The sequence below is a fragment of the Bradyrhizobium sp. USDA 372 genome, from assembly GCF_053629095.1.
Genome location: NZ_JBRJHR010000001.1, coordinates 336,257 through 391,157, shown reverse-complemented (window position 1 = coordinate 391,157; position 54,901 = coordinate 336,257). Strand labels below are relative to the sequence as shown.

54 protein-coding genes, 1 tRNA gene and 1 pseudogene (2 of these 56 cut by a window edge) are annotated in these 54,901 nt (G+C 65.2%); 34 read left to right on the top strand and 22 right to left on the bottom strand.

Going from position 1 to position 54,901, the window contains the following annotated elements; all coding sequences use genetic code 11:
• Positions 1–687 carry the 5' portion of a 30S ribosomal protein S12 methylthiotransferase RimO gene (gene rimO, locus AB7M16_RS01895; RefSeq protein WP_453942986.1) on the bottom strand. 633 nt of this gene lie to the left of the window's left edge, so the window shows 687 of its 1,320 coding nt (coding positions 1–687); its start codon is at positions 685–687; the stop codon falls past the left edge of the window.
• 282 nt (positions 688–969) lie between these two features.
• On the opposite strand from rimO, the gene AB7M16_RS01890 reads away from it, so the two are divergent.
• The 6 genes from AB7M16_RS01890 (at position 970) to AB7M16_RS01865 (ending at position 7,580) form a co-directional block, all read left to right on the top strand.
• The gene (locus AB7M16_RS01890) at positions 970–1,533 is read left to right on the top strand and encodes a hypothetical protein (protein ID WP_212257289.1); all 564 of its coding nucleotides are present in this window, start codon (positions 970–972) and stop codon (positions 1,531–1,533) included.
• 232 nt (positions 1,534–1,765) lie between these two features.
• The gene (locus AB7M16_RS01885; RefSeq protein WP_036012463.1) at positions 1,766–2,356 is read left to right on the top strand and encodes an ANTAR domain-containing response regulator; all 591 of its coding nucleotides are present in this window, start codon (positions 1,766–1,768) and stop codon (positions 2,354–2,356) included.
• Positions 2,353–3,516: a CmpA/NrtA family ABC transporter substrate-binding protein gene (locus AB7M16_RS01880; protein ID WP_453942985.1), complete on the top strand. Its 1,164-nt coding sequence runs from the start codon at positions 2,353–2,355 to the stop codon at positions 3,514–3,516. Before AB7M16_RS01885 ends, AB7M16_RS01880 begins: the two co-directional genes overlap by 4 nt.
• Before the next feature lie 334 nt (positions 3,517–3,850).
• Positions 3,851–5,632 (top strand): NirA family protein, encoded by a 1,782-nt coding sequence (locus AB7M16_RS01875; protein ID WP_453942984.1) that lies wholly within the window; start codon positions 3,851–3,853, stop codon positions 5,630–5,632.
• Positions 5,629–7,233 (top strand): sulfite reductase subunit alpha, encoded by a 1,605-nt coding sequence (locus AB7M16_RS01870; protein ID WP_172783777.1) that lies wholly within the window; start codon positions 5,629–5,631, stop codon positions 7,231–7,233. Before AB7M16_RS01875 ends, AB7M16_RS01870 begins: the two co-directional genes overlap by 4 nt.
• A 194-nt stretch (positions 7,234–7,427) precedes the next feature.
• Positions 7,428–7,580 (top strand): hypothetical protein, encoded by a 153-nt coding sequence (locus AB7M16_RS01865; protein WP_036028094.1) that lies wholly within the window; start codon positions 7,428–7,430, stop codon positions 7,578–7,580.
• 108 nt (positions 7,581–7,688) lie between these two features.
• Here AB7M16_RS01865 and AB7M16_RS01860 read toward each other — a convergent pair.
• The 3 genes and pseudogenes from AB7M16_RS01860 to AB7M16_RS01850 all read right to left on the bottom strand — a co-directional run bounded on the left by AB7M16_RS01860 (position 7,689) and on the right by AB7M16_RS01850 (position 10,258).
• Positions 7,689–8,460 (bottom strand): annotated as a pseudogene (locus AB7M16_RS01860) (LamB/YcsF family protein).
• A gap of 32 nt (positions 8,461–8,492) precedes the next feature.
• Positions 8,493–9,530, bottom strand: a complete 1,038-nt coding sequence (locus AB7M16_RS01855) for a 5-oxoprolinase subunit C family protein (protein ID WP_453942983.1) — start codon at positions 9,528–9,530, stop codon at positions 8,493–8,495.
• The gene (locus AB7M16_RS01850) at positions 9,527–10,258 is read right to left on the bottom strand and encodes a 5-oxoprolinase subunit B family protein (RefSeq protein WP_453942982.1); all 732 of its coding nucleotides are present in this window, start codon (positions 10,256–10,258) and stop codon (positions 9,527–9,529) included. Before AB7M16_RS01850 ends, AB7M16_RS01855 begins: the two co-directional genes overlap by 4 nt.
• A gap of 258 nt (positions 10,259–10,516) precedes the next feature.
• On the opposite strand from AB7M16_RS01850, the gene AB7M16_RS01845 reads away from it, so the two are divergent.
• Both AB7M16_RS01845 and AB7M16_RS01840 read left to right on the top strand, forming a co-directional pair.
• Positions 10,517–11,218 (top strand): ribonuclease activity regulator RraA, encoded by a 702-nt coding sequence (locus AB7M16_RS01845; protein ID WP_453942981.1) that lies wholly within the window; start codon positions 10,517–10,519, stop codon positions 11,216–11,218.
• 23 nt (positions 11,219–11,241) lie between these two features.
• Positions 11,242–11,646: a (R)-mandelonitrile lyase gene (locus tag AB7M16_RS01840; protein WP_172783782.1), complete on the top strand. Its 405-nt coding sequence runs from the start codon at positions 11,242–11,244 to the stop codon at positions 11,644–11,646.
• Between the two features lie 142 nt (positions 11,647–11,788).
• On the opposite strand, the gene AB7M16_RS01835 is transcribed toward AB7M16_RS01840, so the two are convergent.
• From AB7M16_RS01835 to AB7M16_RS01825, 3 genes are all read right to left on the bottom strand, one after another.
• Entirely contained in the window at positions 11,789–12,145 is a 357-nt protein-coding gene (locus AB7M16_RS01835) for a hypothetical protein (protein ID WP_453942980.1), read from the bottom strand.
• A gap of 171 nt (positions 12,146–12,316) precedes the next feature.
• On the bottom strand, positions 12,317–13,177 hold the full coding sequence (locus tag AB7M16_RS01830; RefSeq protein ID WP_453942979.1) for a DUF2147 domain-containing protein: 861 nt from the start codon (positions 13,175–13,177) through the stop codon (positions 12,317–12,319).
• Positions 13,178–13,344: 167 nt separating this feature from the next.
• Entirely contained in the window at positions 13,345–14,136 is a 792-nt protein-coding gene (locus AB7M16_RS01825) for a transporter substrate-binding domain-containing protein (RefSeq protein WP_172789615.1), read from the bottom strand.
• A 115-nt stretch (positions 14,137–14,251) separates the two neighbouring features.
• Between AB7M16_RS01825 and AB7M16_RS01820 the strand changes: the two genes are divergently transcribed.
• Positions 14,252–14,749, top strand: a complete 498-nt coding sequence (locus AB7M16_RS01820; RefSeq protein ID WP_453947112.1) for a DUF1993 domain-containing protein — start codon at positions 14,252–14,254, stop codon at positions 14,747–14,749.
• 179 nt (positions 14,750–14,928) lie between these two features.
• Here AB7M16_RS01820 and AB7M16_RS01815 read toward each other — a convergent pair whose 3' ends face one another.
• From AB7M16_RS01815 to AB7M16_RS01790, 6 genes are all read right to left on the bottom strand, one after another.
• The gene (locus AB7M16_RS01815) at positions 14,929–15,441 is read right to left on the bottom strand and encodes a hypothetical protein (protein WP_453942978.1); all 513 of its coding nucleotides are present in this window, start codon (positions 15,439–15,441) and stop codon (positions 14,929–14,931) included.
• A 166-nt stretch (positions 15,442–15,607) separates the two neighbouring features.
• Entirely contained in the window at positions 15,608–16,597 is a 990-nt protein-coding gene (locus AB7M16_RS01810; protein ID WP_453942977.1) for a hydroxyacid dehydrogenase, read from the bottom strand.
• Positions 16,598–16,628: 31 nt separating this feature from the next.
• Positions 16,629–17,729 carry an ABC transporter ATP-binding protein gene (locus tag AB7M16_RS01805; protein ID WP_212257103.1) on the bottom strand — a complete coding sequence of 367 codons (1,101 nt, stop codon included), beginning with the start codon at positions 17,727–17,729 and terminating at the stop codon, positions 16,629–16,631.
• 20 nt (positions 17,730–17,749) lie between these two features.
• The gene (locus AB7M16_RS01800; RefSeq protein ID WP_061881679.1) at positions 17,750–18,661 is read right to left on the bottom strand and encodes a carbohydrate ABC transporter permease; all 912 of its coding nucleotides are present in this window, start codon (positions 18,659–18,661) and stop codon (positions 17,750–17,752) included.
• Positions 18,661–19,599, bottom strand: a complete 939-nt coding sequence (locus tag AB7M16_RS01795; RefSeq protein ID WP_172789619.1) for a carbohydrate ABC transporter permease — start codon at positions 19,597–19,599, stop codon at positions 18,661–18,663. Before AB7M16_RS01795 ends, AB7M16_RS01800 begins: the two co-directional genes overlap by 1 nt.
• A 125-nt stretch (positions 19,600–19,724) precedes the next feature.
• Entirely contained in the window at positions 19,725–21,065 is a 1,341-nt protein-coding gene (locus tag AB7M16_RS01790; protein ID WP_172789620.1) for an ABC transporter substrate-binding protein, read from the bottom strand.
• Positions 21,066–21,530: 465 nt separating this feature from the next.
• Here AB7M16_RS01790 and AB7M16_RS01785 point away from each other — a divergent pair, with 465 nt between their 5' ends.
• Positions 21,531–22,328: a Spy/CpxP family protein refolding chaperone gene (locus AB7M16_RS01785; RefSeq protein ID WP_453942976.1), complete on the top strand. Its 798-nt coding sequence runs from the start codon at positions 21,531–21,533 to the stop codon at positions 22,326–22,328.
• Between the two features lie 112 nt (positions 22,329–22,440).
• Positions 22,441–22,818 (top strand): response regulator, encoded by a 378-nt coding sequence (locus tag AB7M16_RS01780; protein WP_172789622.1) that lies wholly within the window; start codon positions 22,441–22,443, stop codon positions 22,816–22,818.
• A 35-nt stretch (positions 22,819–22,853) separates the two neighbouring features.
• Here the strand turns inward: AB7M16_RS01780 and AB7M16_RS01775 are convergent, their stop codons facing one another.
• Together AB7M16_RS01775 and glk are read right to left on the bottom strand one after the other, a co-directional pair.
• Positions 22,854–23,066: a hypothetical protein gene (locus AB7M16_RS01775; RefSeq protein ID WP_172789623.1), complete on the bottom strand. Its 213-nt coding sequence runs from the start codon at positions 23,064–23,066 to the stop codon at positions 22,854–22,856.
• Positions 23,067–23,204: 138 nt separating this feature from the next.
• Positions 23,205–24,176 carry a glucokinase gene (gene glk, locus AB7M16_RS01770; RefSeq protein WP_453942975.1) on the bottom strand — a complete coding sequence of 324 codons (972 nt, stop codon included), beginning with the start codon at positions 24,174–24,176 and terminating at the stop codon, positions 23,205–23,207.
• A gap of 267 nt (positions 24,177–24,443) precedes the next feature.
• On the opposite strand from glk, the gene pncA reads away from it, so the two are divergent.
• The 13 genes from pncA (at position 24,444) to AB7M16_RS01705 (ending at position 39,695) form a co-directional block, all read left to right on the top strand.
• Complete coding sequence (pncA, locus tag AB7M16_RS01765) at positions 24,444–25,070, top strand: bifunctional nicotinamidase/pyrazinamidase (RefSeq protein ID WP_172789625.1); 627 nt, start codon at positions 24,444–24,446, stop codon at positions 25,068–25,070.
• A 16-nt stretch (positions 25,071–25,086) separates the two neighbouring features.
• Positions 25,087–26,202: an alpha/beta fold hydrolase gene (locus AB7M16_RS01760; RefSeq protein ID WP_453942974.1), complete on the top strand. Its 1,116-nt coding sequence runs from the start codon at positions 25,087–25,089 to the stop codon at positions 26,200–26,202.
• A 142-nt stretch (positions 26,203–26,344) separates the two neighbouring features.
• Positions 26,345–28,378 (top strand): NAD(+) synthase, encoded by a 2,034-nt coding sequence (locus AB7M16_RS01755; RefSeq protein WP_453942973.1) that lies wholly within the window; start codon positions 26,345–26,347, stop codon positions 28,376–28,378.
• 30 nt (positions 28,379–28,408) lie between these two features.
• Positions 28,409–28,792, top strand: coding sequence for a GrlR family regulatory protein (locus tag AB7M16_RS01750; protein WP_453942972.1), 384 nt, complete (start codon positions 28,409–28,411; stop codon positions 28,790–28,792).
• A gap of 86 nt (positions 28,793–28,878) precedes the next feature.
• On the top strand, positions 28,879–30,141 hold the full coding sequence (locus AB7M16_RS01745) for a DUF1236 domain-containing protein (protein ID WP_453942971.1): 1,263 nt from the start codon (positions 28,879–28,881) through the stop codon (positions 30,139–30,141).
• Between the two features lie 460 nt (positions 30,142–30,601).
• A complete protein-coding gene (locus tag AB7M16_RS01740) occupies positions 30,602–31,417 on the top strand; it encodes a sugar phosphate isomerase/epimerase family protein (protein WP_453942970.1) in 816 nt (271 codons plus the stop codon).
• A gap of 31 nt (positions 31,418–31,448) precedes the next feature.
• Complete coding sequence (locus tag AB7M16_RS01735; RefSeq protein WP_453942969.1) at positions 31,449–33,086, top strand: ABC transporter substrate-binding protein; 1,638 nt, start codon at positions 31,449–31,451, stop codon at positions 33,084–33,086.
• A 2-nt stretch (positions 33,087–33,088) separates the two neighbouring features.
• Positions 33,089–34,072, top strand: a complete 984-nt coding sequence (locus AB7M16_RS01730; protein ID WP_453942968.1) for an ABC transporter ATP-binding protein — start codon at positions 33,089–33,091, stop codon at positions 34,070–34,072.
• Positions 34,069–35,055 carry an ABC transporter ATP-binding protein gene (locus AB7M16_RS01725; RefSeq protein WP_453942967.1) on the top strand — a complete coding sequence of 329 codons (987 nt, stop codon included), beginning with the start codon at positions 34,069–34,071 and terminating at the stop codon, positions 35,053–35,055. The genes AB7M16_RS01730 and AB7M16_RS01725 overlap by 4 nt, the downstream gene beginning before the upstream one ends.
• Positions 35,055–35,984, top strand: coding sequence for an ABC transporter permease (locus AB7M16_RS01720; RefSeq protein ID WP_453942966.1), 930 nt, complete (start codon positions 35,055–35,057; stop codon positions 35,982–35,984). Before AB7M16_RS01725 ends, AB7M16_RS01720 begins: the two co-directional genes overlap by 1 nt.
• Positions 35,981–36,841, top strand: a complete 861-nt coding sequence (locus AB7M16_RS01715; RefSeq protein ID WP_172788924.1) for an ABC transporter permease — start codon at positions 35,981–35,983, stop codon at positions 36,839–36,841. The genes AB7M16_RS01720 and AB7M16_RS01715 overlap by 4 nt, the downstream gene beginning before the upstream one ends.
• A gap of 288 nt (positions 36,842–37,129) precedes the next feature.
• Positions 37,130–38,980, top strand: coding sequence for a dihydroxy-acid dehydratase (gene ilvD, locus AB7M16_RS01710; protein WP_439400566.1), 1,851 nt, complete (start codon positions 37,130–37,132; stop codon positions 38,978–38,980).
• 397 nt (positions 38,981–39,377) lie between these two features.
• Positions 39,378–39,695, top strand: coding sequence for a hypothetical protein (locus AB7M16_RS01705; RefSeq protein ID WP_172788926.1), 318 nt, complete (start codon positions 39,378–39,380; stop codon positions 39,693–39,695).
• Between the two features lie 75 nt (positions 39,696–39,770).
• Here the strand turns inward: AB7M16_RS01705 and AB7M16_RS01700 are convergent, their stop codons facing one another.
• Positions 39,771–43,175 carry an autotransporter outer membrane beta-barrel domain-containing protein gene (locus AB7M16_RS01700; RefSeq protein WP_453942965.1) on the bottom strand — a complete coding sequence of 1,135 codons (3,405 nt, stop codon included), beginning with the start codon at positions 43,173–43,175 and terminating at the stop codon, positions 39,771–39,773.
• A complete protein-coding gene (locus tag AB7M16_RS01695) occupies positions 43,111–43,671 on the bottom strand; it encodes a hypothetical protein (RefSeq protein ID WP_175421765.1) in 561 nt (186 codons plus the stop codon). The genes AB7M16_RS01700 and AB7M16_RS01695 overlap by 65 nt, the downstream gene beginning before the upstream one ends.
• Here AB7M16_RS01695 and AB7M16_RS01690 point away from each other — a divergent pair.
• Positions 43,670–43,993, top strand: a complete 324-nt coding sequence (locus AB7M16_RS01690) for a hypothetical protein (RefSeq protein WP_172788970.1) — start codon at positions 43,670–43,672, stop codon at positions 43,991–43,993. The genes AB7M16_RS01695 and AB7M16_RS01690 overlap by 2 nt on opposite strands.
• Positions 43,994–44,271: 278 nt before the next feature.
• A tRNA-Ser gene (locus tag AB7M16_RS01685) sits at positions 44,272–44,361 on the top strand.
• A gap of 268 nt (positions 44,362–44,629) precedes the next feature.
• Here the strand turns inward: AB7M16_RS01685 and AB7M16_RS01680 are convergent.
• Entirely contained in the window at positions 44,630–45,238 is a 609-nt protein-coding gene (locus AB7M16_RS01680; RefSeq protein WP_453942964.1) for a hypothetical protein, read from the bottom strand.
• Positions 45,239–45,455: 217 nt separating this feature from the next.
• Between AB7M16_RS01680 and AB7M16_RS01675 the strand changes: the two genes are divergently transcribed.
• The 4 genes from AB7M16_RS01675 (at position 45,456) to AB7M16_RS01660 (ending at position 49,043) form a co-directional block, all read left to right on the top strand.
• The gene (locus AB7M16_RS01675) at positions 45,456–45,752 is read left to right on the top strand and encodes a hypothetical protein (RefSeq protein WP_172788929.1); all 297 of its coding nucleotides are present in this window, start codon (positions 45,456–45,458) and stop codon (positions 45,750–45,752) included.
• Positions 45,753–45,821: 69 nt separating this feature from the next.
• A complete protein-coding gene (locus tag AB7M16_RS01670; protein ID WP_453942963.1) occupies positions 45,822–47,978 on the top strand; it encodes a VTT domain-containing protein in 2,157 nt (718 codons plus the stop codon).
• A complete protein-coding gene (locus tag AB7M16_RS01665) occupies positions 47,978–48,649 on the top strand; it encodes an endonuclease/exonuclease/phosphatase family protein (RefSeq protein ID WP_260379164.1) in 672 nt (223 codons plus the stop codon). The genes AB7M16_RS01670 and AB7M16_RS01665 overlap by 1 nt, the downstream gene beginning before the upstream one ends.
• A 202-nt stretch (positions 48,650–48,851) precedes the next feature.
• Positions 48,852–49,043: a hypothetical protein gene (locus tag AB7M16_RS01660; protein ID WP_035999201.1), complete on the top strand. Its 192-nt coding sequence runs from the start codon at positions 48,852–48,854 to the stop codon at positions 49,041–49,043.
• Between the two features lie 54 nt (positions 49,044–49,097).
• On the opposite strand, the gene AB7M16_RS01655 is transcribed toward AB7M16_RS01660, so the two are convergent.
• Positions 49,098–49,316, bottom strand: coding sequence for a hypothetical protein (locus AB7M16_RS01655; RefSeq protein WP_212257083.1), 219 nt, complete (start codon positions 49,314–49,316; stop codon positions 49,098–49,100).
• 254 nt (positions 49,317–49,570) lie between these two features.
• Here AB7M16_RS01655 and AB7M16_RS01650 point away from each other — a divergent pair, with 254 nt between their 5' ends.
• Positions 49,571–49,891 (top strand): DUF1476 domain-containing protein, encoded by a 321-nt coding sequence (locus AB7M16_RS01650; RefSeq protein ID WP_453942962.1) that lies wholly within the window; start codon positions 49,571–49,573, stop codon positions 49,889–49,891.
• 15 nt (positions 49,892–49,906) lie between these two features.
• Here the strand turns inward: AB7M16_RS01650 and AB7M16_RS01645 are convergent, their stop codons facing one another.
• Positions 49,907–50,485 (bottom strand): TIGR00645 family protein, encoded by a 579-nt coding sequence (locus tag AB7M16_RS01645; protein ID WP_172788933.1) that lies wholly within the window; start codon positions 50,483–50,485, stop codon positions 49,907–49,909.
• A 211-nt stretch (positions 50,486–50,696) separates the two neighbouring features.
• Between AB7M16_RS01645 and AB7M16_RS01640 the strand changes: the two genes are divergently transcribed.
• Positions 50,697–50,933 carry a hypothetical protein gene (locus tag AB7M16_RS01640; RefSeq protein ID WP_210268518.1) on the top strand — a complete coding sequence of 79 codons (237 nt, stop codon included), beginning with the start codon at positions 50,697–50,699 and terminating at the stop codon, positions 50,931–50,933.
• Between the two features lie 33 nt (positions 50,934–50,966).
• Here AB7M16_RS01640 and AB7M16_RS01635 read toward each other — a convergent pair whose 3' ends face one another.
• Positions 50,967–51,095, bottom strand: coding sequence for a hypothetical protein (locus AB7M16_RS01635; protein WP_256375401.1), 129 nt, complete (start codon positions 51,093–51,095; stop codon positions 50,967–50,969).
• Between the two features lie 805 nt (positions 51,096–51,900).
• Here AB7M16_RS01635 and AB7M16_RS01630 point away from each other — a divergent pair.
• Positions 51,901–52,818, top strand: coding sequence for a septal ring lytic transglycosylase RlpA family protein (locus AB7M16_RS01630; RefSeq protein WP_453942961.1), 918 nt, complete (start codon positions 51,901–51,903; stop codon positions 52,816–52,818).
• On the opposite strand, the gene AB7M16_RS01625 is transcribed toward AB7M16_RS01630, so the two are convergent.
• The gene (locus tag AB7M16_RS01625; RefSeq protein WP_453942960.1) at positions 52,812–53,768 is read right to left on the bottom strand and encodes an alpha/beta fold hydrolase; all 957 of its coding nucleotides are present in this window, start codon (positions 53,766–53,768) and stop codon (positions 52,812–52,814) included. The genes AB7M16_RS01630 and AB7M16_RS01625 overlap by 7 nt on opposite strands.
• A gap of 153 nt (positions 53,769–53,921) precedes the next feature.
• On the opposite strand from AB7M16_RS01625, the gene AB7M16_RS01620 reads away from it, so the two are divergent.
• On the top strand, positions 53,922–54,901 hold the 5' portion of the coding sequence (locus tag AB7M16_RS01620) for a serine hydrolase (RefSeq protein ID WP_439363017.1). It continues 283 nt past the right edge of the window; the window shows 980 of its 1,263 coding nt (coding positions 1–980); it begins with the start codon at positions 53,922–53,924; its stop codon lies off the right edge, out of view.

Here is a 54,901-nt window from a genome sequence, read left to right as displayed (position 1 = left end):
GACCCAGGCTCCCAACTCGCCGAGCTCGCGCGCGAGGTCGAGAAATTTGGCGCGGACCTGGCGGTCCTTCCATGGGCTCTCGGCGTATTTCAGATCGACGCCGTAGGCCGAGGTGTCCTGCGAGATCACCAGCAGCTCCTTGACGCCGGCGCCGACCAGCCGCTCGGCCTCGCGCAGCACGTCGTCGGCGGGGCGCGAGACGAGGTCGCCGCGCAGCTTCGGAATGATGCAGAAGGTGCAGCGGTTGTTGCAGCCCTCGGAGATCTTCAGATAGGCGTAGTGGCGCGGCGTCAGCTTGATGCCCTGCGGCGGCACCAGGTCGAGATGGGGATTGTGCGCCGGCGGCAGTGCCCGGTGCACGGCGTCTAGCACACTCTCGTACTGCTGCGGGCCGGTGATGGAGAGCACGCCCGGATAGGCCTGCTCGATAGCTTCCGGTTCCGCGCCCATGCAACCCGTTACGATCACCTTGCCGTTCTCGGCCATGGCCTCGCCGATCGCCGAGAGCGATTCCTGCTTGGCGCTGTCGAGGAAGCCGCAGGTGTTGACGATGACGATGTCCGCCCCGTCATGCTTGCGGGCGAGCTCGTAGCCCTCCGCGCGCAGGCGCGTAATGATGCGCTCGGAATCCACCAAGGCCTTGGGGCAGCCGAGTGACGTGAATGAAATGCGCGGCGCTCTGTCCATGTAATCGCCTGGAGCCTATCTGAATTGTCTGGATTTGCGATCCAAGTAATTGAACCGATGGCGAAATTCAATAACTAACGTATGCGGCGCGCTGCTAAAGCAGGTCCTCGCGCGTATTTGGCGTGATCGGCCAGTCACCAGGGAAGGTATGGACTGACCAAGGGTTCCTAGGCTGGAAGCTCATTCGGATCGAGCGAGTGGTAGATCCGAGGTGAATTGCTCGAACGCGCCCGTTTTGGTTGTTATTCTGTTTCTTGCTTGATTTCACGGAGCTTAACCGCGATGCGTCGTTTCATCCTCGGCATGGCATTCGTTACCGTTTCCTATTGTGCGATGTTTCCGGCGCGAGCCGAAGTCGACAAGATCATCCATGTCTGCGATCGGCAAGAACGATTGTGCCCGGAATTCAGGCCACGCGTGAAGGTCCCCGATGGGTGGAGGAGGGACGAGGCCGCGAGCCTCAAGTACGGCGCCTCGATGTTCGTGCCCAACGGGAAGACTTTCGGCAAGGCCGAAGTGATCATCTATGCCGAAGGCCGCTACAACAAGGAGCAGACCGAATTGGTTCAATGGGTCGCAACGAGCGATAAGGATTGGGCGACGACATCCGGCAAGAATGCCAAGATCGCCACGCTTCCCTCAGTCAACCCCAAGGTCATCATCAACCGCTACGACAATCCGTCCCTGAAGGACCAGCCGGTTGAAGTGATCGCGCATTACGCCGATCTCGACCAGGACGGCAATTCCTACGTCGTGCGGCTAGCGGTCTCCGGCCGCAACGAGACGGCGGTGCTGGCCGCCGTGCCACTTATCGAAAAGATGATCGCTGGCGCGAAGATTCCGTGAGAACGTAAGCGGAGATGGCAGCTGCCGTCGGGCGGGAGTCGGCGGCCTCGAAAGTTTGCATTCGTTGCCTCACGCGCACCCGAGTGACACGAAGCTGACCTTGGGCGCAGCCGTCTGATCCTATCTGATCTGCCTGATTGACCGGCCTGTGCTAGTTCCAATTGCCCATAATTACAACCCTTTGCATGGTTCGCGGGCGTGCTATGGATGAATCACCTGCCGTGAGTGAGCCATGAGCGCCGAACAGTCGCCCAAAATCGTGATCGTCGACGAAAGCCCGATCCGGGCCGCGATCCTGGAGGAGGGGTTGCGCGAAGCCGGATTCACCCAGGTCGTCCATATCAGCGAGATGCAGAGCCTCTTGGCCCGTATTTATGCGGCGGACCCCGACATCATCGTGATCGATCTCGAAAACCCCAGCCGCGACGTGCTGGAGGCGATGTTCCAGGTCAGCCGCGCGGTGAAGCGGCCGGTCGCGATGTTCGTCGACCAGAGCGATTCAGCCTCGATCCAGGCCTCGGTCGAGGCGGGGGTGTCGGCCTATATCGTCGACGGGCTGAAGAAGGAGCGCATCAAGCCGATCCTCGACCTCTGCGTGTCCCGCTTCAACGCCTTCGCCAAGCTCCAGGAGGAGCTGGAGCGCACCAAATCGCAACTCGAGGACCGCAAGATCATTGAACGCGCCAAGGGCATCCTGATGAAGGTGAAGGGCCTGACCGAGGACGAGGCCTATGTGCTGCTGCGTTCCACCGCGATGCGCGAGAAGAAGAAAATCGGCGAGATCGCGCAGTCGATCATCACCGCGTCGGAGATGCTGAAATGACTGCTACCCTCCGCATCGGGTTCATTCCGCTGGTCGATGCTGCCGCGCTGATCGTCGCCGTCGACAAGGGCTTTGCCGCCACTGAAGGGCTCGATGTCGAGCTGGTGCGCGAGGTCTCCTGGTCGAACGTCCGCGACAAGCTCAATATCGGCCTGTTCGATGCGGCGCATCTGCTGGCGCCTGTCGCGATCGCGTCCTCGCTCGGGCTCGGTCACGTCAAGGTGCCGATCGCCGCACCCTTCAATCTCGGCATCAACGGCAACGCCATCACGGTGTCGCCTGCGCTTCATGCCGCGCTGATGGAGGAGATCGACGGCGATCGCTTCGATCCGATGGCGACGGCGAAGGCGCTGGCGAAGGTCGTTGCCAAGCGCCGGAAGGCCGGTGCCGAGCCGCTGACCTTCGGCATGACCTTCCCGTTCTCCACCCACAATTATCAATTGCGGTTCTGGATGGCTGCGGCGGGCGTCGATCCCGACGAGGATGTGCGCCTCGTGGTGCTGCCGCCGCCCTATATGGTCGACAGTCTCAAGAACGGCCATGTCGATGCGTTCTGCGTCGGCGCGCCCTGGAACTCGGTCGCGGTCGATCTCGGCATCGGCCACATCCTGCACTTCGTCTCCGACATCCTGGTCCGGGCAGCGGAGAAGGTGCTGGCGGTCCGCCAGACCTGGGCCGACAAGAACCCGGAGGTGGTTGCAGCCTTGGTGCGGGCCGCCGTGAAGGCCGCCGAGTTCATCGAGCATCCCGAGAACCGGACCGAGGCGGCGCAAATCCTGGCGCAGCCGGAACGGATCGGCGTCGACGCCGAGGTCATCCAGCGCACTCTCACCGGGCGCCTGAAGATCTCGCCCGATGGCACCTTCCGCGAAAGCAGCCGCTACCTGCTTGTCGGACGCGAAGGCGCAGGGCGGCCCGATCCGGTCCAGGCCGCCTGGCTCTATGCGCAGATGGTGCGCTGGGGCCAGACGGCGCTCACCCCCGACGGCGTCAAGACGGCGATGGCGGTGTTCAGGCCCGATCTCTACGACGCGGCGCTCGGCAACAGGGCGCCCACCGAAGCTCCCGCAGCGTTCGGCGCCTTCGCCGGGCCGACTTTCGACCCGGCCGATATCCGCGGACATCTCGAGGCCTTCGGGGTCGGACGCTGGAAGGCCTGATTCGAAATTGCTTCGGTTTTGAGCATGTGAGTTGGTTGGCTAATGTTTGAGCTGAGTGCTCGAATTTCGGGTGAGTTCCCGTGCCGGCATTTGCCGTCCCTCGTTATAACCATCTGAAAATTCATGATTTTCGATTTCCGCCAAGCTGGCACGCAACTTGAATGTTGCACTGCGGCCAGCTTGTCATAGGTGCCTGCTGAGCCAAGTCCCGCAGCAACGAAGCTGATCGGACCGTGGGTGACGAAGCCGGCTCCTGAGCCAGCCTGATGTTCCTCGCGGGTCGCGCAATCCGTCGAAGCCACCGAAGGTGGCCGCAGGAGCTTCGTTACCGACCATGAAAATCGATACGCTCTCAGTCGACTTTACCGACGAGCAGAAACGCTATCTCGAAGGCTTCACGACCGGCCTGCAGATCAGCCGCGTCGGCCGCGGCCTGGGCGGCGGCAGCGGCAAGGCGAATGCCGAGCCTGTTGGTCCGGATGCCGCGCACCTCAAGGCGCAGGACAAGGTCATCGCGTCGGGCAAGAAGCTCGCCGACCAGGAGAAGTTCAAGCGCGACGAGCATCCCTTCGATGCCTATCCGCGGCTGCGCCAGCAGGCCCTCGACAACACCCCGCCGAGCCCGGCGGACAATTTCCGCTGGCGCTATTACGGCATCTTCTACGTTGCCCCGACGCAAGACTCCTACATGTGCCGCCTGCGCATCCCGAACGGCATCATGAAGCATTGGCAGCTGTCGGGCCTTGCCGATCTCGCCGCCGAGCTCTGCGGCCCCTACAGCCACGTCACCACGCGCGCCAATCTCCAGCTGCGCGAGATCCCGCCGAAGCACGCGGTCAGAATGATCGAGGGCATCCAGGACCTCGGCCTGTGCTCGCGCGGCTCCGGCGCCGACAACATCCGCAACGTGACGGGAACGCCGACCGCCGGCATCGATCCGCAGGAGATCATCGACACGCGGTCCTATGCCCGCGAGTGGCACTACCACATCCTCAACGATCGCTCGCTCTACGGCCTGCCGCGCAAATTCAACGTCGCCTTCGACGGCGCCGGCAGGATCGCGGTGCTGGAAGAGACCAACGATATCGCCTTCACGGCCTATGAGGTGAAGGACGGCTTCGGCGTCGAGCCGGGCGTCTGGTTTCGGCTCGGCCTCGGCGGCATCACCGGCCACAAGGATTTTGCGAAATATTCCGGCATCATCGTCAGGCCGGAGCAGGCGACCGCAATTGCCGACGCCATCGTGCGCGTGTTCATCGAGCATGGCGACCGCACCAACCGCAACAAGGCACGGCTGAAATACGTGCTCGACGCCATGGGCCACGACGGCTTCCTCAAACTGGTCGAGGAGCGGTTGAAGACGCCGTTTACGCGCGTGCCGGAAGAGGCTTTCGCGCCGCGCCCCGCCGCGGACCGCATGGCCCATATCGGCGTGCACAAGCAGAAGCAGGACGGCCTCAACTGGATCGGCGTATCGCTGACGCTCGGCAAGCTCACCTCCGATCAGATGCGGGGCCTCGCCAAGGTCGCGCAGGATCTCGGTGACGGCGAGATCCGGCTCACGGTCTGGCAGAACCTCTTGATATCAGGCGTGCGCGACGAGAATGTCGAGCTCGCCATTGCCGCCATCAAGCAGATCGGGCTCGCGGTCGAGGCCTCGCACATCCGCGCCGGCCTGATTGCGTGCACCGGCAATGCCGGCTGCCGTTTCGCGGCGTCCAACACCAAGCGGAATGCCGCCGAGATCGGTGATTGGTGCGAGCCGCGCGTCGCCATGGACAAGCCGGTCAACATCCATTTGACCGGCTGCCATCATTCCTGCGCGCAGCATTACATCAGCGACATCGGCCTGATCGGCGCACGCGTGCCCTTGAACGAGGAGGACACGGTCGAGGGCTATCACCTCTTCACCGGCGGCGGGTTCGGCCCTGACGCAGATGTCGGGCAGGAGGTCTATCACGACCTCAAGGCCGAGGACGCGCCGAAGACGGTCGAGGCGCTGCTCAAGGCCTATCTCGCCCATCGCGCCTCGCCCGATGAAACCTTCCTCGCCTTCGCGCGCCGCCACGACGGCGAAACGCTGCGCAAGCTTGCCGATGCACAGGTGTCCGCATGAACCAGATCACGCCGCCGCCGAAACTCGACATCATTCCCGCCAGCGCGCCGTTCTCCGACGCGCAGCGCTCCTGGCTCAACGGCTTCTTTGCCGGACTGCTCTCGCCTGATGTCGCGACGCCCCTGTCAGCAGAGCAGGGCGCCGCGGTCATGCCGGCCGGCGACGGCGACGACGGCGAAGCGCCGTGGCACGACCAGACCATGCCGATCGCCGAGCGGATGAAGCTTGCCGAAGGCCGTCCCCTGCGCCGCAAGATGATGGCGGCGATGGCACAGCAGGATTGCGGCCAGTGCGGCTACAATTGCCACGATTATTCCGAGGCGATCGCGAGCCGCAGCGAAGCGCGGCTCAATCTCTGCGTCCCCGGCGGCAAGGAAACCGCGCGGATGCTGAAGTCGCTGTACGAGGAGCTCGACAAGGCGCCTGCCGCCAAAACCGCCGACAAGCCCGATGCTCCGGCGCCGGCCGTGACCGTGACGATCGCAGAGCCCGGCCGCTCGCGCGACAATCCGATCCAGGCGACCTTCCTGTCGCGCCGTCTTCTCAACAAGGGCAAGTCGGAGAAGGAGACCTATCACATCGAGTTCGATCTCTCCGAGAGCAAGCTCGACTATGTCGTTGGTGACAGCTTCGGCGTCTTCCCGCGCAACGACGTCGGCCTCGTCGACCAGGTCATCGCGCTGCTCGGTGCCTCCCACACGACCAAAGTCAATGGCAAGACGCTGCGCGAGGTGCTGATCGACGACGTCTCGCTGTCGCCGGCGCCCGACACGCTGTTCGAGCTGATCTCCTTCATCACCGGCGGCGCGGCCCGCGAGAAGGCGCGGGCGCTGGCGCAAGGCGAGGATCCCGATGGCGATTCCGCGACCCTCGACGTGATGGCGGCGCTGCAGAAGTTTTCCGGCACGCGGCCGCATCCCGAGGCCTTCGTCGAGGCGCTGGAGCCGCTGCAGCCGCGGCTCTACTCGATCTCGTCCTCGCACAATGCGACGCCGGGAAAGCTGTCACTCACGGTGGACTCGGTGCGCTACGTCATCGGCAAGCGCAAGCGGCTCGGCGTCGCCTCGACCTTCCTCGGCGAGCGGATCAACGAGGGCGAGAAGCTCAAGGTCTATGTGCAGAAGGCGCACAATTTCGGCCTGCCGCAGGATCCGAAGACGCCGATCATCATGGTCGGTCCCGGCACCGGCATCGCGCCGTTCCGCGCCTTCCTGTTCGACCGCAAGGCGACCGGCGCGCCCGGCAAGAACTGGCTGTTCTTCGGCCACCAGCGCAGCGATTGCGACTTCTTCTATCAGGACGAGCTCAACGCGATGAAGACCTCGGGTCTGCTGACGCGGCTGTCGCTGGCCTGGTCGCGCGACGGCGAGAAGAAGTTCTACGTGCAGGACCGCATGCGCGAGGTCGGCCGCGAATTGTGGACCTGGCTCGCCGAAGGCGCACATCTCTATATCTGCGGCGATGCCAAGCGCATGGCCAAGGACGTCGAGCGCGCGCTGGTCGACATCGTCGCGCAGTTCGGGGCCCGTTCGACCGATGAGGCCGTCAGCTTCGTCGCCGAGCTCAAGAAGACCGGCCGCTTCCAGGCTGACGTGTACTGAGCCTGCTGTCGTCCGAGCCGGTTCCAACTGGCTCGGATTTGAACGAATAAGATTCTCGGAACCAGCACCCTGAGAGAATTTGCGCCTGCGATGCGGGGCCTCCAGAGGACTCTCATCGCTATTTCCGCCGCCATCTTGCCTCCCGCCCTGGTTGATCCTTCATACTCCCGCAAATGGGGCGTTGGAGATCGACCATGCGCGAACTATCGGCGGAAGCCAGGCTGCACTTTTACGCGCGCTCGCTCTCGCGCCGGACCGGGGCGAGCATGCACCACGTTGCGATGTACAGCGCGTTTGCGGTGATTGCGGCGATCGTGTTCGGGACGCTCTCGGTGCATCCGTTTTAACGTGTCTGCGTAGGGTGGGTTAGCCGAAGGCGTAACCCACCACTTGTATGGCTGCAGCAGAAGAGGTGGATTACGCTTCGCTAATCCACCCTACAACACCGAGCCCGCTCACGCCCCGCGCTTGAACGGCGCCACCTCGATCCCCGCAGCCTTCAACGCCTGACGCACACCGCGCGCGATCTCGACCGCGCCGGGCGTATCGCCGTGGATGCAGACCGTATCCGTGCGCATCTTGATGACCTTGCCGGACACCGACACCACCGCGCCGTCCTGCACCATGCGCACCACGCGGTCGGCGATCGCCTTGGCGTCGTGCAGCACCGCGCCCGGCTTCCTGCGCGAGACCAGGTTGCCGTCGTCCTCATAGGCGCGATCGGCGAACACCTCGTGCACCATCGGCAGGTTGGCCTCTTCGCCCGCCTTCACCAGCTTCGAATTGGCGAGCACGACGAAGATCAGGCTGGGATCCACCGCCTTGATGCCGGCGGCGATCGCCTTCGCCGTCATGTCGTCCTCGCAGGCGACGTTGGAGAGCGCGCCGTGCGCCTTCACATGCGTGACCTTGTGGCCGGGCCACGGTCGCGATCGCCTGCAGCGCGCCGATCTGGTAGGCGACGAGGTTCTCGATCTCGGAGGCCTTGAGCCCTGCGATCGGATGCCGGCCAAAGCCGTGCAGGTCGCGATAGCCGGGATGCGCGCCGACCGAGACGCCGCGCGCCTTCGCAAGCTCCACCGTCCGGCGCATGATGTCGGGGTCGCCGGCATGGAAGCCGCAGGCGACGTTGACCGAGCTTGCGAGCTCGATCATGGCGGCGTCGTTGCCCATCTCCCACGCACCAAAACCTTCGCCGAGGTCGCAATTCAGATCGACTGTTTTCATGGGTTGCTCTCCGCCTCTGGTCTTGTTGTCGCTTACGGCTCCGCCGTGACCTGCCACGTCCCGGCATCGACCGCGCTGACCGCATAGCCGGCCACGTTAGCATCGCTGAGCGCCTCGATGTTGAGTGCAACGGTGTCGGAAGAGCGCAGGCGATCGGGCAGGCTGCGGATCGCTTGCGCGAACTTGCGCGCTTCGTCCTGCGCTTCGGCCATGCTGACCGCCTTGAAGCGGAACGCGGTTCCAGCCGAGGTCTGGGCGAGGCGGCCGATGTCGGCCGTGATCACGGTGGCGATCTTCGGATAGCCGCCGGAGGTGCCGCGATCCATCATCAGCGCGATCGGCGCGCCGTTGCCGGGCACCTGGATGCTGCCGTTCACCGTGCCGTCGGAGACGATGTTGTGGCCGTGCAGATGCTTGATCGCGGGGCCCTCCAGCCGGTAGCCCATACGGTCTGAGGTCGCCGAGATCTTCCACTCGCTACTTAAGAACAGCGCCTTGTTGGCGTCGTCGAACTCGTCGTCCTGAGGACCCAGCAGCACGCGGATCGGACCTGCCGCCGGCTGCGGCAGCTCGATGCGCAGCTCCGCTGCACCGCTCGCGGCATCGACAGTGAACTCGTCGCCGGCCTGAAGTGGGCGCGGGTAGGGGCTGCCGAGGCCGGCGCGGGCGTTCACCGCGAGACTGCCGAACACCTTCTCGCCTCTGATGGCGCCTTCGATCGCCAGATAGGTGAAGGCGCCGCCGCGGGCAAAGCCGAGCGTCAGCGTCTGGCCGTCCTTCAGCGTCACCGACGTGTCCATCGCGACCGGGCTGCCGGCGACGTCCGCATTGCGCGGCGCGCCCGATATCGCCACGCGCACGGCGCCGTCGCGGGCGGTGAAGGAGGCGCCGAACGGGCCGATCTCGATGGCGGCCGCGAACGGCTCGTTGCCGACCAGCGTGTTCGCCGCCGCAAGCGACAGCCGGTCCATCGCCCCGCTCACCGTCAAGCCATAGCGCTGCGCGCCGTGGCGACCGCCGTCCTGGACCGAGCTGGCAGGGCCGATGCTGGCAACGACGAGCCGGCTCATGCGTCCACCTGCTCGGCGACGATCTCGCCGGCTTCCGCGGCGCGGTCCATGTCCTCGAACGTCTTGTGGTCGATGGCGTAGAACGTGACGCGGTCACCGGGCTCGGTGAGGAAGGTCGGATCGCGGTGGAGCTGATAGGTTCGGACCGGGGTGCGGCCGAGCAGGTGCCAGCCGCTCGGGGCGGCGAGGCACTGGATGCCGGCCTGGATGCCGCCGATCGAGATCGTGCCGGCCGGCGTCAGCAGCCGCGGCGACTGCCGCCGCGACATGTGCAGGAATTTGTCGAGGCCGCTGAGATAGGACCAGCCCGGCGTGAAGCCGATCATGGCAACCTTGTAATCGCCGCCCGCATGCCGGGCGACGATGTCGTCCGGCGTGGTGCCCAGCGTCTTGGCGACGTCCTCGAGGTCGATGCCGTGCTCGCCGCCATAGGCGACGGGAACGCGCCAGCGGCGCGCTTTGGTGAGCGGCGGCAGCGGCCGGGTGGCGATGGGGAGGATCTTTTCGCCAAGCGCATCGAAGCCGATCTTGCCGGGATCGTAATGGATCAGCAGCGAGCGATAGGTCGGTACGGTCTCGGTGATGCCGTCGATGGGCGCAGCTAGCAGGGCCTTGTCGAGCGCCAGGACGCGCTGGTTGGCATCGTCGTCGATGGTGCGGCTGAACTCGACCGTGACGGCACTGTCGCCACTGGGCAGAAGGCGGGGCGGGGGAAGCGTCGCGGCCATTGAGCTGTCAGTGCGCTGTCGAAATCGGGCTTCTCGGGAACGCGGGCTCGACCTTGAGTTCCGCTTGTCCCTGCTTCGCGTAAATGTGCCCGCAAGTCCAATAAATTAATCCAAGGGCGCGCGATAAACCCTTGTTATCGCGTCGCATAACAGCTCGGCGCGCCTTGCGTAATTGCCAGCCTCTTGGCCCTTGACGCAAAGCTCGCGGCTCGCAAGATGCGCGCGTTCTTTCCCGCACCTCGGAGCTCGTTCTCGTCCATGTCGCTGTCCCCCGAAGCCCGCAAGACCCTCGCCGGCATCACCACCGCCACCATCACCACGGTCCTGCTGAAGAAGGGCCTGCGCAATGTGTGGATGCGCGGCGCGCGTCCGCTGCGCCCCGGTTTGCCGCGGCGCCTGGTGGGACCGGCCTTCACGCTGCGCTTCGTGCCGGCGCGCGAGGATCTGGCGACGCCGGAATCCTGGTCGTCGCCGATCTCGACCCGCACCGCGATCGAAGCGATGCCGGAGGGCTGCATCGCCGTGGTCGATGCCATGGGCATCACCGATGCCGGCATCTTCGGCGACATCTTGTGCGCCCGCATGGTCAAGCGCGGCGTCACCGCGCTCGTCACCGACGGCGTGGTGCGCGACGTCGAGGGCGTGCTCGGCACCAATTTGCCGGTGTGGTGCGACGGCTATGCCGCGCCGCCATCGGTTGCGGGCCTCACCTTCGTCGGCTGGGGCGAGCCGATCGGCTGCGGCGGCGTTGCCGTTTTCCCGAACGACATCGTGGTCGCCGACCAGGACGGCTGCGTGCTGATCCCGCAGGCGATGCTCGAACATGTCCTCAATGAGGGCGTCGAGCAGGAGCGGATGGAAGCCTGGATCGTGAATGAGGTGAACAACGGCGCGGTGCTGCCCGGCCTCTATCCCATGAACGCCGAAACCAAGGCGCGCTACGCCGCCAGCAAGAAGTAACGGACAAGGAAACGAGGACTCTCATGGACATCACGCTCGCCGGCACGCGGCCGACCCGCCGCGCGCCGAAGGAACACTTCACCGGCACCGTGTGGCAGGACCCCATCAACATGGCCCCGGCGCCTGCGCGGCTGAACGTCTCGCGCGTCGCATTCGAGCCGGGCGCACGCACCAACTGGCACCACCATCCGCTCGGGCAGACGCTCTACGTCATCTCGGGCGTCGGCCGCGTTCAGACCAAGGGCGGCCCGGTCCAGGAAATCCGTCCCGGCGACACCGTCTGGATTCCGCCGGGTGAAGTGCACTGGCACGGCGCCTCGCCGACCAACGGCATGTGCCACATCGCCATGCAGGAAGCGCTCGACGGCGTCTATTCGACCTGGCTGGAGCCGGTCACGGACGCGGAGTACGGCGCGGCTATCGGCTGACGCTCTCGTGTCCCGGACAAGACGCGTCGCCCAAGGCGATGCGGCGCCGAGCCGGGGCCCAGAGTCTTTCAGCGACTGAGATGCTGGGTCCCGGCTCAGCGGCGCAGCGTTACACGCTGCACCGCGTCCGGGACACGGATGCTCACATGCGCTCCGCCGTCCAGGTGCCCGTGCACATCGCACCGCGCCAAGTGCCGGAGCCTGACGTGCCGCTGAGCCGGCCGAAGCCGACGGCACGCTTGATGCCGGTGCTCAAGGTGACGTTGATGCTGCCGGCCGCGGCAACGCGGCCCGACGCCGTCACTGCGCCATTGCTCGATGCGATCTGACCGTTGTTGATCCCGATCGCGACCGTCGCGCCGTTGCCGCAAGCCTGGCTCGATGAGACAATGCGGACATTCCATGCGCCGTCGAAGCTGCTCGTCGCAGCGCCTGCCTGCGTGAGCGGGAAGGCGATGGCGACAATGGTAGCGAAAAGGCCCTTGCGAAATCCCGTCATGACACGCCCCTGCGATTGATGATGCGGGGATCGTGACATCGACGAGGAACCGGCGATGTGAGGGCTGTCACGCGAGCGGCAGGCTCTGTGAGATAGCGCACGTCGCCGCGGACAAAGCAAAGGGGCCCGGATCGCGGGCCCCTTTTTTTGGTCGGCGCGCCGGAGCCGAACTCAGTTCACCCGCGTCCAGGTCTGGCCGCCGCAGAACATGCCGCCGAAGGCGCAGCCCTGAACGCGTAGCCGGTCGGTGCCCTTCATGGCAATCGTCGAATCGTAGGTCGAGCCCGAGTTGGGATCGAGGATGCGGCCGGACCATTTCTGGTCCTTGCCGGGCCTCATGTTGATCAGCACCTGCTCGCCGTTCTGGTTCGACTTGCTGTCGACCGAATAGCCGCAGAGGTTGGTGCCGCATTGCTCGATGCGGACCTTGCCTTCCTTCTCCTCGGTAAGCCAGACGCCGACCGGCGAACTGAGGTCGCGCGTCGGCGCAGCCGCCGGAGCAGGGGGCGCGACGGCAGCCTGAACGGGAGCGGGGGCAGGCGCCACGGCGGGCGGCGGAGGCGGCGCCGGCGGAGCGGCAGCCACGGTCGGGGCGGGCGGCGGGGCCACGGCGGGCGCGGCCTGCTGCTCGGCCGGAGCAGGGGCCGGAGGCGGGGCAGGCGGCGGCGCAACGGCGGTTTGGGCCGGCGTGGTGGCGGCGGTCGCGGCCGGCGGGGGGGCCGGCGGGGCAGGAGGCGGTGCGACGGCGGCAGAAGCGGGCGCCTGTACGGCTGCGGGCGGCGCAGCAGGAGCGGGAGCTGGTGCCGGAGCAGCCGGCGCTTGCGGGTCGACCGTGGCCTGCTGCGGCGCCGTCTCGTTCTTCTTGGCCTTCTTGGGCTTGCTCTGGCCGGTGTTGTCGTAGACGCCGGGGATCTGCACCGTGCCGCGATCGGGATCGATGCGGATGGTGTGCCCGCCATATTCGAACGTGTACTGTGCCTGCGCGGCGGTGCTCGCCAAAAGGAATGCGGCCGTGGCCAACAGCTTCCTCATTTCCGTCTCCTGAACAGGTGGTCCCGCACCGACGCTTACGCGCCGGCTCGCTTGCAAAAAGTGATCTAGATCACTGTCGTTGCTGTGAGTCGTCTTCCGGCGGTTCCGGGTTCAATAGGCCCGGAGCGGGTCCAAAGTTTGGCCGGGCAAGCAACAGGAGGACGCGCCTAATCGAACCAGGCCGCGTAGATCTTCTTGTAGGTGCCGTCTTCCATCGCAATGTGCAGCCACTGGTCGACGAAGGCCTTGAGCGCCATGTCGCGCTGGATCCAATAGGCCTTCTCCGAAAAATCGAACGGCTTTTCCGGATGCACCGCGCAGAGCACGCCGGCGTGCTGCTTCTGCTGGTAGCGTGTCTCGGAAGCGTCCGTCATCATCAGATCGGCATTGCCCTTGGCGATCTCGTCGAAGATCACGGTATTGTCTGGGAAGACCGTGATCTCGGCCTCCTTGATGTTGGCGCGGGCGAAGCGTTCGTTGGTGCCGCCGGGATTGACGATGATGCGGGTGCCCTTCTTGTCGATGTCGGGCAGCGTCTGGTACTTGCCGACATCGGCGCAGCGCGCGATCGGCGTCTTGCCCTCGCGCATGATCGGTGTGGAGAAGAGGCCTTTCTTCTGGCGATCGAGCGTCACCGACACGCCGCCCATGGCGATGTCGAACTGGTCGGATTCGAAATCCTTCATCAGCTTCGGCCAGGCCGTCGGCACGAATTCGACCTTGACCCCGAGCGCCTTGCCGAGCGCTTCCGCCATGTCGACGTCGAAGCCGGAGAAACGCTGCGTGGTCTTGTCCAGATAGGTGAACGGCTTGTAGTCGCCGGTCATGCCGACGCGCAAGCTGCCGCGCTTGACGATCTCGTCGAGACGCGAGGGCGCCTGCTGCGCTTGGGCCGAAAGGCTCGCCAGCAACATCACGGCCAAGGCCGCCAAGACTCGAACGGATATTCGGACCATCATCTCTTTTCCACCCCTGCGCGAGCTGTCATTGTACAGCCGTCGGACGTGGATTTAGACCAGATGCCCGTCGCTGGCGAGGCAGAAATCGAAGGGAATCCTTGAGGTGACGATTTCGATGTACGAGGTCTCCGTCGGCCTGTTCGTGCCCAATTTGCGCAACCTGTCGGCACTGCTCGACAAGGGCGTCGCTTATGCCCAGGCCCGCAAGTTCGATCCGGCGATTCTGCTCGGCATGCGCCTTGCGCCCAACATGTACGATCTGGCGCAGCAGGTCGGCGAGGCCTGCCGCCATGCCACGGTCGCGCCGGCTCTGCTGGCGCAGTGCGAGCCGGTCGCGCTGCCCGCGCTGGAGCACGACATGGCCGGGCTGCAGGCGCGCATCGCAACGTCGATCGAGTTCATCGAGAGCTTGCCGCGCGCGGACATCGATGCGGCGGCAGAACGGAATGTCTTCTTCAGGCTAAAGAACGGCACCGAGCTGCCGTTCACGGGGCGGGCGCTGCTGCTGACGTTCAGCGTCCCGCAATTCTTCTTCCACGTCACCACGGCCTACGACCTTTTGCGGCACGCCGGCGTCGAGCTGGTGAAGAAGGATTATCTGGGAAGGAAGTAGCGGCAGGCTCGATGTCCACCTCTCCCCAGCGGGGAGAGGTCGGATTGCGTAAGCAATCCGGGTGAGGGGCCGCAATGCACAGTAAGACCTTAACCCCTCACCCGGATCGCATCTTCGATGCGCTCCGACCTCTCCCCACGGGAGAGGTGAAGAGAGACCTGGTGTGAAAGCCAGCTGGCCTACGCTTCGCCCTTGCGCTCGTAGTCGGCAAGCGAGCTGCGGCCGGCGATCTCGCTGCGCAGCTCTTCGAAGCGCCGCTGCGCCTCGTCTTCCTGGGTGTCGACGAAACGCACCGCGGCCTCGCTTGTCATGGGACCGCTGACCACGGGCGCGGACTGCTCGCCGATGGTCTCGTGGACGTAGTACTGCCCGTCATCGCCGCGATGGACCGTCCACTTCAGACGGATCGCGACCATGGGCCCCGGACCGACCTTGCTGTAGCCGTCGGCATCGGTGTGCTCGGGCACCAGCGGCTGCTCTTCGACCACGGGATGATGCTCTTCGGCTGACGGATGCTCTTCGATCGCCGCATATTCGTCGACGACCTGATCCTCGTCGGTGTCCACGTGCTGGCGCTCTCCAGCCACCACGATCTCGGTCTCGGTCTTGCGAATGACCAGAACGGGCTCGGGGTTCTCCAAAATACTGGCGATCGTCGCCAGCGCGTGGTCGGTCGGGTCGATTTCTGACAAGGCTCCATCCTCCAGCTCGCCGCGTTGGCCAGTCTGTCCCACTGCCGCCGCAGCCGGGAACATTACGCGCGTTTGATTAAGGCTGAGTTGGGGCCCGATCTGCACCAAAATGGGACGCTTTCTGGCGTTCCGAAGGCGGGCGCATGAGCCGCCCGCCATCGCGACGTCAGCCCAGCACATCCTGGTTGATGACGTTCTGCCTGATAGGATCGCCGTCCAGCACGCTCAGGATATTGCGCGCGGTCTGCTCGCTCATGCGGCTCACCGCTTCGACCGTGACGCCGGCGACGTGCGGGGCCATGATGACGTTGGGCAACGCGAACAGCGCGTTGCTGACCGGCGGCGGCTCCACCTCGAACACGTCGATGCCGGCGCCGGCGAGCTTTCCGGATTTCAGTGCGTCATAGAGCGCCGCTTCCTTCACGATGCCGCCGCGCGCGGTGTTGATGAGGTAGGATCTAGGCTTCATGCGGCCGATCCTGTCGGCATCGAACAGGCCGACGGTCTCCGCCGTCTTCGGGCAGTGGATGGTGACGAAGTCGGCGTGAGGCAGCGCGGCGTCGAGGTCGGTGACCGGCTCGCATCCGGCGGCCTTGATGTCGGCGGCTGCCTTGTAGGGATCATAGACCTGCACCTTCATCTCGAACGCCAGACAGCGCTTGGCGGTGCGGCTGCCGATGCGGCCGAAGCCGATGATCAGCACGGTCTTGCCGTAGAGGTCGAACGGCAGCATGCCGAGGCGGTCGGCCCAGGTGCCCTCCTTGACGCAGGAATGCAGCTCCTGCGCGCGCTTGGCCAGCGTCAGCATCATGAACAGCGCCGCCTCCGCAACCGAGGGCGAGTTGGCGCTGCCGGCGACCATCAGCGGCACCTTGCGGCGGGAGAGGGCGGGCACGTCGACGGCGTCGTAGCCGACGCCGATGCGGGTCACCACCTTCATGTCGCGGGCGGCCTCGAGCTCGGTCTCGCCGAAGGCGGTGGCGCCGAGTGCCACGCCATGAACCGGCGCATGGCTCTTTAGCAGCGCCTCGAAATCCCTGGCCGAGATCAGGTTCGGAAACTCGACGAGCTCGATTTCATCCCGCTGGGTGAGGAGGGCACGTGCCCCTTGCGACAAGGTTTGTGTAACGAAAATCTTCTTCTTGTTGGTCGCCATCGCTCCCCTGCCTGCGCTTTTTGAGGCGGCGTCATAGCACGACGCCGGTCTCCTCATTTAGCAGGTGCATGTTGTTGAGGTCCATCGCCAGGCGCATGGGTGCCCCGTCCTTGGCGCCGGCATTGGGATCGACGCGGCCGCAGACCGGCGTGCCATCGAGCCCGAAATAGACCAGCGTCTCCATCCCCATCGGCTCGGTGACGTCGAGCACGGTGTCGAACGTCTCGACCCCTGGACCCAGATGCGCATGCGACTCCGTGAGATGCTCAGGCCGGATGCCGAGCAGCAGCTTGTCGGTGCGCGGCAACGCGTTGTAGCGCGCGGCGCGGGCCGGCGGCAGCGCGAAGGCGATGCGGTCGGTGAGGCGGAGTTGAAGCGTGCCGGCGACATCCTCGAGCCGGCACGGGATGAAGTTCATCGCGGGCGAGCCGATGAAGCCCGCCACGAAGCGCGTCGCCGGCTTGTGATAGAGCTCGTTCGGCGTGCCGATCTGCTCGATCTTGCCCTTGTTCATGACGACGACGCGATCGGCCAGCGTCATCGCCTCGACCTGGTCGTGGGTGACGTAGACCGTGGTGGTGCGCACCTTCTGGTGCACCTTCTTGATCTCGATCCGCATCTGAACGCGCAGCTTGGCGTCGAGGTTGGACAGCGGCTCGTCGAACAGGAAGACCTTGGGATTGCGCACGATGGCGCGGCCCATGGCGACGCGCTGGCGCTGGCCGCCGGAGAGCTGCTTCGGCTTGCGGTCGATCAGGTCGGTGATGTCGAGAAGCCGGGCGGCTTCGGTCACCCGGGCCTTGATCTCGGCCTTGGGGTAGTGCTTGAGGCGCAGCCCGAACGACATGTTCTCGGCGACCGTCATGTGCGGATACAGCGCGTAGTTCTGGAACACCATGGCGATGTCGCGGTCCTTCGGCGGCACGTCGTTGACGACGTCGCCGCCGATCATGATGTCGCCGTCGCTGATGTCCTCGAGGCCCGCGATCATGCGCAGCGTGGTCGACTTGCCGCAGCCGGAGGGGCCGACCAGCACGATGAACTCATGGTCGGCGATGTCGAGGTCGATGCCGCGCACGGCTTCGACATCGTCGTAACGCTTGACAACCTTCCGCAAAGCAACGTCAGCCATCGAACTTCAGCTCCTCGTCATCAGCCCTTTGTCGCGCCGGCGGTCAGGCCGGCAATGTAGTAGTCCATCAGGAATGCGTAGATGATCAGCGGCGGCGCGGCGCCGAGCAGCGCGCCGGTCATGATCTGTCCCCAGTTGAAGACGTCGCCCTTGATCAGGGTGGTGGTGATGCCCACCGGCAGCACGAGCTGGTCGACCGACGTCGTGAACACCAGGGGATAGAGGAACTGCGCCCAGGACACCGTGAAGGCGAAGATGGTCGCGGCGATCAGCCCGGGCAGCGCCACCGGGATGAAGATCCGTGTCAGCGTCTGCAGCCAGGAGGCGCCGTCGATCAGCGCGGCTTCATCGAGCTCCTTCGGGATCGAGGCGAAATAGCCGATCATGATCCAGGTGCAGAACGGCACCGTCAGGGTCGGATAGATGAACAGCAGCACGTACCATCTGTTGAGCAGCGTGATGCCGGTGTAGTCCTGGACCAACGCCAGCATCTTGAACAGCGGGATGAACAACAGGCTGTCCGGGATGAGGTAGGTGAGGAAGACGCCGGTTGCCAGCGTCGTCGAGCCCCAGAACTTCATGCGTGCCAGCGCGAATGCCGCGGGAACGCTGATCAGCATGGTCACGAGGACGACGGCGAGCGAGACGATCGACGAATTCCAGAAGAAGCGCAGGAACTGGTTGGAGGTCAGGAGCTCGACATAGTTCGACAAGGTGGGGTGAAACACCCACCAGGGATTGGTCGCCGCCGATATTTCCGCGCTGCTCTTGAGCGAGGTGATCAGCATGTAGATCGGCGGCGTCAGGAAGAAGATCGCGAACAGCACCAGGAAGAAATAGGACCAACGCAGCGCCCAGGCGCGGTCCCGGCTCATGCTGCCATACTTGACCTTGCGCGACGGTCCGGCCTTGTCGATTGCAAGCGTGCTCATCAGGCTTCATTCCCGCGTTTGGAGACATCGCGCAGGATGAAAATCGCTGCGATGGCGAGGATCGGCACCATGAACAGCGAGACGCTGGCGCCGAGCGGAATGTCGCTGCCTTCGATGCCGACCTTGAAGGCCCAGGTGGCGAAGATATGCGTCTGGTCGAGCGGGCCGCCCGAGGTCAGGATGCGGACGATGTCGAAATTGGCGAAGGTCACGATCAGCGAGAACAGCGCCGTGATCGCGATGATGTTCCGCATCATCGGCAGCGTGATGTACCAAATCTTCTGCCACCAATTTGCGCCGTCGATCGCCGCGGCCTCGTAGAGCTGGTCCGGCACCGATTTCAGCGCGGCCAGATACATGATCATGAAGAACGGCGCGCCGTACCAGATGTTGACGAGGATGACGGAAAAGCGCGCCCACACATTGTCGCCGAGCCAGTTGATCGGGCCGATGCCGAAGAACGAGAGCGTGTAGTTGAAGGCGCTGTAGGAGGGGTCGAACAGCCACAGCCAGGCCAGCGTGCTCATCGCCGGCGGGATCACCCAGGGCACCAGCAGCATGCCGCGCCATTTGCGCTGCCCCTTGGCCGGAATGTTGTGCACGAAATGGGCGACGATGAATCCGATCAGCGCCTTGAAGAACACGGCCGTGACGGCAAAGATGCAGGATTGCTTCACCACCATCCAGAAGGTGTCGCGCTTGAACAGGAACAGGAAGTTGCCGAAGCCGACGAACTTCTGCATCGACTTGTTCAGCGTCGCGAGATGGACGGAGTAGACGGCGGGATAGAGCACCAGAAGCGCTATCAGCAGGATCAGCGGCAGCGTCAGGAAGAACGCGACCGTCGATTTTCGTCCCAGGACATTGCGAAGGCTGGCCGGCTTGCGCGCGCGCGCCGCACGGACCGCTTGACCTTGCTCAACGACGACATCGGCCATGGCGTAGCTTTCTCGGAAATTGTCGACTGGCGAAGCCGGCCCGATCGGCCGGCTTCCTCGATTGGCGGCGCGCGATGCGTGGCGGCTCACGCCTCGAGCGTGAACCGCCTGGCACTCGCCCGGCATCAACTCCGCATGAAGCCCTCGCACTCGCCTTCGGCCCAGGCGAGCGTGGCCTCCATCTTTTCGCCCTGCGCATAGCGCAGCGCCATCTTGGTCAACGTCGCCTGGAAGTAGATCTGCTGCGCGATCTTGGGCGGCGCCGGAGACGCCGCGATCGACAGCGTCTGATGATTGTTGGGATTCGGATAGTGATACAGCGTCCCCTTCGGCGGCGCTTCCTCGGCCCAGGTCTTCAGCGTCGTCATGTTGGCGTAGGCGGGCAGATCGTAGCCGCCGCTCGCCGCGACGAACTTTTCGATCGACGACGGCTGCGACAGGTAGGTGAGGAGGCTCTTGGCCGCTTCCTTGTTCTTGCTGAAGCTCCAGAGACCCCAGAAGTACGGCAAGTAGGGTGCGAAGCGGCCCTTGGGCCCGGACGGCATGCCGTGGGTCCAGCACTGCTCGGCGATCTGCGGCGCGTCGCGCCTGGCGACCGCCCAGGCGCTCGGCGGATTCAGGATCATCGCGCCGCGGCCCGAGATCAGCCATTTGTTGTTGGAGGCATCGTCCCAGGACGGAGCGTCCGGCGGCAGGAAGGCGATCAGCTTCTTGTAATATTCGAGCGCCTGACGAACGGCATCGGTCTTCACCGTGACGTCGCCCTTGGCGTTGACGAGCTCGGCACCGAACGACTGGAAGATCGCGCCTGCGGTGTCGACGCTGTCAGTGGTTTCGCCGAGGCCGATCCCGAATGGCACGCCGCCCTTGTGGCAGGCCTCGGCCGCCTTGAGGAAGGTCTCCAACGTCCAATTGTCCGCCTTTGCGGGCGCGCCGGCAGGGTACAATTCCTGCACGTCGATGCCGGCATGCTTCTTCATCAGATCGATGCGTGAGCAGGGCCCCTTGATCTGGCTTCCCGGGATTGCGGGAACGGCGAGCCACTTGCCGCCGGCCTGGCCGAGATATTTGACGGTGCCGTTGACCTCGCCGTTCTGCTTGATGAGCGGCTCCATGACGTCGTTCACCGGCTCTAGATTTTCAGAGTAGGCGTGCGGCCACCAGGTCGGCATCTGCAGGATGTCGTGGCCGGATTTCGCCTGTGCCTCGGCAGCGACCGTGAGCTGGATCTTGTTGTTGTTGCTGGTGATGTAGTCGATCGAGACGTCGACCTTCTCCTTTTCGCCCCATGCTTTGACCATGGCGGTGGAGGCGTCGTTGGCATTCGGCACCCAATGGTCCCAGAAGCCGATCGATAGCTTGCCGGCGGCGTAAGCGCCCCGGACATAGGGCGCCGAGATCAGCGCCGCGGAGGACATTGCAGTGGCAGCCACAAATTGACGTCGCGTCAGTGTCTTGCGTGACATCTCGTTTCCTCGCTTGGGTGTTGTTGTTGGAGTTTCCTCTGAGACTTCTTTCTTGAGTTCTTGTTGCTCGATTTTCTTGTTGGTGCCGTCGGCAGGCGTGAGGCAATTCACGCAGGTCGCGGCAAATTGGTAGCGCGATCAGATCATGATTGATCGCATCTGTCGAGAAAGCCGAATGGCTTCGCGTCTAAAACTAATGGTGTGCCCGGAAACGTCGCAATGCGTGGCGAACGATGCGGCTGCAGGCGCGGCGCACGGTGTTTTTTGCGACGCACACTTCGCGCCAAACGGTCTCAAACGCTGTCGTGCGCATTTACGCCGCAGTTTGGATAAACGCTTCGCGTGAAAGACTTTTCGGGCGTGGACAGCAATCGGCCGCGTCTGGACCTCGAAGCGGCGGAAACGATAGAGTTGCGCCTGGCGGCTGACTCCCGCTGATAGGCGAGATTGATGATGGAGATGAGAATGATCAAACCGGCGCCACTCGCGCGGCTTCACCTGCGGCGATGCCTGGCGCTGGGGTCCGTGCTCGCGCTGTTGCTCGGGGCAGCAGCGGTGGCGAATGCTCAAGGTCTCGTCAAGGGCGTTCAGGAAGGCGCGGCGGCCGGCAACAAGGCGGCAGGTCCGGTCGGCGGCGTGCTCGGTGGCGCCATCGGCGGCGTGGTCGGCGTCTTCACCGGCGTGCTCGGCGTCGGCAACAATAGCAATCAGGCGCCGCCGCCCAAGGAGGCCGGCAAGGACACGGCCAAGGATTCCAAGCAGCCGGGCGGGGCCAAGGACAAGGACGCCAAGAGCGCCAAGGGCAAGGGCGCCAAGGCGACCAAGGAGGCGAAGAACGCGCCGCAGGACAACAAGGGCAAGGACAACAAGGAAGTCACGGTTCTGACTCAGCCCGGCGCGCCGCAGCTGACCGCCGAGCAGATCGTCGCCAACAGCGATTCCTACATCGAGCGGATCAAGAGCCAGCTGAACCTCACGCCGGATCAGGAAAAGCACTGGTACGGATTCTCGAGCGCGATGCACTACCTCGGGCATAATGGCGCAGAGCGGCTCAACCTGCGGATTGCGCGCGCCAAGCGCGATCCGCCCGACGACATCATCGAGCAGATGCGCAACGAGGCCCAGTTCCTGATCGATCGCGCCGCCGATCAGCGCAACGTCGCCGACGCCGCCGAGCCGCTCTTTTCGAGCCTCGACGACAAGCAGAAGCAGGTGTTCATCCAGGAGATGGTGCACCTCAGCCACGAGCGTGGGCTGGATTGATCAAGTTGAATCGGTTCGGGCGCGTCTGAATTAACGGCGCCCGCCACGAATTCGTGTATCCACAGCGCAATTCGGTTATGCTTAGCTTCGCAAGGCTGATTGCGGGGTTGATATGGCGGACGGACTCTCCGTTTTCCTGGTCGAAGACGAGGCGTTGATCCGGATGATGATCGCCGACATGGTGGAGGAGCTCGGCCACCACGTCGTTGCGGAGGCAGACAATGTGCGCGACGCCAGCGCCTTTGCCATGACCGCGCAGTACGATCTGGCCATCCTCGACATCAATCTGATGGGCGTCTATGTCGATCCCGTCGCCGACCTGATCGAACGTCGCGGAAAGCCATTTCTGTTCGCCACAGGCTACGGTCCGGAGCTACTGCCGTCCCTGCTTCGGCGCAGGCCGATCCTGCGCAAGCCGATCGCGATGGATCAGCTCAAGGCAATGATCGATTCCATGTTTCCCGAGCCGTCAGCCAAAATCCCGAGCTGACCGATCGCGCCTTTGGCGCATGGCCGGAGAGGGGCTCAACCGGCAGGGGTGCGGCCGTTCCTCAGCACCCTGGCAATGGTGTGAGCCGTCATGGCCGCGCGGTCCGACGCGCGCTGGGCAGCCAGCTGGTCGCGGGCCTTTTCCTCGATCAGGAGCTCGATGAGCGCCAGCCGCTTGTCTTCGCTGTCCGCTTCGCGCAACAGGCGGTGATAGCGATGATAGTCGAAACCCGGATCCTGCTTACGCATGTCACGCCCCCGCAACTACGCCACACACGGGGAGATTGTTTCTCATCGGGAACACGCAGGCAAGCACGAACCTGCGTGGAACCGCCGGTAGGCTGAATCAGCTGTGCATGAGGGGAACTCGCCGCGCGGAGGTCGCCCTCAGCCGGGATTGTGCTCGGCAAACATCGTCAGGCCGAGGAAGCTCGCATCGGGCTTGATCACGAGCCTGGTCGGGATATTGCGCAAATAGGCCTGAAACCGTCCCTTGGCTTCAAAGCGCGCCCGGAACGCGGAGGCGGCGAGGAACTCGCGGAAGCGCGGCACGATTCCGCCGGCAATATAGACGCCGCCGCGGGCGCCGAAAGTCACCGCGAGATTGCCGGCGACCGAGCCGAGGATGGCGCAAAACATCTCCAGCGTCGCGCGGCTGACCGGACAGCTGTTCTCCAGCGCAGCCTTGGTGATCGCGGCGGCATCGCGATGCGGCACCTGAACGCCGTCGATCTCGGCCAGCGCCTCGTAGAGGTTCTGCAGCCCGGAACCCGAGAGGGCGCCGCGCTCGATGGAGACATGGCCGAGGCGCCGGCGCAAGCAGGCGATCACGCGCTCCTCGCGCTCGTTCTCGGCCGGCAGGGTCGCATGTCCGGCCTCAGTGACGACGGCCAATCGCGAACCATGGCGGTCGACCAGGCAGGAGACACCAAATCCGGTTCCGGGCCCTACGACCAGCAACGGCTCTCCGGGCAAGCCGTCGCCGCCGCCGAGCGGGACCAGGTCGGAAGACTCCAAGGCGGGCAGGGACCAGGCCACCACCTCGAAATCGTTCAGCACATGGACGCTGTCGAAGCCGAGCGCGCCCTGCAGCTCGTTGCCGTCGATGACCCAGGGGCTGTTGGTCATGACGCAGCGATTGTTGGTGACGGGACCTGCCACGGCCAGCACCGCGCGATGGGGCTGCTCGCCGTTCGACCGGCGCGCCAGCACGTCCGCGATGGCTTCTCGGACGGTCGGGAAGTCCGCGACCTTGACATAGTCGATCGGTCCGGTCTGACCGCTCGGGCTCAGCGCGAAGCGCGCATTGGTGCCGCCGATATCGGCGAGAAGAATTTTTCCGGTCTTGCCGATATTCATGGCCTCATCGCCGCCACGACCTTCAGGCCCTGGCAGCCCTGTCCTCCGCTCCTTCGACCCGATCCGCCTGGCGCGGGCGGTGCGAGAATCTGCCCTTGGGTGCGCCTAGTCAACACGGACGAGGTCAAACCGTTGCATCGTGGCGGCTTGCACTGACCAATTCGCGCAGCTGCCGCGCGCGCCAGTGGTTGCGAAGCAGCGCGGGAAGGCCGACACTGAGCTGGCTCGCCCGGTGCCCTCGCGCCCGGCAGATCGAATGGGACGGCGATGAAGATTTCCGACCGCGACGTGCTGCTGGTGATCGACGTACAGAACGACTTCTGCACCGGTGGGGCGCTCGCCGTTCCCGGTGGCGAGAAGGTCGTCCCCGCCATCAACAGGATCGCCCAAAAATTCGCCAATGTGGTGCTGACGCAGGACTGGCATCCGAGCGACCACGCCTCGTTCGCGCCAAACCATGCCGGCAAGCAGCCGTTCCAGACCATCGAGCTCGACTACGGACCGCAGGTGCTCTGGCCGACGCATTGCGTGCAGGGCACGGCCGGCGCGGAATTTCATCGCGATCTCGACGTGACGCGGGCGAGCCTCGTCGTGCGCAAGGGCTTTCGCCGCGGCATCGATTCCTATTCGGCGTTGTTCGAGAACGACCATCGGACACCGACCGGGCTGCTGGGTTATTTGCGCGAACGCGAGCTGAAGACCGTCTTCGTCGCCGGCCTGGCGCTGGACTTCTGCGTCCGCTTCTCGGCGGAAGATGCGCGCAAGGCGGGGCTGGAAGTCGCCGTCATCGAGGATGCCTGTCGCGGCATCGATCTCGACGGCTCGGTCGCGGCGACCCATCGGAGTTTTCGGGACCTCGGCATTGCTGTCGTGAGCCTCGAGGCGTTTTTGTGAGGATGTCGAGGTAGCCATGGTGGACAAGACCGCCAAACCGCCACGCGGGCCAGGGCAGGCTCCTGATGATCCGCGGCTCTGGCCGTTTGCGGCGGCGCAGCTCGCCATGGATGCCTGCTTCTGGTGGCTGGAGCGGGCACCCGAGAAACAGGGTGACAGCAGCCTGCCATGGACGACGCCGAGCCGCGTTGCGCTGGAGCTCGCAACGGTGCGCTTGCGCGATTGCTCGCAGACCCGGTCCGGCCAGCCGGCAATGGTCTGCGCGCCCTATGCGCTGCACCGGGCCCTGATCGCCGATTTCGCCCCAGGCCACAGCGTGGTGCAGTCGCTGCAGAATGGCGGCATCGACCGGGTCTATCTCACCGACTGGCGATCGGCGACGCCTGACATGCGCTATCTCTCGATCGACAGCTATCTCGGCGATCTCAACGTCGCCATCGATGAGATCGGCGCTCCGGTCGATCTCGTCGGGCTGTGCCAGGGCGGATGGCTGTCGCTGCTCTATGCCGCGCGCTTTCCAGCCAAGGTGCGGCGGCTGGTTCTCGTCGGTGCTCCCGTGGACCTGTCGATCGAGTCCTCGCTGTCCCGGCTCGCCCGTAACGCACCCGAGCTGGTCTATGACCAGCTCGTCGCGCGCGGCGGCGGCAATGTCAGCGGCGAGGAGATGCTGCGCTTCTGGTCCAAAGCGCCTGACCACGACGATATCGTGGCGGCATTGCAGCGGGATCTCTCGGACGCGCAGGGCGCCGAGCTGCTGGCGCGGTTCGACCATTGGAACGCCGAGACGCTCAACCTGCCGGGCACTTATTATCTCGAGATCGTCAACGCGATTTTCCGGAAGAACCGGATCGCCGAGGGCAGTTTCGTCGCGCTCGGCCGCCCGATCGATCTGAAGGACGTCAGGGCGCCGATCTTCCTGCTCGCCGGGCTCGACGACGATGTGGTGCCGGCGACGCAAGCGCTCGCCACGGCCGGCCTCGTCGGCACGCCACCAGCCTTCATCGCGGCAGCGTCCGAGCCCAGCAACCATCTCGGCCTGTTCATGGGCGCGCGCACCCATGCGCACGCCTGGCCCCGGATCGCCGGGTGGCTGCGCAGCGATCTGCCCGGCGTGCTGGCCCGCAGCGCCTGAGCTCGCGGGCATAGGACCGGCCGAGGCGCAAATCCGTTATGCATGATGCGGGATGGCCTGCACGGGGCCAGATCGATGGGCTACATATGACCGGAGCTGACGGCGGCGGCCGCCGGCAAGAGACTTAAGGGTGCTGCGCTCGATGACTTTCCACTCGATTTACGCCCATGGATTTGCGCGCGTGGCGGCCTGCGTGACCACCTCCCACGTCGCCGATCCCACGGCCAACGCGAAAGCCGTCCTGGCGGCGGCCAATGCCTGCCATGAGCAGTCGGTCGCGGTTGCCGTGTTTCCCGAGCTGTGCCTTTGCGGTTATGCCATCGAGGACTTGGTGAAGCAGGATCCGCTGCTCGATGCGGTCGAGCGCGGGCTCGCAGGTATCGTTGAGGCCTCCGCTGGGCTGATGACGGTCCTGATCGTCGGGGCGCCGCTGCGCTTTGGCAATCGCATCTACAACTGCGCCGTCGTCATTCATCGCGGCAACGTCCTCGGCGTCGTGCCGAAATCTTACTTGCCGACCTATCGCGAGTTCTACGAGGGACGGCATTTCGCCTCCGGTGCCGGCATCGCCGGCGAGACCATCGCCTTTGGCGGCATGCATGCGCCGTTCGGCGTGGATCTCCTGTTCGCGGCCGAGGACGTTCCAGGCCTCACCATCGGCGTCGAGATCTGCGAGGACATGTGGATCCCGGTGACGCCGGCCTCGGAGCTCGCGCTTGCGGGCGCGAGCGTGCTGATCAACCTCTCGGGCAGTCCGATCACGATCGGCCGGGCGCGCTCGCGCGCGCTGCTGTGCCAATCGACCTCGGCGCGCTGCCTCGCAGCTTACGTCTATTCCGCAGCCGGGGCCGGGGAATCCACCACCGATCTCGCCTGGGACGGCCAGACCTCGATCTACGAGAACGGCGTGCTGCTGGCTGAGGGCGAGCGGTTCCGCCAGGGCGGCCAGATCACGCTGGCCGACGTCGATCTCGACCTGCTCAGGCAGGAACGCGCGCTGATGGGAACGTTCGACGACAACAGGCGGCAGCGCGAGGCATTTTTCCGCAAGGTGACATTTGCCCTGAAGCCGCCGGCGGCCGATATCGGCTTCCTGCGCAAGGTCGAGCGCTTTCCGTTCGTGCCGAGCGATGAGAGCCTGCTCGAGCAGGACTGCTACGAGGCCTACAACATCCAGGTCGCCGGGCTGGTGCAGCGCATGCGCGCCACCGGCACCAAGCGCGTCGTGATCGGCGTGTCGGGCGGCCTCGATTCCACCCATGCCCTGATCGTCGCCGCCAAGGCGGTCGACCTGCTCGGTCTGCCGCGCGACAACATCCTGGCCTACACCATGCCGGGCTTTGCGACCGGCAGCGAGAGCAAGACCAACGCGCTCGCGCTGATGAAGGCGCTGCAGACGAGCTGGCAGGAGCTCGACATCCGCACCACGGCGACGCAGATGCTAAAGGATATCGGCCATCCCTTCGGCAAGGGCGAGAAGGTCTACGACGTCACCTTCGAGAACGTGCAGGCGGGCCTGCGCACGGACTATCTGTTCCGGCTCGCCAACCATCACGGCGGCATCGTGATCGGGACCGGCGATCTCTCCGAGCTTGCGCTCGGCTGGTGCACCTATGGTGTCGGCGACCAGATGGCGCACTACAACGTCAACGCCGGCGTGCCGAAGACGCTGATCCAGCATCTGATCCGCTGGGTGATCTCCTCGAAACAATTCAGCGACGACGTCAACCGGACCCTCGGATCGATCCTGGCGGCCGAAATCTCGCCCGAGCTCGTGCCGGTCGAGGCCGGCCAGAAGCCGCAGAGCACGGAAGCGTCCGTCGGACCTTACGAGCTGCAGGATTTCAACCTGTTCTATACGCTGCGCTTGGGCATGCGGCCGTCCAAGATCGCCTTCATGGCGCTCCAGGCGTGGAAGGACGTTGCCAAGGGGGAATGGCCGCCGGCATTCCCCAGCGACCGGCGCAAGGCCTATGATCTGCCGGAGATCCGCCGCTGGCTGGACGTGTTCCTGCGCCGTTTCTTCGCCTTCAGCCAGTTCAAGCGCTCGGCCATGCCGAACGGACCGAAGGTCTCGGCCGGCGGCTCGCTGTCGCCACGCGGCGACTGGCGCGCGCCCTCGGATTCGAGCGCGGCGGCATGGCTCGAGGATCTCGAGCGGAACGTACCGAACTGATCGGAGCAGCGGATCGGGTGGGATGATCGGATGACGGCTGGCGATGAGGCGGAAGCGGGTGAGGAGGCCCGGGTCGTCAACGGCCTCTACATCTTCGACATCGAGATGCGGGACGGCAAGCGTGGGCAGGCCAGGGGCGTGGTCATGCTCTGCGACGGCCGCATCATGGGCGGCGACAGCTACTTCTACTACACCGGCAGCTACACCTTCCGTAACGGCAAGTGGCGGGGCGACATGATCGTCAACCAGCACACCGAGGCAGTCGGCAGGACGCTCGCATTCGGCGGCCGGGAGGTCACCTGCGGCTTTTCCGGCGTCTATTTTCCCGGGGGTGCGGAAGTCGAAGGCATGGCGCTGGTCGGCAAGACCACGGTGACATTCACGGCTCGCCTCACACTGAAGGACGCGATGTAGGCCTGATCCGTCGTCGTTCCTGCTCAGGAACCTTCGCACCCACAGAACGTTCGCGTCTGTTGTTGTGATTTTCGAGGAGAGGGATCATGCGCCGGCACTTGATGTTATCGACTGCTGCTATCGGACTGATGCTTGCTTCCGGAGTTGCCTACGCCCAGGCGCCCGGCGAGCGCAGGGACGAACCAAGACGGACCGAGGAACCGGCGAAGGGCGCCGGTCCGCAGCGCGGCGGAGCCCAGGAACGTGTTCAGGAGCGCGCGCAGGGCGCTCAAGAACGACTGCAGGGCGCGGGCCGCGAAGAGAAGGGCGGCGCTGCCAAGCAGGAGGCGAACGACGACAAGCGCCAGCCGGCCAGTTCTGCCGAGCGCAATCAGCCGAAGGGGAAGGATCAGGCACAAGAATCTCGCGAACCTTCGCGTGATCGCAACCGGGAGGCGGAGAGCACCAAGCCGGGACGCGACAGCAAGAGCAGCGCCGATACCAGGCAGGACAAGTCTGCGCCGCAGAAATCAACCGCAGAGTCCGAGAAATCCAAGACGGGGCCGGCGGGCGCAGCTGGCCAGCAGAACGAGCGGGCGGGAGCGACAGCCAACCAGAACGAGCGCAACCAGACCCAGCCGCCGCGCAATGCCGCCGAGCAGCAGCCGCCGGCGCAACAGAACAACCGGCCGGCCACCGCGACGGATACCAGCCGCACGGCTCCGACCAACAATGCACAGACCGCGCCCGGCTCCACGGGCACGCAAACCAATCAGGCCAACCAGACCACGCAGACCAACACGCAGGTCAATCAGCAGGCCCAGATGACGACCGAGAGGCAGGTGCGGATCTCCGAAACCGTGAGCCGCGCGCGCCTCGCGCAGCCGGAGCGCAATCTGAACATCTCGATCCGGGTCGGCGAGACCATTCCCTCGCGCGTACGTCTCCATCGGCTTCCACCCGAGATCGTCTCGATCGAGCCGCAATATCGGGACTACGAGTACTTTGCCACGGAGGACGACGTCGTCATCGTGGAGCCGCGCACCCATCGCATCGTCAGCCAGGTGCCGCGCGATCCGTCGCGCGCCCGCGCGCAGATGAGCGGCAGCGCGTCGTCGAGCATGGCGGCAGCCGGCGGAAGCAATGTGAACTGCCAGATCATGCGGCGTGATGCCTCGGGCAATGTGGCCCAGGCGGAACCTTCGACCGTTGGCTCGACCGCGCGCACGGATTCCCTGAGCGTGACGGTTCAGATGCCCGGCGGCGGCTCGTCCGCGCCGATTGCGCTCGGCGCTGCCGCGGGGAATATCGTGGTCGCGACGCAAGGGCAGGGCGACTGCACGGTGACGATCGAGCCGCAGACGCGCTAAGCGCCGAAACAAAAGAGGCGCTGAAACGACAACGCGCCGCCCGGATGCCCCACCGGACGGCGCGTTGCTGCGTTCAATCAAAAAAGTTTCGAGGTCCGGAGTGCCTAGGAGTCCGGACCTCGTCACCTTGCCCCAGCCTTCAATCCCCCGCCCCATGTGGTCCCCCAACCCCATGTAGCGCGATCAGAGGGTGATGCCCGTGGAAGTGGCCGCCGATCGATGTCCCGCGATGTACGCGAAGGTCGGCTAGGATTCCATTCCGGATCACTACGGACACGATAGCGCTTGCCATGTGCCCGTTCGGCATCTCTCGCAGCGATCGCCGCTGTCTCACTCGCCAACGCGCGCGGGCAGGAGATGTCCACATCTCGTCCGCGCTGCCGAAGACGGATTTCACCGGCCTGTCATTGAACTGGTCTAGCGCTGCTCTCCGTCATCGCTGACGACGAAGGAGCATGCCATGTCGAAGCCGGTGCTGGGCGCCGCATTATCCATCAAATCGATCCCTGCGCATCGCGACTGGCTTCTCGAAAAGCAGCGCGATCTGGAAATCCAGGACTTCTTCCGCGCCGATCTGCTCGATAGCGACTGGCGCGCAACCGCCGGCGAGATCAAGCAGATGCTTTCCGGTCACACCGGCCGGCTCGGCATCCACGGCCCGTTCTGGGGCTTCAAGATCGACAGCCACGATCCGATGATCCGCCAGGCCGTGACCAAGCGTCTGCTCCAGGGGCTGGAGGCCGCCGAGTTCCTCGGCGCCACGCAGATGGTGATCCACTCGCCGTTCACGACCTGGGACCACAACAATCTCGATCTCTATCCGGACAACCGCGCCAATATCGTCGAGCGCGTCAAGGCGACGCTGGCCGAGGTGATCGCGCGTGCCGAGACGATCGGCTGCGAGATCGTCATCGAGAACATCGAGGACAAGGACCCGCGCGACCGCGTGCGGCTCGCCAAGGCATTGGAGAGCAGCAAGGTCCGGGTCTCGCTCGACACCGGACACGCCAACTATGCCCACATCTCCACCGGCGCGCCGCCGGTCGATTATTACGTCGAGACCGCCGGCGACATGCTGACGCATGTGCACCTGCAGGACACCGACGGCTTTGCCGACAGGCACTGGGCGCCGGGCGAAGGCAACATTCCCTGGGTCGCCGTGTTCCGCGCACTTGGCCGGCTGACTTCAAATCCACGGCTGATCCTCGAACTCCGCAATCACGACGACGTCCGCAAGGGCGCGGCGCATCTCGGCGCGCTCGGTCTCGCCGAATAACAGACATCACCAAAGGGCAGGGGTCATCCTCATGAGCAAGCTCACCCGTCGCACCATCCTGAAATCCGGCGGCGCCGCCGCAGGCACGTTGCTGCTGCCGCGCTTTGCGATCGCGCAAGCCGACAACCGTCCATCAGTGACGATCGCGGTGCAGAAGGTCACCAATGCGAACGTGCTCGACGTGCTGCGCGAGCAGTCCAATGTCGGCGAGCGCGTGTTCTTCTCCTCGATCTGGGAAGGCCTGATCTCGAAGAACTGGCGCGGCAAGCTTGAAGCCGTGCCGGGCCTTGCCACCGAATGGCGCCGCATCGACGACCAGACGGTCGAGGTGAAGCTGCGCCAGGGCGTCAAGTTCCACAACGGTGACGAGCTGACGGCGGAAGACGTCGTGTTCACCTTCAGCCGCGAGCGCATGTTCGGCGAGACCGAGGCCAAGAACCGCTCCACCATCAAGGCGTTCGAGAAGATCCCGACGCCGCGCCCGGGCAAGGAGCTGCCGCCGGACGTCCCCGCGGTCGCCCGCCGCATCTGGCCGGACCTGGTGCGCGTCGATGCCGTCGACAAGTACACGGTGTGCTTCTACAACGCGACGCCCGACGTCACCATCGAGGGCCGGCTGTCGCGCTACGGCTCGGACATTATGAACCGCCGTGCCTGGGAAGAGGCGGCGAGCTATCTCGACTGGGCCCGCAAGCCGGTGACGACCGGCCCCTACAAGGTCGTGGAGCTCAAGCCCGACGTCTCGCTGACGCTCGAAGCCCATGATGAGTATTGGGGCGGCCGTCCGCCGCTCAAGCGCATCCGCTTCCTCGAAGTGCCCGAAGTCGCCAGCCGCATCAACGGCCTCTTGTCGGGCGAATATCAGTTCGCCTGCGACATCCCGCCGGACCAGATCGCCGGCATCGAGAAGAATTCCTCCTTCGAAGTGCAGGGCGGCACGATTCAGAATCACCGCCTCACCGTGTTCGACAAGAACCACGCCGTCCTCGCCAATCCACTCGTCAGGCGCGCCTTCACCCATGCGATCGACCGCCAGGCGATTGTCGACAGCCTGTGGGCCGGCCGCACCCGCGTGCCGAAGGGCCTGCAATGGGAATTCTACGGCGACATGTTCAACGCCGACTGGAGCGTGCCGGCCTATGATCCCAAGCTGGCGCAGGATCTGCTCAAGCAGGCCAATTACAAGGGCGACCCGATCCCGTACCGCCTGCTCAACAATTACTACACCAACCAGGTCGCGACCGCGCAGATCCTGGTCGAGATGTGGAAGTCGGTCGGCCTCAATGTGCAGATCGAGACCAAGGAGAACTGGTCGCAGATCATGGAGCGGGCGCCGACGCGCGCCGTGCGCGACTGGTCGAACTCGGCCGCGTTCAACGATCCGGTGTCCTCGCTGGTCGCTCAGCACGGGCCGAACGGCCAGCAGCAGCAGATCGGCGAATGGACCAATGTCGAGCTGAACACGCTCTCCGAATTCCTGGAGACGTCAACCGACCGCGCGGCGCGCAAGAAGGCGTTCCGCCGCATGCTGGAGATCGCCGAGCGCGAAGATCCCGCCTACACGGTGCTGCACCAGAACGCGACCTTCACGGCCAAGCCGAAATCGATCAAGTGGAAGGCGGCGCCCGCCTTCGCGATGGATTTCCGCGCCGGCAATTTCGAGGTCTGAAGGTGCCCCCGCTGGTCAGCATCGAGGACTTGCGCGTCGCCTTCAATGGCGTGCCGGTCCTGCGCGGCGTCGATATTACCTTGCAAAAGGGCGAGGCCATCGGCCTCGTCGGCGAGTCCGGCTCCGGCAAGTCGGTGACGTGGCTGGCCGCACTCGGCCTGTTGCCGAGGCATGCGCAAGTCTCGGGCTCGGTGCGGCTCGACGGGCGCCAGATTCTCGGCGCTCCGGCCGCCGAGCTCGACCAGGTCAGGGGCGGGCGCATCGCCATGATCTTCCAGGATCCGGCGAGCGCGCTCAACCCGGTGCTGACCATCCGCAAGCAGCTCTGCGAAGCGCTGGCGCTTCATCGCAATCTCTCCGGCAATGCCGTGAAGGCGGAAGCGCGGCGGCTGCTCGATCTCGTCGGCATTCCCGACGCCGGCCGGCGGCTGGAGGCCTATCCGCACGAATTCTCGGGCGGCCAGGTCCAGCGCATCATGATTGCGATGGCGCTGGCCGGCAATCCCGATCTCCTGATCGCGGACGAGCCGACCACCGCGCTCGATGCCACCATTCAGGCCCAGATCCTGGAGCTGCTCGCCACGGTCCGGCGCGAGCTCGGCATGGCGATGGTGCTGATCAGCCACGACCTCGGCGTCGTCGCGGAGAATTGCGACCGCGTCGCGGTGATGTATGCCGGCCGCATCGTCGAGCAGGCCCCGAGCAACCAGCTGTTCGCCGATCCCGTGCATCCCTATGCGCAAGGGTTGATCGGCGCGCTGCCGCCGCTCGATGGTCCGCGGCGGCGCCTCACCGCCATCCCCGGTACCGTGCCTGATCCCGCGCACATGCCCGGCGGCTGCGCCTTCGCGCCGCGTTGCGCGCTGGTCGCGGAATCATGCGGCCTTGCGGCGCCGAGCCTGGCGCCGATCGCCGATGATCGCAGCGTCGCCTGCATCCGCGCCGAGGCCTCCCGCCGCGCGCTGCTCGGGATTGCCGCCGAATGAGCCCGCCGCTCGTCGAGGTCTCCGCGATCTCGCGCACCTATGCGATGCGGTCCGGAATGTTCGGGCGAGCTGCGGCCGTGCATGCCGTCGACGGCGTGTCGCTGAGGATTGCCAGAGGCCAGACGCTGGGTCTCGTCGGCGAATCCGGTTCAGGAAAATCCACCACGGGCCGCATCGTGCTCGGCCTCGAGCCGCCCGACAGCGGCGAGGTGCGGTTCGACGGCAAGCCGATGGCCGCGCCTGGGACGACGGCGTGGCGCGCGCAGCGCGCGCGGGTGCAGATGATCTTCCAGGATCCGCTCGGCGCGCTCGACCGGCGGCTGCCGGTCGCAACGCAGATCCGCGAGCCGCTCGACATTCACGGCCTCGGCACGCCCGCGATGCGCGAGGAGCGCGTCCGCGAGCTGCTGCGCGCCGTCGAGCTCACGCCGGCACATGGCGCGCGTTATCCCGGCGCGCTCTCCGGCGGCCAGCGGCAGCGCATCGTGCTGGCCCGGGCGCTCGCCACGAAGCCGGATTTCCTGGTTTGCGACGAGCCGGTCAGCGCGCTCGACGTCTCGATCCAGGCGCAGGTGGTGAACCTGCTCTGCGATCTCCAGGCGCAGCTGGCGCTGACGCTGCTGTTCATCAGCCACGATCTGCGCGTCGTCCGGCAGATCAGCAATGTCGTCGCCGTGATGTATCTCGGCCGCATCGTCGAGATCGGCAGCGCCGACGATCTGTTCGCGCGGCCCGAGCATCCCTACACCCAGGCGCTGGTCTCGGCTTCGCCCGCACCGGGCCGCCGCAGCGCGGGCCGCATCGTTCTGGCAGGCGATCCGCCGAACCCGGCCGCGCGCCCCACAGGCTGCGCCTTCCATCCGCGCTGCCCGCGCGCCATCGCGCGCTGTGCGAGCGAGGTGCCGGCGCTGTCCGCCGTCGGCGGCGACCGGCAGGTCGCCTGCCATCTCGTCACCGGCGCTGCGACACGGGACGCCGCGTGATGGGACGTTATTTCGCCATCCGCATTGGACGCGCCGCGCTCACGATCGTGCTCGTCGTCACCTTCGCCTTCGTCGTGTTGCGGCTGTCGGGCGATCCCGCGCTGATGATTTTGGGACCGGAGGCGCCGCCTGAGGTGCTCGCGGCGTTTCGCAAGGCCTGGGGCCTCGATGATCCGATCTGGGCCCAATATTTCGACTATTTCGGCGCCATTGCCAAGGGCGAGCTCGGCCGCTCCATGCGCGATGGCCGGCCCGCGATCGAGCTCGTGCTCGAACGCATCCCGGCCACGCTGGCGCTGACGCTGCCGGCGTTCTTTTTCAAGGTCGCACTCGGCATTCCCGCCGGGATCTACGCGGCGCTGCATCGGGGCTCGGGGATCGACCGCGCCGTGATGATGACGGCGGTCGCCGGCTTCACCGTCCCAAGCTTCGTGCTCGCGCTGCTGCTGGTGCTCGTCTTCGCCGTGCAGCTCGGCTGGCTGCCTTCGGGCGGACAGGACAGCTGGCGCCACGCCATCCTGCCGATCGCAACGCTCAGCCTCGGCGGCGCGGCGGTGCTGGCGCGCTTCACCCGCAGCGCCATGCTGGAGGTGCTGGGCCAGCCCTATATCCGCACCGCCTCCGCAAAAGGCGTGCCGTGGCGCAAGGTGGTGACGTCGCATGCGCTGCCGAACGCGGCGATCCCGACCGTGACCATCCTCGGCTTCATGGTGGGCACGCTGATCGCCGGTGCCGTCGTGGTCGAGAGCGTGTTCGCCTGGCCGGGAGTAGGGCGCCTGCTCGTCGTTGCGGTTGCCAATCGCGACCTCGCCGTCGTGCAGTGCATCCTGCTGCTGGTTGCGATGACCATGGTGACGTCCAACCTGATCGTCGATTTCCTCTACGGCTTCCTCGATCCGCGCCTGCGCAGCAAGGGAGCCCATGCATGACCGACGCGACGCTGAAGGATACGTCTGTCCGCCGCCGCATCAGCCTGCCGGCCATTCCGGTCTCGGTTGCGCTGGCGGTCAGCTGGATCGTCGCGATGCTCCTGATCGCGGCCTTCGCGGAGAAGATCGCGCCTTACGGCTTCACCCAGCTCGACCTGCGCAACCGGCTCGCTGCGCCCGGCAACGCCGCGCACTGGCTCGGCACCGACGAGCTCGGCCGGGACGTGCTGTCGCGGCTGCTCGTTTCCATCCGCATCTCGCTGCTGATCGCCTTCGGCGCCACCGCGATCTCGGCCGTAGCAGGCACCACGCTCGGCTTCCTCGCCGCGCATTTCCGCGGGGCCGTCGAGCAGCTCGTGCTGATGCTGTCCGACTTCCAGGCCAGCATGCCCTTCCTGATCATGGCGCTGGCCGTGCTCGCCTTCTTCGGCAATTCGCTGCCGCTCTTGATCGGCCTGATGGGTCTGTTCGGCTGGGAACGCTATGCCCGCATCGCACGCGGCCTTGCCATCTCGGCCAATGCGCAAGGCTACGCCGCCGCCGTCCGCCAGTTAGGCGCGACGCCGTCGCGGATCTACCTCCGGCACATCCTGCCCAACATCGCCTCGACCCTGATCGTCTCGACGACCCTGGTCTTCCCCGAGGTGATCCTGATGGAATCCGGCCTGTCCTTCCTCGGCCTCGGCGTGCAGCCGCCGATGACCAGCCTCGGCAACATGGTCGGCTACGGCCGCGAATATCTGACCCGCGCGCCCTGGATCATGCTGGCGCCGGCGACCACCATCGTCGTGACCACACTGGCCGTCTCCGTCATCGGCGACTGGCTGCGCGACCGGCTGGATCCGACGCTGCAGTAAGGCGCCGACGCCCCCACCGTCATTCCGGGGCGCGCCGAAAGGCGCGAACCCGGAATCCATCGTCCCGCGGGTGCTGCCGCCCGATGGATTCCGGGTTCGATGCTGCGCATCGCCCCGGAATGACGGAGAGCAAGACGGGCGACAAAAAGCCCGCGCCGGGAGCAGAGGAGCCCTGTCCAGCCCAAGTTCCCGTTGCGCCCGCCGGGTCCGTGCGCTATCCGGCCGGAAAGGCCTGAGGCGGCTCCACATTTTCCCGCCCGGCCCGCAAACCCGAGGACGGAAACCGCCATGCCAGCCTATCGCTCCCGCACCACCACCCACGGCCGCAACATGGCGGGTGCCCGCGGCCTCTGGCGCGCGACCGGCATGAAGGACGCCGATTTCGGCAAGCCGATCATCGCGGTGGTCAATTCCTTCACCCAATTCGTGCCCGGCCACGTCCACCTCAAGGATCTCGGCCAGCTGGTCGCCCGCGAGATCGAGCAGGCCGGCGGCGTAGCCAAGGAGTTCAACACCATCGCCGTCGATGACGGCATCGCGATGGGCCATGACGGCATGCTCTACAGCCTGCCGTCGCGCGAACTGATCGCCGACAGCGTCGAGTACATGGCCAACGCGCACTGCGCCGACGGCCTCGTCTGCATTTCCAATTGCGACAAGATCACGCCGGGCATGCTGATGGCAGCGCTCAGGCTCAACATCCCCGCCGTGTTCGTCTCGGGCGGGCCGATGGAGGCCGGCAAGGTCAAGCTGGCCGGCAAGACCAAGGCCGTCGACCTCATCGACGCCATGGTGGCGGCGGCCGATAGCAAGGTCAGCGACGACGACGTCAAGGTGATCGAGCGCTCGGCATGCCCGACCTGCGGCTCCTGCTCGGGCATGTTCACCGCCAATTCCATGAACTGCCTGACCGAGGCGCTCGGCCTCGCGCTGCCCGGCAATGGCTCGGTGGTCGCAACCCATGCCGACCGCAAGCGCCTGTTCGTCGAGGCCGGCCACACCATCGTCGATCTGGTCCGCCGCTATTACGAGCAGGACGATGCATCCGTGCTCCCGCGCAACATCGCCAACTCTAGGGCGTTCGAGAATGCGATGACGCTCGACATCGCCATGGGTGGCTCGACCAACACCGTGCTGCATCTGCTCGCCGCCGCCCATGAAGGGCAGGTCGAGTTCACCATGCGCGACATCGACCGGCTGTCGCGCCGCGTGCCCGTGCTCTGCAAGGTCGCCCCGTCCGTCGCCGACGTGCATGTCGAGGACGTGCACCGCGCCGGCGGCATCATGGGCATTCTCGGCGAGCTCGATCGCGCCGGGCTGATCGACACCTCTGTTACGACCGTGCACGCGCCGACCATGAACGAGGCGCTGGAGCGCTGGGACATCAAGCGCACCAAGAGCGAGACGGTGCGCACCTTCTATCGCGCCTCGCCCGGCGGCATCCCGACGCAAGTCGCCTTCAGCCAAGAGCGACGCTACGACGAGCTCGATGCCGATCGCGAGAAGGGCGTCGTGCGCGACCTCGAACACGCCTTCAGCAAGGACGGCGGTCTCGCCGTGCTCTACGGCAACCTCGCGCAGGACGGCTGCATCGTGAAGACCGCCGGTGTCGATGCCTCGATCCTGAAATTCTCCGGCCCCGCGCGCGTGTTCGAAAGCCAGGACGCGGCGGTCGAAGGCATTCTGGGCGGCAAGGTCGTCGCCGGCGAGGTCGTCGTGGTGCGCTATGAAGGCCCGCGCGGCGGCCCCGGCATGCAGGAGATGCTGTATCCGACCAGCTATCTGAAATCGATGGGCCTCGGCAAGGCTTGCGCGCTCGTCACCGACGGTCGCTTCTCCGGCGGCTCGTCCGGCCTGTCCATCGGCCATCTGTCGCCGGAAGCCGCCGAAGGCGGCAACATCGGCCTCGTGCGCGACGGCGACCGCATCGCCATCGACATCCCGAACCGCAGCATCAGCCTCGAGGTCTCCGACGAGGAGCTCGCCAAGCGCCGCGCTGCGGAGGAGGCGAAGGGCGATGCCGCTTGGCAGCCGGCCAACCGCAAGCGCAACGTCTCCACCGCGCTGCAGGCTTACGCCGCGCTCACTACCAGCGCCGCGCGCGGCGCGGTGCGCGAGGTGAAGCGGCGCGGCAAGTAAGCGCCTGATCGGCACCAAAAGGCTGGATCGAAGATCTTCGGAACGACGCGCGGCTCCGCGCGAGCACGCGCATGCGCCGTTGCAGGAAACGCGAAGCCGAAGCGGAGATTCGGAAAGAACGGCTCCCGCCTCCCCGGGGGGCGTGGGCTGGTTGGGTGGGGAGCGGGAGCCGTTTGCGCAGTGGGCACCCGACGTGCGGGCTCGCCCGCCAGGCACCGTCAACTTAGTGCATTTGTCCACATTTCGCTATTTAATTTCTATTAATTTTATTTTTATTTGTTATTTAATTGTGCCATTGTGAAAAATCGTCGAAATCCCTTTTTCCGAATTCGGCCGAGGCGGTCGCCGTATCGAGATCCGTCCGCACAAGTCCGGATTTCCAGTAGCGGAGTTAGCCATGAGTCATTCTCCCTCACTCGTGCCGCAAATCACGACAGACCGGGACGTCTATCTCGTGCTCGATGACTTCGGCCGCCGGCTGGGCCGGGCTTGGTGTGAGACGGCCGAGGAGGACGCCAATCGCGCGACCCTGCTCAGGCATCTCGCCGAGGGGCAGTATCTCCATCCCACACGTATCGTGGCCTTCAATACCGCGGAGGGATGGTCGCGGGATGCCACCGCCGAAATCGCCGATGAGCTGCGCCGCCGCTTCGTCGAGCTCGAGGAGACCGATCCCTCGCTGCTGGAGTTCCTGGAAAGAGCAGCGAGGCGTTGAAGCTCGATTGTCGAGGGCCGTCGCGACGGCGCTGCAGGCCAGGCCGCGCTCAGCACCAGCGGCGCGCGAAGTAGGCTAGAACGCCCAGGAGAATTTGCCCTTGGCAGCGTGATCGGTGACGGTGTTGCCGATCTGGCCCACATAGGAGAGGCCGACCGTGATGTGTCGGCCGAACGAAAGATCGAAGCCCGCTTCGGTGAGCAGCGAGTCGCGCGCGATCGGCGCGCCGGCGATCGTGAACGATGCCGGCGCGACCTGGAACGCCATCACGGCGGCCGGGGTCACGTTGTTGAAGGCATGCTGCCAGGCGACGGTCGCCCTCGGGATCAGCGTCATGTCGAGCGCCAGTGGCACGAAAGTGGCGGCGCGCGCGCCGAGCGTCGCATAGCCGGTTTCGAAGGTCTGCGCCGCAACGTTCAGTGCCGCCGGACCGCCGAGCTCGGCGGTCGCATCGGTATGCACGCGCACCCACGCGGCCCCAGCGAAGGGCTCAAACGCCACCTTGCCGAATGCGACGCCGTAACCGAGCTCGCCGAAGATCTGCCCGGTGCTGCCGTCAGTCCGCGAGGTCAGGCGATCGGCCAAGCCGACGATGTTCACCATCCGATCGGTATCGATCTTGTGCAATGCATAGGCGCCACCCGCCCGCAGATTGATGTTGCCGAAGCGCCAGCCGCCATAGCCGGCGATGTGGGCGGTATCGACGTTCGAAGAGCCGCGACCGTCGAGCAAGTTCTTGGTGCCGGTATAGCCTGCGGCCAGGCCGAGACGGCCGGCGCCGCCGACGCGCGTATCGAAGCCAGTGATGAAGCCGGCGAGATCACGCCGCACGCCGGTTGCATTGCCGTCGCCGCTGAACGTGCCCCAGGCGCCCAGGCCCTGAGCCCAGAACACGGTGTCGGAGATCGGCCGCGGCGGCGCCATCGGCGCTTTGGTCGCCACAGGCGATTTGCCGTAGGCGAGGGCGGTCTCCATGGCGTAGGCGGCGAACGCGGTCTGGGGGCCGCCAAGCGAGAACGCGCCCATGGAGTCCATGTCACCGCCATACGAGGCCTGCCGCAAGCGGCCGAGGATCGCGCCGCGCATTGCCAGGCTGTCGTTCGCCAGAGTCCCGACCGTGGAGGCGTGCACCTCGCCCGACAATTGATCCAGCGCGGCGTTGAGCTGCGGCGAAGTCAATCCGATCAGCGCCGAGAATGCGCTGCTGCCGCCGAGAAAGGCGGAATCGACCGCGCCTGCGGTCGCGATCTGGTTGCGGGTGCCGTTGACCAGGAACGGCGAGACGAGCGCCTGGTCGAGCACGAGATAGACGTTATTCGCGTCGTACTCGATATGCGGCCGCGTGGCGCCGAAATTGCCCGAAACGGTCAGCGCTCCGAAGGTCCCGCCGAGTGTGCCCGCGGCGTTGAGCACGGTGTAATGCGTGCCCGCCGTATAGGCCCCGCCGGTGCCGATGGCGCGCAGCGTGCCGGCGAGGGTCGCGTTACCGGTCACATTGGTGCGGTCCGCCGTGGCCGGCGAGACCTCGACGACGTAATTGCTGCCACCGGTGAAGGTGAGATTGCCACTCACCGTCATCGTGCCGATCGAGTTGCCTGGCGCGAGCGAGCCGCCGGCGTTGATGATGGTCGACGACACCATGCCGGTGCCGCCGAGCGTGCCGCCGGCATTCACCGTGAAGCCGCCGGTCGAGGTCATGTCGCCGTTCACCGACAAGGTGCCGCCATTGATCGTCACGAATGCGGTCGTCGTCGACGTTCCCGTGAGCGCCCAGTTCGAGGAGCCCGTCTTATCGATCAGCCCCCAGCCGGTGTCGATCTGGCTTGCATTGAACATGTTCGCCCCCGTGCCGGAGAAGCGGATCGTATCGGCGCCGCTACCGACGACCAGGCCGGTGAGCGTGGCGCCGGGGCCCTGCATCTCCAGCGTGCTTCCGGCGTTGTCGAACCGCACCGCCTCGAAAAACGCCGCGATCGTGCCGGCATTGACGATGGTCGTGGCGCCGAAGGCACGGACACCTCCGTCCCCGCTGATGGTGCCGAAATTGTTGATGATGTTGTTCGTGCCGTTGACCGTGATGCCGATGAACTGGGATGCGGCGACGGTCGCGCCCGCGGCGATGTTGATGGTCGCGCCGCCGCTGCCGGATGCAGTCGCGCCGATGCCCGGGGTGGTGAAGCCCCCGGCGCTGCCGAGGACGGTGCCGGCATTCACGTTGACGGTGATGCGGCCATCGACGGCATTGGCGATGATACCGCCGCCGAAGGGTCCTTGGATGTTGCCGGACGTGGTAATGTTGATGTTGCCGCTTCCGGCCGTGGCTGCGTTGATGCCCGTCGATGCGACATCGATAGTGCCGCTGCTGGTGATGGTGATATCGCGGGAATTTGCGGCGTTGGAGATCACTGCGTTGATGCCGATATCGCCTCCAGTGATCGCACCCGCCTGCTGCACGGTCACGGCTCCGGTGCCGCTCGTGTCGGCCTGGATGCCGTAGGCTGCCGGGTCGGTGAGCGTGATCGCGCTGGTGGATGCCGTGTTGACCGCGACAGTCCCTGATCCCGTCGGGCCGATGCTTGCGATGATGCCCCGGTTGGTCGCGAAGATTGTGCCGCCGGTCTGGTTGACGTTGACGTCCCCATTGCCCGTGGCACCGAAGGCGGACGCCAGGATGCCGGTCTGGAACGACGTGGCGGCGCTGGCGCCGCCGATCGTGGCATTCGAACTGACGGTCAGGGCTCCGGTCCCGAAGATGTCGAGGCCTCTGTTGGCGGTGGCGCCGCTCGCGTTGATGATGGCGCCGTTGCCAGTCCATGCCACGGACACGTCACCGCCGCTGAGCAGCGCGCCGCCGCCGCCCGGCCACAGCGTCGTCAGCGACCCGCCGTTCAGGGCCAGGTTGATCGCGTTCGACGCGGACGCGACAATGGCGGTCGACCCCTGGAAATTCGGTGTCACGGGCGTCCCGCTAGTCCCGATGGTGATGCTGCCGGAGGCGAGGAAGGTGAGACCGGGCGAATTGCCAGCCAGGTTGTTGGCGCTGCCGTTGCCGGAATAGGTGATGCTGCCGGCGCTGGTGCTGACGGCTAGCGCACTCGCCGGCTGATTGGTGGTCAGGGTGCCGTTGTTGACGACGTTGACGTCGCCCCCGCTCGCGGCGATGGCGAGCCCATAGCCACTGACCGTCTGGCCGGCATTGATTGTGGCGCTCACCGAACCCGTGCTGAACGCCTGGGTCCGGTCGGTCGATGAGGCGCTTGCCGCGTTCGTATTGACCGTGTTCGTCGTGACCGTGCTGTTGCAGGTGACCGTGTTGGGACCAGCCGTCACGGCGCAGGCGGCGAGGGCGCTGCCGGGATGCGCGGCGACGATTGCGATGGATGCGGCCGCGAAGACCGCAAGCAGGGCAGACTTGTTACCAGATGAGAGCTTGCCGCCCAAGGCGCACCGGTCGCGCCGCGACACTGACCAAAGATGCATTCGCCAACCCCTGCCGACAGCTCAGCAACCCTAAGGTGCCGGCCGACGATTCTTTGCGGCGGATCATGTCAGATCCGGCCACGCGGGTCAGCAGGGTGAGCCGCAACCTGGGCGAGATAGATGCACAAGTTGCGGTCATCAACCGCGAGGATTGACGGATTTTCGGCGGGTGTGATCCCAGAGCCACGCGGACGGGCGGCCCGTCATTCGGCCCGATGCGGTCGGCGCGCGCGCCGCGATGCCGATCCGAGATCGCCTTTGCGCGTTCTGAAGGCGCCGCGTCATCTGTCCTTCGCGCGATGGTCAATGAGTTCTGAACGTCCGGCGAAAGCGTGCCATTCGCATTAAGGATGCCCTGATGAACTTCAGCAGCCCTGGATTTTGCGGCGTATACTCGCGGCCACCTTCGCAAATCCATTTCGGGCAACTGGGGCACCACCGCAATGTCTCGTACTCTCGCCGTTGTCTTCTCCACGGCCGTCGCCGCGATTTCCATGACGGGCGCAGCCTCCGCCGGCTGCTACAATTGCTACACGCCGCCGCCGTGCACGACCTGCTATCAGCAGCAATACGTGCCGCCGCAATACCGCACCGTCGACGAGACCGTGATGGTCTCGCCTGGCTCCGTCGTCGCGCATCGCACGCCGGCGCAGTATCGCACCGTGATGGTGCCGCAGACCGTGATGGTGGCGCCGCCGGGCGTCCAGTACGAGCGCATCCCGCCGCAATACGCCACCCGCCAGCGCGTCGAGATGGTCTCGCCCGGCTATTCCTATTACGCCCCGGTGCAGATGAACTGCGCATCGTGCGGCTACTGACGCCCGCGCAAGAGAACCGTCTTCGAGCGGCGCTCCCTACGGGGCGCCGTTTGCTTTTGGCGAAGCGCAAAACGAGGCCCGGGTATGGAGACCAATCCGGCCGGGCCTCGCAACCAGCGACGCCCTGGGAGATGTCGCCGGTGTCCGCGGATTTGCCGAAGGTACAGCCTAAGCGAACAGGCTGACGCTTGCCTGACAACAGGCCGGAGGCGAGGGCAGGCCAACTTCGCGTTGCCTTGGGCGGGCGACTGGGTTAAGCGACAGCCATTCCAGGCTCAGGAAGGGTGGCCGAGTGGTTTAAGGCACCGGTCTTGAAAACCGGCGTGCCCGCAAGGGTACCGTGGGTTCGAATCCCACCCCTTCCGCCATAAATCGCCCTAAGTTCCCTTCATGGGGTGGCACGCTCCTTGCCAATTGGACTTGCCCAAGCATGGAGGCGTGCACCGATGGCACAGCGAGTTCGTATCTTAAAGCAATCCAAGTCCGGTTTGACACATATTGCCCGCGAGCTGGTGAGATTGTTGGACTCGATCGAAGAGCTCGAGGAGCTGCGAGAAAGGGTCCGGCGCGCCGAAGCCGGACGGGTGTTGCACTAGCCTGCGCTGGAAAGCCCGGGGCATCAACTGAAGCCCACCTTCAGCTCTTCGCATCACCGCCCTTCAGCGCGTCCCACGCCGCCTTGTTCGCTTGATCGAATGCCTTGCGGGATTCGGCGAGGGCGGCGCTCATCACCGACCAGGACTCGCTGCCCGCCTGCTTCAGCTTCTGCAGGCGCGCTTCGGCTTCGGAAGCGTCGGACTTCATCTGCTTGAGCGCGGCGTCGATGTCGACGGTGCGGGCAGCAGTGACCTTGCCTGCGGCCTCGCGGAATTTCTCTGCGGTTTCGCCCCAGGCCTTGGCCTGTGCAGCCGCAAGATCCCTGAACGTGGCCTGCTGCTGCTCGAGCTGTTTGCCGGCGCCTTCGAAGTAGGTCTTCATCTGGGCTTCGAATCCAACCCATTGCCGTTCCAACTCGGCCTTGGCATCCGCCCACGCGGCCTCACCTGCCTGCGCCTTGGCCTTGAGCAGCGCCTGAAACTCGTCGCGGCGCTTGGTCAGATCGGACAGGAGCTGATCGGTCTTCACCTTGGACTCAGCCTTGGCTTCGCCGGCCTTGACCTCGAACGAGGCCAACGCGGCATCCATCTCGTCGATCCGCTCCTTGGCCCAGTTGAGATAGAAATGCATGCTGCTCTGCTGTGACATGGCGGCCTCCGTTGACTTGTTGAAGTCAGTTTTCCAGAGCTTCGGCTTGCTGGTATTGACCTGTCTCAATGACGCGCGAAAAGCGCTGCCTGCTCGAGCCAAACGACGCGCGACGCGTCAGGAACGCCACTGCCCTTGAGATGCCGCTCGCTCAAGCTTCAGGAACCTGACCCCAGCTCGCCTGTTGTTCGCACGCGCGACCACATGGAGAGCAGCCTTGGAAAGCACCATCATTGGAGAATTCGACACGCGCCGCGGCGCCGAGCTTGCGGTTGAGCATGTCGTGCAGGAATGCGGCGTGCCGCGAGGCGACGTCTTCGTCCAGCCCGTCGGCGATGCGAATACGGTGGGAACACGCCCGGCAGGTCCCGACGTCAAGACTGCGCCCGCGCCGGAGGGGCGGCAGAAGCTGGAAGGCCTGATCGAGGTTTCCGTCGATTTTCACGGCGACGCCCCTGAGAAAATTGTGGAAGTGTTGAGGAGCGCCGGTGCGAAGTTTGTCCGCACCAAATGACGAATTGTGCGATGGGCCCAGTGAGCGCCGGACGTCCGGCATTCGCATCGAACCGCAGCCGTTGACGGCGTGGAACCCCTTGAGCCTCCAGCGCGTTTAGACGCAAACGCGAATTGCGAGGTCCACCTGCTTCAGAGCGCATCGACACTGACTCCCGGCGACACCGTCTGGCGACGGTGCAGGGCGCGGCGCGTGGCGGTTCTGAACGATGCCGCTGCCTATTTCGCAGCCCTGCGGGAGGCCCTGCTGGAGGCGCAGGATCTCGTCTACATCATCGGATGGGATATCCATAGCAGGACGCGCCTGGTCGGAGCCGCGGGACGTGCGGATGATGGCCTGCCTGAGGAGCTTGGTCCCTTCCTGCGCGCCCTGGTGCAGCGCCGGCCCGCCTTGCGCATCAATATTCTCGTCTGGGACTTCGTCTCGTTTTACGCCTCCGAGAGGGAGTGGAATTCCGCGGCGAAATTCATCGCCGACACCGACGGCCGAGTCCGGTTTCATCTGGACGCCACGCTTCCGTTCGGTTCGGCGCAACACCAGAAGATCGTCTGTGTCGACGGATCACTGGCGTTCGTCGGCGGGCTCGATCTGACGATCAGGCGCTGGGACACAAGTGACCACCGCGCCGACAACGCCATGCGCTGCGACCCTCAGCGCAAGCCGTATCCGCCGTTTCACGATGTTCAGTGCCTCGTCGACGGCGAGGCCGCTGAGCAGCTGTTCGCGCTCGCGGAGCAACGCTGGCGTGCGGCAGGCCAACAGGTCGATGAACGGCGCGCGCTGAGGAATGGTCGCTGGCCGGCGAGCGTGCCTGTCGAGGCCGAGCATTTGCCGGTCGGGATCGCCAGGACCGAGGTGGTCTGTCCGGCAGGCTCGACCATCAGGGAGGTCGAACGCTCCTTCATTGCGGCGATCCGGTCGGCAACAAGCTTCGTGTACATCGAAAATCAGTTCACCAGCGCGACCAGGATGGCGAGCGAGTTGGCGGAGCAGATGCGTCGCGTGCCGTCGCTTCGGGTTCTGGTCGTCGCCCCGAAACTGCATTCCTCGTGGCTGGAATCCCAGGCCATGCAGAACGGCCGTGGCGCCTTCATCGACTGCTTCAGCGCGGCTGGCATCGCCGATCGCATCCGCTTCGTCTATCCGGTTTCCCGCAGCGGGAACGAGGAAGCCGCCGTGATGGTGCACAGCAAGCTCATGGTCGTCGATGACAGGATCCTGCGGATCGGCTCGGCCAATTTGAACAATCGTTCCATGGGCGCCGACAGCGAATGCGACCTGATTTTTGAAGCTGAATCCGAGGAGCATCGGGATTTCATCGCCTCCGTCCGCCGCCGTCTCATCGCTCATTTCTGCGGTCTCGACGAACAGGCCGTTACGCAGAGCGAGCATCGGCTGTTCGCTCTGCTGGACCAGGTGTCGAAAACGGGTGGGGCGAAGACGCTGCGAAAAGTGGAGTCCTCGGTCCTGACCAGCACGCTGGCCACCTTGGTTCAGCCGGTGGCGGACCCTGAGCTGCCGCTTCATCTGGAACGCGCGGCATCTCGCATGTGGAGCACGAAGACGATCATCGGGATCGCCTCGATCGCGCTGGCGCTTCTTGGACTGGCGCTGGCCTGGTCGTACACGTCCTTGAGCGATTACGCCGATGCGGGCCATCTCTCGTCGTTCCTGTCTGCCTATGCGCAGTCCGGCTGGGGACCGCCATTCGCGATCGCGGCCTTCGTCCTCGGCGGGCTGGTGATCTTTCCGGTTCTCGTGCTCATCGCTGCGACTGCCGCTGCACTTGGGCCATGGCTGGGTTTCGTCACCGCCATGGCGGGCGTCTTGCTCAGCGCGCTCATGCTTTTTGCGATCGGACGGTTCCTGGGCCGAGAACGTCTTCAGCGCTTGCTGGGACGCCGTGCCGCGCGCATCCAGGAACGGGTCGTCGGCAAGGGAATTTTGGCCGTCGTCGTCATCCGGATGATTCCGATCGCACCATTCTCGCTGGTGAACGTCGCGGCTGGCGCGAGCACGCTGCCGCTTCGTGATTTCATGGTTGGAACGCTGCTGGGCATGATGCCCGGTATTCTCGCCATGGCCGTTCTGGGAGCGCAGATCGCAGATCTGGCCAGGAATGCGTCCTTGAGCAACATCGCGCTGCTGGCACTGGCGTTCCTGGGATGGCTCGGGATCTGCGCGGGCGCACAGTTCGTCGCGACCTGGCTTGCCGGGAGACGTTGATGCCGGTGCGTTTCATGACGTGGAATGTGCACGGCACCTTCAATCTCAATCCGACGTTCGATCTGGAGGGGGTTTGCTCGATCATTCGCAAATGGTCGCCGGACGTCGTCGCGCTTCAGGAGGTGGATTCCCGATCGCGGTCGGACGATCCGTTTGCGAAGCTGGCGCGGGTCGTCGGCGATCATCGCGTTCATGCCAAGTCGATCGTCACGGAGGACGGTGACTACGGGCAGATGCTCATGAGCCGCTTTCCGTTCTCCGGCGTGCCCGAGATCGTCGACGTGTCCTATCGGGAGCGAGAGCCGCGCAGGGCGATTGCCACGGGATTGCAGACGCCTTTCGGCGAATTTCGCGTGGTTGCCACGCATCTCGGCCTGAGCATCCACGAGCGTTACGAGCAGGCTCAGGCCCTGGTGAGCCTGGTGAAGCCCGAAAGAACCGTCGTGCTCGGCGATTTCAACGACTGGTTCTGGGTGAAATCGGTGCGGCGCGTGCTCGCGCAGGTCTGCCCGAACCGGACGCGACTGCGCACCTTTCCGGCGCATCTGCCGTTGCTTCGGCTCGACCGCATCTATGCAACGCGGGACAGCCGGTTCGGGAAAGTCTGGACCGACGAGGAAGCGCGCGCCTATTCGGACCATTTGCCCGTGATTGCGGACATCGCGATCTGATGGTTCCTGCGAGCGGATCACGTCGCTTGCGGCTCACAGATGCCGCTGTTTGCCCGTCGGCAAGTGGACTCTTTGCGTCGTTGGGGAAAAAGCGTTGCAGAAGAGGGGCTTAGCTACTGTGCATGGGGTTGTTTTCGCGGAACGTCATGATCGGTCGACCGTTCCGGCCGGAACTTTTTCCTGGCAGCCACGTTCACTTGGCATGACTGAAGACCTTTCCTTCCGACGCAAACCCCTGACCCCCGAACAACGCCACGCCCGCGATGCGGCGCGCCGGATCGAGGCCGAAAAGGCCATGCGCGACCACGAAGCGGCGCAGAAGGCGTTCTACGCCAACAAGGAACGGCTGAAGGCCGAGCGGCTGGCGCGTGAAGCGGCGGCGGCGAAAGGCTGAGCGAACGCGCTTCGCCGCCCAAGCTCCCAAATCGCTCCTCTCGCGGCGGCCGACTTAGTGCCGCTTGGCCTTTGCGCTCAAGGCCAGCTTGAACGCCTGGACGGCGTCCGCAAAGACCCCGCGAGGCAATTGGGCCTCGATCGCTTCGGCCGCGATCCGACAATCGTCGGCGACCTTCAGCAGTCCGCTTCGCGTCAGGTCCATGGGGGAGAGGGCGGCCTGCTCCAGGCAGACCCGTTCAAGCCGTCGAAACTCCCGCAGCTCTCTGTTCATGCGTCAGCTCTCGATGTCTCTGTCGTCATCCGACGCTGAGTCTGCTTAACGAATGGTAAACATTCTCAGCTTGGCCGAGCTGGCTGGCGCGGGGCTCGCGCCGCCTGTGCACCGGCCTGGCGAGCGCTTCGGCAGGCTTGACGCCGTTCGGCTTCCGGGAGGAAGCTTCAAATGATCCTAAACTGACCTGAACCACGGAGACGTTCGCTCCCAGCAAGTCCGATCCTCATCAGCGAAGCAGAATGGAGCTGACCATGACCACGTTCGACAAGCGCGAGCAGGGCTTTGAAGCCAAATTCGCCCACGACGAGGAATTCATGTTCAAGGCCACGGCGCGGTCCAACAAGCTGCTCGGGCTGTGGGCCGCAGGCCAGCTCGGGCTCAGTGGCGATGCCGCGGCAAGCTACGCATCGGCGCTGGTGACGGACCATCTGGAGAGCCGGACGATGGACGATGTGGTCGGCAAGGTGTCGGGCGATCTCGCCGGCAAGGGGATCGCGCGCGAGCAGGTCGCCGCGAGGCTTCAGGAATGTCTGCACCAGGCATTGGCGCAGCTGGAAGCGGACCGGCCCTGAACCGGCAGCAGCGCTTCATTCGGCGCGCTTGCGCATTCCGGACTCGCTGAGCTTGTCGACATAGGCGATGCCGAGCGCCGAGACGATGAACGTGATGTGGATCAGCACCTGCCACATCACGCCGGTCTCGGTGAAGCCGGCGCGGTTGGAGCCGAGATTGCCGGCCTCGATGAAGGTGCGCAGCAGCGCGATGGAGGAGATGCCGATGATGGCCATGGCGAGCTTGATCTTCAGGACGCTCGCATTGACGTGGCCGAGCCATTCCGGCTCGTCGGGATGGCCCTGGAGGTCGAGCCGCGAGACGAACGTCTCGTAACCGCCGACGATCACCATCACGAGCAGATTGGAGATCATTACGACGTCGATCAGCGCCAGCACGCTCATCATGATCTGCTGCTCGGTGAGGTCGAGGGCGTGCCAGGAGAGATGCCAGAGCTCCTTGACGAACAGCGCGATGTAGACGCACTGCGCCACGATCAGTCCGAGATAGAGCGGCAGCTGCAGCCAGCGCGAGCCGAAGATGATCATCGGCAACAGGCCGAGCTGCGGCGAGGGCGGGCGGGGACCAGTTGTTGTCTCAGGCTCAACCGACATTCGGGCAGCACCCTCGCATCGAGACGATCTCGCCGTCATGTACCCCGACAAGATGGCTGGCGGAAGACGTGACGCGCGCTTGCCTGCCGCAGGTTGGGCCGTTTCGTGCTAGCGTACCAACCGGCCGTCGGGGACGGCGGCGAGCGGGAGGTGGGGGGTGTCTCGGAGCGGCTTTGGCAAATGGTCCGGCGCAATCGCATGCGCTGGCGCCATGCTGGTCGGTGCAGGCGGCGCCGAGGTCTCGGCGACGCCGCTGACGCCGTTTCGTTATGAGGCGCAGGCCCAGCGTCATTGCCCGCGCGACAAGGTGGTCTGGCTCGACTTCAGGAAGGGCGTCTACTACCGCAAGGGGCAGAAGCGTTACGGCCAGGGCTTCGATGGCAGCTTCGTCTGCCAGAACGAGGCCCGCGGCAGCTTCTACCGCCGCTCGCTGTTGGGTTTGCGCTGAGCGGCGCGTGTGGCCGGCTGGCGGACGCGTCGGCTATTTCGGCGGTGTCGGCCTGACCGGCACGTGCGGGGAGGTGCTGATGACCCGGGGACTTCCATCCGGATAGGTGCGGTCGCCGCGGATCAGGGATTCCAGGACCAGGAAGAATTTCTCGGCAAGCATGTGCGTCACCCTCGTTGGTGATGGCCTCTTGCAAAAGGTCGAGGCGCCGCACGCAATAATTCAATCAACTGAATGGGAGCGGAGCACGGGCCTGTTTGCTGCGCCGCAATGGAGCCGCGTCGGAAACGAGCGGATTGGAAGGGAGGACGTGCGCCTCAGGCAAACGCCAGCGCGACGAGACTCGAGCAGAGCAGCACCAAGCCGCCGGCGGTCAAGGCCAGGAAGCCATCGGATACGAGGTCATGGTTACGCATGGGACACCTGCCGCTCTCGTGTTCGATGCGCGATCGGCTCGACTAAGACCGTCCGAACGCGCTGCTTTGAAAGAGGTGATGCTTGCCGCCCGCGCGAGTGCCTTCAGGCCCTCGTGCGGTAACCTTCGAACGCATGGGCCAGGAAGATCCCCGCGCTTACCAGACCCATCAGTGCCGAAACCGTCTCGATCATCGTTAAATTCCAAATCCCGCCCTTGCGTCCGAGAGAACGCGTGCGGCCTTGCACAGTCAAAAGAATTTCGGTGAGCGGCGCGACAATGGGGGTGGAGTGAGGATTTGGCGCAACAGAATGTCCAGCACTGGTACAGCGCGGGTGCCATCGTCCCGTAGAACAACGGAAAAATGCGAACGTCCCGTTTACCATCCCGGCGTGATCGCCGTGGGCTCCCCATTTCCGCCGCGTTCGGGTTGCGTTATCCTTACCACGTCCGATGCGGTGGTGGGCCGCCTCGGAAGTTGAAGGACCGGACAGCGCTCCCCGTCACCAAAGCGGGTTGGGTACGCCTCCGGCGAAGTGGTATTTGGGGCGCATGGGGATCCGTCGGTCAGATTCGGTTTTGCGGGCCGCGCGCGGTGTTGCGGCAGTCGCGACCTGCATTGCGCTCGCCAATTGCGCCTCCTCGAACAAGTTCGCCAGCCGCGTCGATCCGAAATACGGCGTGTCCTCGAGCCCGCGCGTCGTGGCCTGGGGCGACCCGGTCCCGAAGGGCGGCGGCACCTACCGCGTCGGCAAGCCCTATGTCGTGGCGGGCAAGACCTACGTGCCGGAGGAGGACGTCAACTACCGCGCCGAGGGCATGGCGTCCTGGTACGGCGATGATTTCCATGGCCGCCTGACGGCCAACGGCGAGGTGTTCGACATGACCTCGCTGACCGCGGCGCATCCGACCCTGCCGATGCCGTCCTACGCCCGGGTCACCAACGTCTCCAACGGCAAGTCGCTGATCGTGCGCGTCAATGACCGTGGGCCCTATCACGGCAACCGCCTCATCGATGTCTCGAACAAGGCAGCCGAACTCCTTGAATTCAAAGGCAATGGCGTCGCCAAGGTCCGGGTCGAATATGTCGGCCGGGCGCCGCTCGAAGGCTCCGACGACCGTCAGCTTCTCGCGACGCTGCGCACCGGCGTTCCGGCGCCATCGCCCTCGATGGTCCGCGTCGCCTCGGCCAAGCCGTTCGTGCCGGAGCTGCCGTCCTCGACCCGCGGCGCCCTTCGCGGCGAGGTCCCGATGCCGGAGGGACGACCGTACAATCTCGGCAGCAGCTCGGCCGACATGGCCTCGCTCAATGCCACCTCGGAAATGTCGGCCTCGAGCCGCAGCCGGGGCCGGACGATCCAGAACGCCCGCGCGGTGTCCTATGACCAGGACGGCCGCTACGCGAGCGAGAGCGCGACGGACGGCGCCGCCGAGGCCCGCAGCATCCTGAGCGGCCGCGGCCTCTACTGAGCCGTGCTCTCCTTCAAGAGCGTGACGAGGGCCGCGTTCACCTCGTCGTGCCGCTCCTGCTGCACCCAATGGCCAGCGCCATCGAGGATCAGCTTGCGCGTCAGATTGGGCAGCACGCGCTCGAGCTCGTTGACGCGCTTGGCCCCGATCAGGCCGGTGATCACCGCGTCTTTCGAGCCTGCGATGAAGAGGGAAGGCTGGCGGATCTGCGCGTCCTGCCAGGGCGCGGTCAGCTCCCAATTGCGGTCGATATTCCGGTACCAGTTCAGCCCGCCGCGGAAGCCGGACTTGCGGAAGCTTTCGGTGAAATAGGCGAGGTCGGCCTCGCTGAGCCAGCCAGGCAGCGGCTCCTCGGCGGTCGCATGGCCGAGAAAGCCCTTGCCCTCCTGCACGAACATGGCCGCGGTGGGATCGGCGAGGCCACGTCCGCCGAGGACGATGCGCATGGTGCGTGCGACGTCTCGCTCGAGTTCGGCCTCGGCGACGCCGGGCGTCTGGAAATACTGCCAGTAGAAATTGGTGACGCCGCCCTGGCGCAACAGGTCGAGCGGCTTGCCGCGGCCGCGGAACGGCGGCGGCACGCTCAGCCCCGCGACGGCCGTGAAGATATCGGGCCGGAACAGCGCTGCGTGCCAGGCGACCGGTGCGCCCCAATCGTGGCCGACCACCATCGCCTTGCTCTCGCCGAGCGCCTGGACGAGGCCGACCACGTCCCCGACCGTATCGAAGATCGAGTAGGCGTTCACATCGAGCGGCGCCGCGCTCTGGCCGTATCCGCGCATATCAGGGGCGACGACGTGAAACCCGGCTGCGGCAAGTGCGGGGATCTGATGGCGCCAGGAGTACGACAGTTCCGGCCAGCCATGGCACAGCACCACCAGCGGTCCCTGGCCGGCTTCGCGGACGAACAGTTCGACCCCGTTGGTCTTGATCATGCGGGTTGAGGACATTCGCTTTTCCGCCTTGTTTCAGGGGTTTGGTCGAAAAACATGAGGCGCCACGATAGGGGCGCGACGAGAATCGTGCAATCTCAGGGACAGCGTCCAACCGCGTGTTGTTCGCATCTGTTCCAGCTGTTAGAACGCCTCTCTCAGGGCTTCGCCATGGCACTTCGTCTTCCTTTGCTTCGTCGCAACTGGCTCACCGCCGGAACGCTGGCGCGTGGGCTGATCGCGACGGTTTTGGTGGCTGGCATCGGCTGGGGTGGGGCGCTCTATGCGGCCAACCAGAGCGTCCAGGGCGCCAAGAAAGCGGAAGACGCCGGCTTCGATGGCGATGCCCCGACCGCGATCCTGATCGAAGCCTCATCAGGCAGCGTGCTGTTCGAGAAGAACGCCGACGAGCTGCGCGCGCCTTCGAGCATGATGAAGCTGATGACGGCGGAGGTCGTTTTCAACGCGGTCAAGAAGGGCGACATCAAGCTGACCGACGAGTACCGGATCAGCGAGAACGCCTGGCGCAGAGGCGGCGCCCCCTCGGGCGGCTCGACCATGTTCGCCGCCATCAACAGCAAGGTCTCGGTCGACGATCTGCTGCGCGGCGCGATCATCCAAAGCGGCAACGACGCCTGCATCGCGCTTGCCGAAGCCATGGCGGGTAACGAGCGGATTTTTGCCGCCGACTTCATGACCAAGCGCGCCCGCGAGCTTGGCATGACCAAGTCGACCTTCGCCAATTCCAACGGTCTGCCCGATCCCGGCAACAAGATGACGGTGCGCGAGCTCGGCATGCTCGCCCGGCACATCATCCTGGACTTCCCGGAATTCTACAAACTGTTCGGCGAGAAGGAGTTCACCTGGAACAAGATCCGCCAGCCCAACCGCAATCCGCTGCTCAATTCGATGGAAGGCGCTGACGGTCTGAAGACCGGCTACACCAAGGAAGGTGGCTACGGCATGGTCGGCTCTGCCGTGCAGAACGGCACGCGGCTGATCGTCGTCGTCAACGGACTCGAAGATCCCGAGGACCGCGCCACGGAAGCCAAGAAGATGCTGGAATGGGGTTTTCGCAATTTCGAGACCCGCACCCTGATCGCGGCCGAGCAGCCCGTCGGCTACGCCAAGGTGTTCGGCGGCGAGAGCCG

What these genes read in the sequence shown, in the direction of transcription:
- AB7M16_RS01890 (WP_212257289.1), top strand. Translation starts at nt 970, where the DNA reads ATGCGTCGTTTCATCCTCGGCATGGCATTCGTTACCGTTTCCTATTGT.
- AB7M16_RS01885 (WP_036012463.1), top strand. Translation starts at nt 1,766, where the DNA reads ATGAGCGCCGAACAGTCGCCCAAAATCGTGATCGTCGACGAAAGCCCG.
- AB7M16_RS01880 (WP_453942985.1), top strand. Translation starts at nt 2,353, where the DNA reads ATGACTGCTACCCTCCGCATCGGGTTCATTCCGCTGGTCGATGCTGCC.
- AB7M16_RS01875 (WP_453942984.1), top strand. Translation starts at nt 3,851, where the DNA reads ATGAAAATCGATACGCTCTCAGTCGACTTTACCGACGAGCAGAAACGC.
- AB7M16_RS01870 (WP_172783777.1), top strand. Translation starts at nt 5,629, where the DNA reads ATGAACCAGATCACGCCGCCGCCGAAACTCGACATCATTCCCGCCAGC.
- AB7M16_RS01865 (WP_036028094.1), top strand. Translation starts at nt 7,428, where the DNA reads ATGCGCGAACTATCGGCGGAAGCCAGGCTGCACTTTTACGCGCGCTCG.
- AB7M16_RS01855 (WP_453942983.1), bottom strand. Translation starts at nt 9,530, where the DNA reads ATGAGCCGGCTCGTCGTTGCCAGCATCGGCCCTGCCAGCTCGGTCCAG.
- AB7M16_RS01850 (WP_453942982.1), bottom strand. Translation starts at nt 10,258, where the DNA reads ATGGCCGCGACGCTTCCCCCGCCCCGCCTTCTGCCCAGTGGCGACAGT.
- AB7M16_RS01845 (WP_453942981.1), top strand. Translation starts at nt 10,517, where the DNA reads ATGTCGCTGTCCCCCGAAGCCCGCAAGACCCTCGCCGGCATCACCACC.
- AB7M16_RS01840 (WP_172783782.1), top strand. Translation starts at nt 11,242, where the DNA reads ATGGACATCACGCTCGCCGGCACGCGGCCGACCCGCCGCGCGCCGAAG.
- AB7M16_RS01835 (WP_453942980.1), bottom strand. Translation starts at nt 12,145, where the DNA reads ATGACGGGATTTCGCAAGGGCCTTTTCGCTACCATTGTCGCCATCGCC.
- AB7M16_RS01830 (WP_453942979.1), bottom strand. Translation starts at nt 13,177, where the DNA reads ATGAGGAAGCTGTTGGCCACGGCCGCATTCCTTTTGGCGAGCACCGCC.
- AB7M16_RS01825 (WP_172789615.1), bottom strand. Translation starts at nt 14,136, where the DNA reads ATGATGGTCCGAATATCCGTTCGAGTCTTGGCGGCCTTGGCCGTGATG.
- AB7M16_RS01820 (WP_453947112.1), top strand. Translation starts at nt 14,252, where the DNA reads ATGTACGAGGTCTCCGTCGGCCTGTTCGTGCCCAATTTGCGCAACCTG.
- AB7M16_RS01810 (WP_453942977.1), bottom strand. Translation starts at nt 16,597, where the DNA reads ATGGCGACCAACAAGAAGAAGATTTTCGTTACACAAACCTTGTCGCAA.
- AB7M16_RS01805 (WP_212257103.1), bottom strand. Translation starts at nt 17,729, where the DNA reads ATGGCTGACGTTGCTTTGCGGAAGGTTGTCAAGCGTTACGACGATGTC.
- AB7M16_RS01800 (WP_061881679.1), bottom strand. Translation starts at nt 18,661, where the DNA reads ATGAGCACGCTTGCAATCGACAAGGCCGGACCGTCGCGCAAGGTCAAG.
- AB7M16_RS01795 (WP_172789619.1), bottom strand. Translation starts at nt 19,599, where the DNA reads ATGGCCGATGTCGTCGTTGAGCAAGGTCAAGCGGTCCGTGCGGCGCGC.
- AB7M16_RS01790 (WP_172789620.1), bottom strand. Translation starts at nt 21,065, where the DNA reads ATGTCACGCAAGACACTGACGCGACGTCAATTTGTGGCTGCCACTGCA.
- AB7M16_RS01785 (WP_453942976.1), top strand. Translation starts at nt 21,531, where the DNA reads ATGATCAAACCGGCGCCACTCGCGCGGCTTCACCTGCGGCGATGCCTG.
- AB7M16_RS01780 (WP_172789622.1), top strand. Translation starts at nt 22,441, where the DNA reads ATGGCGGACGGACTCTCCGTTTTCCTGGTCGAAGACGAGGCGTTGATC.
- AB7M16_RS01775 (WP_172789623.1), bottom strand. Translation starts at nt 23,066, where the DNA reads ATGCGTAAGCAGGATCCGGGTTTCGACTATCATCGCTATCACCGCCTG.
- glk (WP_453942975.1), bottom strand. Translation starts at nt 24,176, where the DNA reads ATGAATATCGGCAAGACCGGAAAAATTCTTCTCGCCGATATCGGCGGC.
- pncA (WP_172789625.1), top strand. Translation starts at nt 24,444, where the DNA reads ATGAAGATTTCCGACCGCGACGTGCTGCTGGTGATCGACGTACAGAAC.
- AB7M16_RS01760 (WP_453942974.1), top strand. Translation starts at nt 25,087, where the DNA reads ATGGTGGACAAGACCGCCAAACCGCCACGCGGGCCAGGGCAGGCTCCT.
- AB7M16_RS01755 (WP_453942973.1), top strand. Translation starts at nt 26,345, where the DNA reads ATGACTTTCCACTCGATTTACGCCCATGGATTTGCGCGCGTGGCGGCC.
- AB7M16_RS01750 (WP_453942972.1), top strand. Translation starts at nt 28,409, where the DNA reads ATGACGGCTGGCGATGAGGCGGAAGCGGGTGAGGAGGCCCGGGTCGTC.
- AB7M16_RS01745 (WP_453942971.1), top strand. Translation starts at nt 28,879, where the DNA reads ATGCGCCGGCACTTGATGTTATCGACTGCTGCTATCGGACTGATGCTT.
- AB7M16_RS01740 (WP_453942970.1), top strand. Translation starts at nt 30,602, where the DNA reads ATGTCGAAGCCGGTGCTGGGCGCCGCATTATCCATCAAATCGATCCCT.
- AB7M16_RS01735 (WP_453942969.1), top strand. Translation starts at nt 31,449, where the DNA reads ATGAGCAAGCTCACCCGTCGCACCATCCTGAAATCCGGCGGCGCCGCC.
- AB7M16_RS01725 (WP_453942967.1), top strand. Translation starts at nt 34,069, where the DNA reads ATGAGCCCGCCGCTCGTCGAGGTCTCCGCGATCTCGCGCACCTATGCG.
- AB7M16_RS01720 (WP_453942966.1), top strand. Translation starts at nt 35,055, where the DNA reads ATGGGACGTTATTTCGCCATCCGCATTGGACGCGCCGCGCTCACGATC.
- AB7M16_RS01715 (WP_172788924.1), top strand. Translation starts at nt 35,981, where the DNA reads ATGACCGACGCGACGCTGAAGGATACGTCTGTCCGCCGCCGCATCAGC.
- ilvD (WP_439400566.1), top strand. Translation starts at nt 37,130, where the DNA reads ATGCCAGCCTATCGCTCCCGCACCACCACCCACGGCCGCAACATGGCG.
- AB7M16_RS01705 (WP_172788926.1), top strand. Translation starts at nt 39,378, where the DNA reads ATGAGTCATTCTCCCTCACTCGTGCCGCAAATCACGACAGACCGGGAC.
- AB7M16_RS01700 (WP_453942965.1), bottom strand. Translation starts at nt 43,175, where the DNA reads ATGCATCTTTGGTCAGTGTCGCGGCGCGACCGGTGCGCCTTGGGCGGC.
- AB7M16_RS01690 (WP_172788970.1), top strand. Translation starts at nt 43,670, where the DNA reads ATGACGGGCGCAGCCTCCGCCGGCTGCTACAATTGCTACACGCCGCCG.
- AB7M16_RS01695 (WP_175421765.1), bottom strand. Translation starts at nt 43,671, where the DNA reads ATGGAAATCGCGGCGACGGCCGTGGAGAAGACAACGGCGAGAGTACGA.
- AB7M16_RS01680 (WP_453942964.1), bottom strand. Translation starts at nt 45,238, where the DNA reads ATGTCACAGCAGAGCAGCATGCATTTCTATCTCAACTGGGCCAAGGAG.
- AB7M16_RS01665 (WP_260379164.1), top strand. Translation starts at nt 47,978, where the DNA reads ATGCCGGTGCGTTTCATGACGTGGAATGTGCACGGCACCTTCAATCTC.
- AB7M16_RS01660 (WP_035999201.1), top strand. Translation starts at nt 48,852, where the DNA reads ATGACTGAAGACCTTTCCTTCCGACGCAAACCCCTGACCCCCGAACAA.
- AB7M16_RS01655 (WP_212257083.1), bottom strand. Translation starts at nt 49,316, where the DNA reads ATGAACAGAGAGCTGCGGGAGTTTCGACGGCTTGAACGGGTCTGCCTG.
- AB7M16_RS01650 (WP_453942962.1), top strand. Translation starts at nt 49,571, where the DNA reads ATGACCACGTTCGACAAGCGCGAGCAGGGCTTTGAAGCCAAATTCGCC.
- AB7M16_RS01645 (WP_172788933.1), bottom strand. Translation starts at nt 50,485, where the DNA reads ATGTCGGTTGAGCCTGAGACAACAACTGGTCCCCGCCCGCCCTCGCCG.
- AB7M16_RS01640 (WP_210268518.1), top strand. Translation starts at nt 50,697, where the DNA reads ATGCTGGTCGGTGCAGGCGGCGCCGAGGTCTCGGCGACGCCGCTGACG.
- AB7M16_RS01635 (WP_256375401.1), bottom strand. Translation starts at nt 51,095, where the DNA reads ATGCTTGCCGAGAAATTCTTCCTGGTCCTGGAATCCCTGATCCGCGGC.
- AB7M16_RS01630 (WP_453942961.1), top strand. Translation starts at nt 51,901, where the DNA reads ATGGGGATCCGTCGGTCAGATTCGGTTTTGCGGGCCGCGCGCGGTGTT.
- AB7M16_RS01625 (WP_453942960.1), bottom strand. Translation starts at nt 53,768, where the DNA reads ATGTCCTCAACCCGCATGATCAAGACCAACGGGGTCGAACTGTTCGTC.